At 31.2% G+C, this 54,444-nt stretch carries 75 protein-coding genes and 1 tRNA gene (2 of these 76 cut by a window edge); 57 read left to right on the top strand and 19 right to left on the bottom strand.

Going from position 1 to position 54,444, the window contains the following annotated elements; all coding sequences use genetic code 11:
* Positions 1-382, bottom strand: the 5' portion of a protein-coding gene (locus BQ5450_RS05895) for an ABC transporter ATP-binding protein (RefSeq protein WP_071126276.1). The gene continues 1,355 nt to the left of window position 1, outside the view; 382 of the gene's 1,737 nt are visible here — the first part of the coding sequence; the start codon lies at positions 380-382; the stop codon falls past the left edge of the window.
* 177 nt (positions 383-559) lie between these two features.
* Between BQ5450_RS05895 and BQ5450_RS05890 the strand changes: the two genes are divergently transcribed.
* Together BQ5450_RS05890 and BQ5450_RS05885 are read left to right on the top strand one after the other, a co-directional pair.
* The gene (locus tag BQ5450_RS05890) at positions 560-799 is read left to right on the top strand and encodes a CDIF630_02480 family spore surface protein (protein ID WP_010246830.1); all 240 of its coding nucleotides are present in this window, start codon (positions 560-562) and stop codon (positions 797-799) included.
* Positions 800-845: 46 nt separating this feature from the next.
* Entirely contained in the window at positions 846-1,391 is a 546-nt protein-coding gene (locus tag BQ5450_RS05885) for a phosphatase PAP2 family protein (RefSeq protein ID WP_010246827.1), read from the top strand.
* On the opposite strand, the gene BQ5450_RS05880 is transcribed toward BQ5450_RS05885, so the two are convergent.
* The gene (locus tag BQ5450_RS05880) at positions 1,371-1,808 is read right to left on the bottom strand and encodes a nucleoside deaminase (RefSeq protein ID WP_010246825.1); all 438 of its coding nucleotides are present in this window, start codon (positions 1,806-1,808) and stop codon (positions 1,371-1,373) included. The genes BQ5450_RS05885 and BQ5450_RS05880 overlap by 21 nt on opposite strands.
* A 162-nt stretch (positions 1,809-1,970) precedes the next feature.
* Between BQ5450_RS05880 and BQ5450_RS05875 the strand changes: the two genes are divergently transcribed.
* Positions 1,971-2,855: a DegV family protein gene (locus BQ5450_RS05875; protein ID WP_010246823.1), complete on the top strand. Its 885-nt coding sequence runs from the start codon at positions 1,971-1,973 to the stop codon at positions 2,853-2,855.
* 84 nt (positions 2,856-2,939) lie between these two features.
* On the opposite strand, the gene BQ5450_RS05870 is transcribed toward BQ5450_RS05875, so the two are convergent.
* Positions 2,940-4,250 (bottom strand): MATE family efflux transporter, encoded by a 1,311-nt coding sequence (locus BQ5450_RS05870; protein ID WP_071126275.1) that lies wholly within the window; start codon positions 4,248-4,250, stop codon positions 2,940-2,942.
* A 229-nt stretch (positions 4,251-4,479) separates the two neighbouring features.
* Between BQ5450_RS05870 and BQ5450_RS05865 the strand changes: the two genes are divergently transcribed.
* Both BQ5450_RS05865 and BQ5450_RS05860 read left to right on the top strand, forming a co-directional pair.
* Positions 4,480-4,749: an ACT domain-containing protein gene (locus BQ5450_RS05865; protein ID WP_010246258.1), complete on the top strand. Its 270-nt coding sequence runs from the start codon at positions 4,480-4,482 to the stop codon at positions 4,747-4,749.
* A gap of 9 nt (positions 4,750-4,758) precedes the next feature.
* Positions 4,759-6,114 carry a PFL family protein gene (locus BQ5450_RS05860; RefSeq protein WP_071126274.1) on the top strand — a complete coding sequence of 452 codons (1,356 nt, stop codon included), beginning with the start codon at positions 4,759-4,761 and terminating at the stop codon, positions 6,112-6,114.
* Between the two features lie 119 nt (positions 6,115-6,233).
* Here the strand turns inward: BQ5450_RS05860 and BQ5450_RS05855 are convergent, their stop codons facing one another.
* Positions 6,234-6,788 (bottom strand): nitroreductase family protein, encoded by a 555-nt coding sequence (locus tag BQ5450_RS05855; RefSeq protein ID WP_010246250.1) that lies wholly within the window; start codon positions 6,786-6,788, stop codon positions 6,234-6,236.
* A 4-nt stretch (positions 6,789-6,792) separates the two neighbouring features.
* Complete coding sequence (locus BQ5450_RS05850) at positions 6,793-7,482, bottom strand: DUF188 domain-containing protein (protein WP_010246248.1); 690 nt, start codon at positions 7,480-7,482, stop codon at positions 6,793-6,795.
* A 99-nt stretch (positions 7,483-7,581) separates the two neighbouring features.
* Between BQ5450_RS05850 and BQ5450_RS05845 the strand changes: the two genes are divergently transcribed.
* Positions 7,582-8,709, top strand: a complete 1,128-nt coding sequence (locus BQ5450_RS05845) for an LCP family protein (RefSeq protein WP_071126273.1) — start codon at positions 7,582-7,584, stop codon at positions 8,707-8,709.
* A gap of 126 nt (positions 8,710-8,835) precedes the next feature.
* Here BQ5450_RS05845 and pepT read toward each other — a convergent pair whose 3' ends face one another.
* The 3 genes from pepT to BQ5450_RS05830 form a co-directional block, all read right to left on the bottom strand.
* Entirely contained in the window at positions 8,836-10,035 is a 1,200-nt protein-coding gene (gene pepT, locus BQ5450_RS05840) for a peptidase T (RefSeq protein ID WP_071126272.1), read from the bottom strand.
* 119 nt (positions 10,036-10,154) lie between these two features.
* Positions 10,155-10,577 (bottom strand): PPC domain-containing DNA-binding protein, encoded by a 423-nt coding sequence (locus tag BQ5450_RS05835; protein WP_071126271.1) that lies wholly within the window; start codon positions 10,575-10,577, stop codon positions 10,155-10,157.
* A gap of 85 nt (positions 10,578-10,662) precedes the next feature.
* Positions 10,663-11,133 carry a methylglyoxal synthase gene (locus tag BQ5450_RS05830; RefSeq protein WP_071126270.1) on the bottom strand — a complete coding sequence of 157 codons (471 nt, stop codon included), beginning with the start codon at positions 11,131-11,133 and terminating at the stop codon, positions 10,663-10,665.
* Between the two features lie 118 nt (positions 11,134-11,251).
* Here BQ5450_RS05830 and rpsF point away from each other — a divergent pair, with 118 nt between their 5' ends.
* From rpsF to rpsR, 3 genes are read left to right on the top strand one after another with little or no spacing between them, the layout of a single operon-like run.
* On the top strand, positions 11,252-11,536 hold the full coding sequence (gene rpsF, locus BQ5450_RS05825; protein ID WP_010246234.1) for a 30S ribosomal protein S6: 285 nt from the start codon (positions 11,252-11,254) through the stop codon (positions 11,534-11,536).
* 9 nt (positions 11,537-11,545) lie between these two features.
* A complete protein-coding gene (locus BQ5450_RS05820; protein WP_010246231.1) occupies positions 11,546-12,046 on the top strand; it encodes a single-stranded DNA-binding protein in 501 nt (166 codons plus the stop codon).
* Between the two features lie 11 nt (positions 12,047-12,057).
* Positions 12,058-12,282 (top strand): 30S ribosomal protein S18, encoded by a 225-nt coding sequence (rpsR, locus tag BQ5450_RS05815; RefSeq protein WP_071126269.1) that lies wholly within the window; start codon positions 12,058-12,060, stop codon positions 12,280-12,282.
* 359 nt (positions 12,283-12,641) lie between these two features.
* Here rpsR and BQ5450_RS05805 read toward each other — a convergent pair whose 3' ends face one another.
* The 3 genes from BQ5450_RS05805 to BQ5450_RS05795 form a co-directional block, all read right to left on the bottom strand.
* A complete protein-coding gene (locus BQ5450_RS05805) occupies positions 12,642-13,949 on the bottom strand; it encodes a YjiH family protein (protein WP_071126267.1) in 1,308 nt (435 codons plus the stop codon).
* 191 nt (positions 13,950-14,140) lie between these two features.
* A complete protein-coding gene (locus BQ5450_RS05800; protein ID WP_071126266.1) occupies positions 14,141-15,805 on the bottom strand; it encodes a hypothetical protein in 1,665 nt (554 codons plus the stop codon).
* An 8-nt stretch (positions 15,806-15,813) separates the two neighbouring features.
* Entirely contained in the window at positions 15,814-16,713 is a 900-nt protein-coding gene (locus BQ5450_RS05795) for an FUSC family protein (RefSeq protein ID WP_010246216.1), read from the bottom strand.
* Between the two features lie 153 nt (positions 16,714-16,866).
* On the opposite strand from BQ5450_RS05795, the gene hpf reads away from it, so the two are divergent.
* Positions 16,867-17,394, top strand: a complete 528-nt coding sequence (gene hpf / locus BQ5450_RS05790; protein ID WP_071126265.1) for a ribosome hibernation-promoting factor, HPF/YfiA family — start codon at positions 16,867-16,869, stop codon at positions 17,392-17,394.
* Between the two features lie 175 nt (positions 17,395-17,569).
* Positions 17,570-19,186 carry an alkaline phosphatase gene (locus BQ5450_RS05785; protein WP_071126264.1) on the top strand — a complete coding sequence of 539 codons (1,617 nt, stop codon included), beginning with the start codon at positions 17,570-17,572 and terminating at the stop codon, positions 19,184-19,186.
* A 156-nt stretch (positions 19,187-19,342) separates the two neighbouring features.
* Here BQ5450_RS05785 and BQ5450_RS05780 read toward each other — a convergent pair whose 3' ends face one another.
* From BQ5450_RS05780 to BQ5450_RS05760, 5 genes are all read right to left on the bottom strand, one after another.
* A complete protein-coding gene (locus BQ5450_RS05780; protein WP_071126263.1) occupies positions 19,343-19,660 on the bottom strand; it encodes a CC/Se motif containing family in 318 nt (105 codons plus the stop codon).
* Positions 19,661-19,715: 55 nt separating this feature from the next.
* Positions 19,716-21,170 carry a carbon starvation CstA family protein gene (locus BQ5450_RS05775; RefSeq protein ID WP_071126262.1) on the bottom strand — a complete coding sequence of 485 codons (1,455 nt, stop codon included), beginning with the start codon at positions 21,168-21,170 and terminating at the stop codon, positions 19,716-19,718.
* 322 nt (positions 21,171-21,492) lie between these two features.
* Positions 21,493-22,680 (bottom strand): tyrosine-type recombinase/integrase, encoded by a 1,188-nt coding sequence (locus BQ5450_RS05770; RefSeq protein WP_071126261.1) that lies wholly within the window; start codon positions 22,678-22,680, stop codon positions 21,493-21,495.
* Between the two features lie 109 nt (positions 22,681-22,789).
* On the bottom strand, positions 22,790-23,245 hold the full coding sequence (locus BQ5450_RS05765) for a hypothetical protein (RefSeq protein ID WP_071126260.1): 456 nt from the start codon (positions 23,243-23,245) through the stop codon (positions 22,790-22,792).
* 206 nt (positions 23,246-23,451) lie between these two features.
* Positions 23,452-24,090, bottom strand: a complete 639-nt coding sequence (locus BQ5450_RS05760) for a LexA family protein (RefSeq protein ID WP_071126259.1) — start codon at positions 24,088-24,090, stop codon at positions 23,452-23,454.
* A 156-nt stretch (positions 24,091-24,246) separates the two neighbouring features.
* Between BQ5450_RS05760 and BQ5450_RS05755 the strand changes: the two genes are divergently transcribed.
* The gene (locus BQ5450_RS05755; protein WP_019108137.1) at positions 24,247-24,453 is read left to right on the top strand and encodes a helix-turn-helix domain-containing protein; all 207 of its coding nucleotides are present in this window, start codon (positions 24,247-24,249) and stop codon (positions 24,451-24,453) included.
* A gap of 31 nt (positions 24,454-24,484) precedes the next feature.
* Complete coding sequence (locus tag BQ5450_RS05750) at positions 24,485-24,682, top strand: hypothetical protein (protein ID WP_071126258.1); 198 nt, start codon at positions 24,485-24,487, stop codon at positions 24,680-24,682.
* Here the strand turns inward: BQ5450_RS05750 and BQ5450_RS05745 are convergent.
* The gene (locus BQ5450_RS05745; RefSeq protein WP_019108135.1) at positions 24,677-25,069 is read right to left on the bottom strand and encodes a DUF2513 domain-containing protein; all 393 of its coding nucleotides are present in this window, start codon (positions 25,067-25,069) and stop codon (positions 24,677-24,679) included. The two genes, BQ5450_RS05750 and BQ5450_RS05745, sit on opposite strands and share 6 nt — an antisense overlap.
* A gap of 52 nt (positions 25,070-25,121) precedes the next feature.
* Here BQ5450_RS05745 and BQ5450_RS09055 point away from each other — a divergent pair, with 52 nt between their 5' ends.
* Positions 25,122-25,274: a hypothetical protein gene (locus BQ5450_RS09055; RefSeq protein ID WP_159052471.1), complete on the top strand. Its 153-nt coding sequence runs from the start codon at positions 25,122-25,124 to the stop codon at positions 25,272-25,274.
* On the opposite strand, the gene BQ5450_RS05740 is transcribed toward BQ5450_RS09055, so the two are convergent.
* A complete protein-coding gene (locus BQ5450_RS05740) occupies positions 25,238-25,468 on the bottom strand; it encodes a hypothetical protein (protein WP_071126257.1) in 231 nt (76 codons plus the stop codon). The genes BQ5450_RS09055 and BQ5450_RS05740 overlap by 37 nt on opposite strands.
* Before the next feature lie 62 nt (positions 25,469-25,530).
* Here BQ5450_RS05740 and BQ5450_RS05735 point away from each other — a divergent pair, with 62 nt between their 5' ends.
* The 41 genes from BQ5450_RS05735 to BQ5450_RS05550 all read left to right on the top strand — a co-directional run bounded on the left by BQ5450_RS05735 (position 25,531) and on the right by BQ5450_RS05550 (position 53,100).
* Positions 25,531-25,719 carry a helix-turn-helix domain-containing protein gene (locus BQ5450_RS05735; protein ID WP_071126256.1) on the top strand — a complete coding sequence of 63 codons (189 nt, stop codon included), beginning with the start codon at positions 25,531-25,533 and terminating at the stop codon, positions 25,717-25,719.
* 13 nt (positions 25,720-25,732) lie between these two features.
* On the top strand, positions 25,733-25,912 hold the full coding sequence (locus BQ5450_RS05730) for a hypothetical protein (protein ID WP_071126255.1): 180 nt from the start codon (positions 25,733-25,735) through the stop codon (positions 25,910-25,912).
* A gap of 5 nt (positions 25,913-25,917) precedes the next feature.
* Positions 25,918-26,076 carry a hypothetical protein gene (locus tag BQ5450_RS09050; RefSeq protein ID WP_159052470.1) on the top strand — a complete coding sequence of 53 codons (159 nt, stop codon included), beginning with the start codon at positions 25,918-25,920 and terminating at the stop codon, positions 26,074-26,076.
* A complete protein-coding gene (locus BQ5450_RS05725; RefSeq protein ID WP_071126254.1) occupies positions 26,073-26,339 on the top strand; it encodes a hypothetical protein in 267 nt (88 codons plus the stop codon). Before BQ5450_RS09050 ends, BQ5450_RS05725 begins: the two co-directional genes overlap by 4 nt.
* Positions 26,340-26,377: 38 nt before the next feature.
* A complete protein-coding gene (locus BQ5450_RS05720) occupies positions 26,378-26,608 on the top strand; it encodes a hypothetical protein (protein WP_071126253.1) in 231 nt (76 codons plus the stop codon).
* On the top strand, positions 26,605-28,446 hold the full coding sequence (locus BQ5450_RS05715; RefSeq protein ID WP_071126252.1) for a DUF2813 domain-containing protein: 1,842 nt from the start codon (positions 26,605-26,607) through the stop codon (positions 28,444-28,446). The genes BQ5450_RS05720 and BQ5450_RS05715 overlap by 4 nt, the downstream gene beginning before the upstream one ends.
* Positions 28,443-28,700, top strand: a complete 258-nt coding sequence (locus tag BQ5450_RS05710; protein ID WP_071126251.1) for a hypothetical protein — start codon at positions 28,443-28,445, stop codon at positions 28,698-28,700. Before BQ5450_RS05715 ends, BQ5450_RS05710 begins: the two co-directional genes overlap by 4 nt.
* Complete coding sequence (locus BQ5450_RS05705) at positions 28,697-28,990, top strand: hypothetical protein (RefSeq protein WP_071126250.1); 294 nt, start codon at positions 28,697-28,699, stop codon at positions 28,988-28,990. The genes BQ5450_RS05710 and BQ5450_RS05705 overlap by 4 nt, the downstream gene beginning before the upstream one ends.
* The gene (locus BQ5450_RS05700; RefSeq protein ID WP_071126249.1) at positions 28,990-29,793 is read left to right on the top strand and encodes a phage-derived integrase/recombinase RecT; all 804 of its coding nucleotides are present in this window, start codon (positions 28,990-28,992) and stop codon (positions 29,791-29,793) included. Before BQ5450_RS05705 ends, BQ5450_RS05700 begins: the two co-directional genes overlap by 1 nt.
* 13 nt (positions 29,794-29,806) lie before the next feature.
* Positions 29,807-30,013 carry a hypothetical protein gene (locus BQ5450_RS05695; RefSeq protein ID WP_071126248.1) on the top strand — a complete coding sequence of 69 codons (207 nt, stop codon included), beginning with the start codon at positions 29,807-29,809 and terminating at the stop codon, positions 30,011-30,013.
* A complete protein-coding gene (locus BQ5450_RS05690) occupies positions 30,003-30,707 on the top strand; it encodes an MBL fold metallo-hydrolase (protein ID WP_071126247.1) in 705 nt (234 codons plus the stop codon). The genes BQ5450_RS05695 and BQ5450_RS05690 overlap by 11 nt, the downstream gene beginning before the upstream one ends.
* 12 nt (positions 30,708-30,719) lie before the next feature.
* The gene (locus BQ5450_RS05685) at positions 30,720-31,430 is read left to right on the top strand and encodes a DnaD domain protein (protein ID WP_071126246.1); all 711 of its coding nucleotides are present in this window, start codon (positions 30,720-30,722) and stop codon (positions 31,428-31,430) included.
* Positions 31,396-32,196 carry an ATP-binding protein gene (locus BQ5450_RS05680; protein ID WP_071126245.1) on the top strand — a complete coding sequence of 267 codons (801 nt, stop codon included), beginning with the start codon at positions 31,396-31,398 and terminating at the stop codon, positions 32,194-32,196. The genes BQ5450_RS05685 and BQ5450_RS05680 overlap by 35 nt, the downstream gene beginning before the upstream one ends.
* Entirely contained in the window at positions 32,186-32,536 is a 351-nt protein-coding gene (locus BQ5450_RS05675) for a VRR-NUC domain-containing protein (RefSeq protein WP_083379734.1), read from the top strand. The genes BQ5450_RS05680 and BQ5450_RS05675 overlap by 11 nt, the downstream gene beginning before the upstream one ends.
* 4 nt (positions 32,537-32,540) lie before the next feature.
* The gene (locus BQ5450_RS05670) at positions 32,541-32,906 is read left to right on the top strand and encodes a hypothetical protein (RefSeq protein WP_019108116.1); all 366 of its coding nucleotides are present in this window, start codon (positions 32,541-32,543) and stop codon (positions 32,904-32,906) included.
* Complete coding sequence (locus tag BQ5450_RS05665; protein ID WP_071126244.1) at positions 32,881-33,321, top strand: DUF1492 domain-containing protein; 441 nt, start codon at positions 32,881-32,883, stop codon at positions 33,319-33,321. The genes BQ5450_RS05670 and BQ5450_RS05665 overlap by 26 nt, the downstream gene beginning before the upstream one ends.
* Positions 33,322-33,475: 154 nt before the next feature.
* A complete protein-coding gene (locus BQ5450_RS05660; protein WP_019108114.1) occupies positions 33,476-33,763 on the top strand; it encodes an HNH endonuclease in 288 nt (95 codons plus the stop codon).
* A 125-nt stretch (positions 33,764-33,888) separates the two neighbouring features.
* Positions 33,889-35,163, top strand: coding sequence for a DNA modification methylase (locus tag BQ5450_RS05655; RefSeq protein ID WP_071126243.1), 1,275 nt, complete (start codon positions 33,889-33,891; stop codon positions 35,161-35,163).
* A 22-nt stretch (positions 35,164-35,185) separates the two neighbouring features.
* Positions 35,186-35,554, top strand: coding sequence for a P27 family phage terminase small subunit (locus BQ5450_RS05650; RefSeq protein WP_071126242.1), 369 nt, complete (start codon positions 35,186-35,188; stop codon positions 35,552-35,554).
* Positions 35,551-37,272, top strand: coding sequence for a terminase large subunit (locus tag BQ5450_RS05645; protein WP_071126241.1), 1,722 nt, complete (start codon positions 35,551-35,553; stop codon positions 37,270-37,272). Before BQ5450_RS05650 ends, BQ5450_RS05645 begins: the two co-directional genes overlap by 4 nt.
* An 11-nt stretch (positions 37,273-37,283) precedes the next feature.
* Entirely contained in the window at positions 37,284-38,468 is a 1,185-nt protein-coding gene (locus tag BQ5450_RS05640; protein WP_071126240.1) for a phage portal protein, read from the top strand.
* Positions 38,465-39,052 (top strand): HK97 family phage prohead protease, encoded by a 588-nt coding sequence (locus BQ5450_RS05635; RefSeq protein ID WP_071126239.1) that lies wholly within the window; start codon positions 38,465-38,467, stop codon positions 39,050-39,052. Before BQ5450_RS05640 ends, BQ5450_RS05635 begins: the two co-directional genes overlap by 4 nt.
* Positions 39,027-40,400 carry a phage major capsid protein gene (locus tag BQ5450_RS05630; protein WP_071126238.1) on the top strand — a complete coding sequence of 458 codons (1,374 nt, stop codon included), beginning with the start codon at positions 39,027-39,029 and terminating at the stop codon, positions 40,398-40,400. The genes BQ5450_RS05635 and BQ5450_RS05630 overlap by 26 nt, the downstream gene beginning before the upstream one ends.
* Positions 40,400-40,609: a hypothetical protein gene (locus tag BQ5450_RS05625; protein ID WP_071126237.1), complete on the top strand. Its 210-nt coding sequence runs from the start codon at positions 40,400-40,402 to the stop codon at positions 40,607-40,609. Before BQ5450_RS05630 ends, BQ5450_RS05625 begins: the two co-directional genes overlap by 1 nt.
* Positions 40,557-40,829, top strand: coding sequence for a phage head-tail connector protein (locus BQ5450_RS05620; protein WP_071126236.1), 273 nt, complete (start codon positions 40,557-40,559; stop codon positions 40,827-40,829). Before BQ5450_RS05625 ends, BQ5450_RS05620 begins: the two co-directional genes overlap by 53 nt.
* On the top strand, positions 40,816-41,121 hold the full coding sequence (locus tag BQ5450_RS05615) for a phage head closure protein (protein WP_071126235.1): 306 nt from the start codon (positions 40,816-40,818) through the stop codon (positions 41,119-41,121). Before BQ5450_RS05620 ends, BQ5450_RS05615 begins: the two co-directional genes overlap by 14 nt.
* Positions 41,111-41,479 (top strand): HK97 gp10 family phage protein, encoded by a 369-nt coding sequence (locus BQ5450_RS05610; RefSeq protein ID WP_071126234.1) that lies wholly within the window; start codon positions 41,111-41,113, stop codon positions 41,477-41,479. Before BQ5450_RS05615 ends, BQ5450_RS05610 begins: the two co-directional genes overlap by 11 nt.
* On the top strand, positions 41,463-41,774 hold the full coding sequence (locus BQ5450_RS05605) for a hypothetical protein (RefSeq protein WP_083379732.1): 312 nt from the start codon (positions 41,463-41,465) through the stop codon (positions 41,772-41,774). The genes BQ5450_RS05610 and BQ5450_RS05605 overlap by 17 nt, the downstream gene beginning before the upstream one ends.
* Positions 41,775-41,776: 2 nt before the next feature.
* On the top strand, positions 41,777-42,352 hold the full coding sequence (locus tag BQ5450_RS05600) for a major tail protein (protein WP_071126233.1): 576 nt from the start codon (positions 41,777-41,779) through the stop codon (positions 42,350-42,352).
* The gene (locus tag BQ5450_RS05595) at positions 42,352-42,786 is read left to right on the top strand and encodes a hypothetical protein (RefSeq protein WP_071126232.1); all 435 of its coding nucleotides are present in this window, start codon (positions 42,352-42,354) and stop codon (positions 42,784-42,786) included. Before BQ5450_RS05600 ends, BQ5450_RS05595 begins: the two co-directional genes overlap by 1 nt.
* 14 nt (positions 42,787-42,800) lie before the next feature.
* The gene (locus BQ5450_RS09045; RefSeq protein WP_159052469.1) at positions 42,801-42,968 is read left to right on the top strand and encodes a hypothetical protein; all 168 of its coding nucleotides are present in this window, start codon (positions 42,801-42,803) and stop codon (positions 42,966-42,968) included.
* A gap of 12 nt (positions 42,969-42,980) precedes the next feature.
* On the top strand, positions 42,981-45,965 hold the full coding sequence (locus BQ5450_RS05590; RefSeq protein ID WP_071126231.1) for a phage tail tape measure protein: 2,985 nt from the start codon (positions 42,981-42,983) through the stop codon (positions 45,963-45,965).
* Positions 45,962-46,507, top strand: a complete 546-nt coding sequence (locus BQ5450_RS05585) for a distal tail protein Dit (protein ID WP_071126230.1) — start codon at positions 45,962-45,964, stop codon at positions 46,505-46,507. The genes BQ5450_RS05590 and BQ5450_RS05585 overlap by 4 nt, the downstream gene beginning before the upstream one ends.
* Entirely contained in the window at positions 46,507-46,905 is a 399-nt protein-coding gene (locus BQ5450_RS05580; protein WP_071126229.1) for a phage tail fiber protein, read from the top strand. The genes BQ5450_RS05585 and BQ5450_RS05580 overlap by 1 nt, the downstream gene beginning before the upstream one ends.
* Positions 46,906-46,918: 13 nt before the next feature.
* Positions 46,919-47,464: a phage distal tail protein gene (locus tag BQ5450_RS05575; protein WP_071126228.1), complete on the top strand. Its 546-nt coding sequence runs from the start codon at positions 46,919-46,921 to the stop codon at positions 47,462-47,464.
* Positions 47,464-49,335: a phage tail spike protein gene (locus BQ5450_RS05570; RefSeq protein WP_083379730.1), complete on the top strand. Its 1,872-nt coding sequence runs from the start codon at positions 47,464-47,466 to the stop codon at positions 49,333-49,335. Before BQ5450_RS05575 ends, BQ5450_RS05570 begins: the two co-directional genes overlap by 1 nt.
* Entirely contained in the window at positions 49,322-49,495 is a 174-nt protein-coding gene (locus BQ5450_RS09040) for a hypothetical protein (protein ID WP_159052468.1), read from the top strand. Before BQ5450_RS05570 ends, BQ5450_RS09040 begins: the two co-directional genes overlap by 14 nt.
* Complete coding sequence (locus tag BQ5450_RS05565) at positions 49,479-51,101, top strand: hypothetical protein (RefSeq protein WP_071126227.1); 1,623 nt, start codon at positions 49,479-49,481, stop codon at positions 51,099-51,101. Before BQ5450_RS09040 ends, BQ5450_RS05565 begins: the two co-directional genes overlap by 17 nt.
* An 86-nt stretch (positions 51,102-51,187) precedes the next feature.
* On the top strand, positions 51,188-51,532 hold the full coding sequence (locus BQ5450_RS05560; RefSeq protein ID WP_071126226.1) for a hypothetical protein: 345 nt from the start codon (positions 51,188-51,190) through the stop codon (positions 51,530-51,532).
* 49 nt (positions 51,533-51,581) lie between these two features.
* The gene (locus tag BQ5450_RS05555; RefSeq protein WP_071126225.1) at positions 51,582-52,841 is read left to right on the top strand and encodes an N-acetylmuramoyl-L-alanine amidase; all 1,260 of its coding nucleotides are present in this window, start codon (positions 51,582-51,584) and stop codon (positions 52,839-52,841) included.
* Positions 52,842-52,854: 13 nt separating this feature from the next.
* Complete coding sequence (locus BQ5450_RS05550; protein ID WP_071126224.1) at positions 52,855-53,100, top strand: hypothetical protein; 246 nt, start codon at positions 52,855-52,857, stop codon at positions 53,098-53,100.
* Positions 53,101-53,347: 247 nt separating this feature from the next.
* Here the strand turns inward: BQ5450_RS05550 and BQ5450_RS05545 are convergent.
* Positions 53,348-53,424: transfer RNA gene (locus BQ5450_RS05545), tRNA-Pro, on the bottom strand.
* A 187-nt stretch (positions 53,425-53,611) separates the two neighbouring features.
* Between BQ5450_RS05545 and BQ5450_RS05540 the strand changes: the two genes are divergently transcribed.
* The gene (locus BQ5450_RS05540; RefSeq protein WP_071126223.1) at positions 53,612-54,250 is read left to right on the top strand and encodes an HAD family hydrolase; all 639 of its coding nucleotides are present in this window, start codon (positions 53,612-53,614) and stop codon (positions 54,248-54,250) included.
* A gap of 128 nt (positions 54,251-54,378) precedes the next feature.
* A protein-coding gene (locus BQ5450_RS05535; RefSeq protein WP_234347000.1) for a VanZ family protein crosses the window boundary here: on the top strand, positions 54,379-54,444 show its start. 411 nt of this gene lie beyond the right edge of the window; the window shows 66 of its 477 coding nt (coding positions 1-66); its start codon is at positions 54,379-54,381; the stop codon falls past the right edge of the window.

Below are 54,444 nucleotides of genomic sequence, written 5' to 3'. Positions count from 1 at the left end.
AAGCCATTTGAACCATTTGCACATCAGTTGTCATTCTAGTTATTAGACTTCCTCTTTTGAATTTGTCCATATTTTCAAAGGAAAAGTTTGTTATATTGTAAAACATAGCTGATCGCATATTTTTGGAAAGGCCACTAGAGGCCTTAGTAGCAAGATAACCGCTCATGACGCCTGTGCCAAGAGATATGGCAGCAATTATCAGTAAGATTATGCCATATCTAATAATATTTTCTCTGGAATTATTTAAGATTCCCTCATCAATAATTTTTGTCATAAAAAATGGAATCATTGCATTCATCAAAACTTCTAATAAAACAAAAAAGGGCGAGAGCAATGCTTGTTTTTTATACTCGCCTAGATTATCAGAAATAACTTTTAACATATTTCACACCCTAACTAAAAATATTGTAATTTTATATAAAGATAATACTATCTAAGATAGATTTTCTACCCAAAAAATTTTCACATAAACAATTTACTAAAATTATTATATTACTTTACTAAAATGAATTGTATTTAAGATCTCTTTGTAATATTATATAATAAATGGAGGGATAATATGGCAGATTTAAAAAAAGAAAAAGAATTAATAGAAAATTCAAAAACTCTTTCTGATTCAAAAAAGAAAGAAATGAAGGCAAATCTTGAACAACAAAAAGAAATTGATAACGACGACAGAGCTCAATCTGATGTTTATGCAAAAACTGAAGGAAAAGACCCAGAAACAGGAGTAGAAATTCCCACAGAAGAATCTGTTGAAGAAGCAAAAGATTGGGTTGACAATCAAAATAGAAGATAAAATTTGGTCCTTAGTGGGACCATTTTTCGTAAAGAGGTAAAAATAAATGGAAGAGAAATTTTTAAATTTTTTATTGCAAATGAGAAATGATACATTAAATAGATATATGATCGCCATTACACACCTTGGAACTGGTGGTGCAATATGGATTTTTATCACCTATATATTATTTTACTTAGGGTTTAGAGTAGAGAGTGTAAATATAATATTGGCGTTAATTTTTAATGGAATAATATGCAATCTCTTTTTAAAAAATCTTTTAAAAAGAAAAAGACCTTCATGGATTTCAAAGGTTGAACTTTTGATAAAGAATCCAACAGATTTTTCTTTTCCGTCAGGTCACGCATCATCTTCTTTTGCAGCAGCAACAACTATTTATTTTTATTTCAAAGGAATGGGAATTGTATTTTTAGTTATAGCATCTCTTATTGCATTTTCAAGAATATATCACTTTGTACATTACCCAAGCGATGTAATTATTGGAGCGGCGCTTGGAATAATTATTGCTATAATTACAAAAAATAATTACGATAAATTTATATTAGAATTTTTGCGTGATAATTGTGGATTTTTATTTAGACCTCTTTCTTAGATCTATAAAAAAATTGCTAATTAGTTTGGAACATTCCTTCTCGCAAATGCCACCCTCATAGCTTATTCTGTGATTAGTTATGAGGTTTTCTATTTTTTGATGAGAAATAACTGCTCCAAATCTTTTGTTTTTTGCACCAAAATATAAATTTTTAATTCTGGAATTTAAAATTGCCCCTACACACATAAGGCACGGCTCCAAAGTTACATAAATATCACAATCCTCTAGGTGATAGGAATTTAAATTTTTTGATGCCATATTTATCGCAAGGATTTCTGCATGTGCAATAGGTGATTTAAAATCTTCTTTTTTATTGTATCCATATCCAATTATTTTATTATTTTTTACTATCACACATCCAATAGGAACATCTTCTGAGGATAGAGATTTTTTTGCAAAGGCAATTGCTTCTTTCATATATTTAGTATCCATAAAAGTATTATAACAAATAAAAATATTAAGAACTATTATTTTATAACAAGCAAAATAATATATAAAAAATAGTCTGTGATATAATATTAATAATAAAATGATAAAATTTATAAAGAATCAAAAATAAAAATTAACGAGGTAGGACAAATGACTGTTAAGATAATATCTGATTCTTCATGTGATTTAGATAAAAAAACTTTGGAAGAATTACAAATAGAAGTCTTAAAAATAAAAAATACAGACGAAGATCATAAAGATTTGCCAGAAAATATAACTAATAAAGAGATTTATAGAAAAATGAGAGAGGGCAAATATTTTAAGACGAGCCAAATTACATATTATGAATATTATAAAAAGTTTGAAGAATTGGCAAAAGAAGGCACAGATTTTATTTGCATAACACTATCATCTGGGATGAGTGGAACATTTCAAAATGCATACATAGCAAAAAAGGAGTTACAAGAAAAATATAGAGATGTAAAAATGGAAGTGGTAGATTCTCTTGCAGCTTCAGTTGGATTTGGACAAATTACATATTATGCAGGACTTGCTGCTAAAAATAATGCAAGTTTTGAAGATTTATTAAAATTATTAAATTTCTTGGTAAATAAAACAAAGCATATTTTCACAGTTTTTGATTTAAAATATTTGTATGAAGGCGGCAGAGTTTCAAAAACGAAGGCAAAGATATCTAGTGTCTTAAATATTGTTCCCATAATAGAAGTTGACAGTGAAGGAAAATTATATGTATCAGAAATAGTACGTGGAAAAAACAGAACATATAAAAAAATGGTTAATATAATTTCAGAAAAATCAAATTCCAATGGAGATGATAGAGTCTTTCCTGTGTACGCAGATGAAAAAGAAATTTTAGATCCACTTATTTCTAAATTGAAAAAGATTGGATATAAAAATTTTTTGTGCCTTGAGATAGGACATACAATAGCGGCTCATGTTGGACCAGATATATGTGGCCTTGGTTATTTGTCAGAAAATATTCCTGATGAATTTGAAAAATATATGGTTTATTAATAAAGAAGAAAGGCTTTTTGACCTTCCTTTTTAAATTGAATTTATTTTTATATTTTTTATGAAAATTTTGTAATAAGAAAAATCTTATTCTGGAATTTTTGTCATTTTCTTTAGAGAATAAATTGATATTAAAAATACTACAAATTCTGAGATTACTGCTCCAAAGAAAAGATATTTAGACCCAAATAAATGTACACATAAATAGATGGATAAAAATAATGCAACAGAGCCCCTCATAATATTTATTATAATAGAATATTTAGGCTTTCCAATTGCTGATGAAAGTGTTGCAATAAATAAATTGTGGCCTGATAATAAAAACATTAGAGCGTAAATTCTCATTGGTCTTATGGATGATGAAATCATATTTTTATTTTCTAGGAACATATTAAATAGGGTTCCTGCTCCAAAGAAAGATATCATGTACATAATTATTGAAATTATAAAGATAGAAATAAAACTTATTTTTATAATTTCAAGACTTTTATCTCTTTCCTTTGAACCATGATAGAAGGAAAGGAGAGGAAGAGTTCCATGGCACACCCCTTGAAAAGTTGAATTTGCAAAAAGGGACATATAATTTATAACTGCGTAGGCAGATAAAAATTCTGGAGAAATATATTTTATAATAAATAAATTAAAAATAAAAACAAAAGTTGCAGAGTTTAGTTCCGATATAAATTCTCCAAATCCATAAATTACTGTAGTTTTTAAATATTTTAAAATTTCTTTTCCACTCATTTTTATTTTAACAAAGCGTAGATATCCCTTTGCACTTCTAAAGTGAATGAAAAATATTACACAGGATAAAAACTGTGCAATACCTGTCGCAAGTGCTGCACCTCTAACGCCCATTTGAAATTTATCTATCAAAATATAATCTAAAATTATATTTGTAACACAAGCAGACACTGCACCTACTATTGCAGTTCGTGGAAAACCGTCCACCTTTACTAAGACTTCAAAGGCATATGCAATTATGTAAAATGGAGAAAAAAATACAATTACCGAAAGATATTCGTGAGATAGATTGAAGAGAGAAGAGTCTGCACCTAAAAATAAAATAATTTTATCCATAAAAATTATTGCAATAATAGCAAGTGTCACTGAAAATGCAAGTATAAATAAAATTATAAAAGTAAATACTCTATTTGATTCATCTCGATTACCACGTCCAAGTTCTATTCCTATAATAGTCTGAGATCCAACGCCTGTTATTATTGCAATGGCAAAGAGAAAATTGACATAGGGAATTACTATTGTCACTGCAGAAAGCTCTAATTCGCCTGCAAAGTTTGCTACAAAAAATCCATCGACAATTGTGTAAATTGAAAAAACCCACATAGCTATTATTGATGGGATTACAAATTTGAAAAATTGTCTTTTTAAGTTCATAGCACACCTCTGATTAGTAAATTATATAGCAGTATAATTTTTTAATCAAGAAGTTATAATTCTAAACTTTTTTCTTGAACTTTATAAAATAAATTTTTTATAATATTTCCTTGATTAGGGTTTTTATTTTTTGTATCAAGATTCAAAAAATAAAATACAATTACAAAAAAAATTATAAATTTATTGAACTATGTTATAATAATTGTAATTTTAAAAAGGAGGACACACTATGAAAGCTGTTATAACTGTAATAGGTAGTGATAAAATTGGTATCGTATATGAAGTTGTTAAAAAAATGGTGGAGTTTGATTTAAATATTGTGGATATAACTCAAACAATCTTAGATGATTATTTTACAATGATTGTAATTGTAGATCTTACTAAGATGAATGTAGAGTTCCAAGAAGTTGTAGACGCTTACGAAAAACTTGGTGAAGAACTTGGACTTTCTATAAGAGTCCAACATCAAGGTATTTTTGAAAAGATGCATCAAATTTAAGGAGTTATCATGGATAAAAAAAGAATTTTAGAAACTGTGAGGATGCTTGACGAAGAAAATCTAGATATTAGAACTGTAACTCTTGGCATTTCACTTTTAGATTGCATAGATAGAGATGCAGATAAGGCTTGCGAAAAAATTTATAATAAAATTGTAAAATATGGGAAAAATTTAGTAGAGTCTGCAAATGAAATTGGAAAAAAATATGGAGTTGAAATTGTAAACAAAAGAGTTTCAGTTACGCCTATTGCTCTTATTGCAGGTGCAACAGATGAAAAAGATTATACAAAATTTGCAAGAGCCCTAGATAAAGCTGCGAAGGAAATTGGAGTTGACTTTATTGGTGGTTTTTCTGCTCTTGTGCATGGAAATATGACTCCAGCTGATGAAATTTTAATAAATTCAATTCCTCGTGCACTTGCTGAAACGGAAAAAGTTTGTTCTTCAGTAAATGTTGGGACAACTAAAAAAGGTCTAAATATGGATGCCGTTAAACTTATGGGTGAAGTTATATTAGAAACTGCAAAAAATACAAAAGAAGAAGATTCTATTGGTTGTGCAAAACTTGTTGTTTTTGCCAACGCAGTAGAAGATAATCCATTTATGGCTGGGGCTTTTCATGGAGTTGGAATGGGAGATATAGTTCTTCATGTTGGAGTGTCTGGCCCAGGAGTTGTGAAGTATGCTCTTGAAAAAGTAAGAGGAGAAAGTTTCGATGTAGTTTCTGAAACAATTAAGAAGACTGCTTTTAAGATAACAAGACTTGGAGAATTGATTGGCAAAGAAGTTGCAAATAAAATTGGAGTTCCTTTTGGAACAATTGATCTATCTCTTGCTCCAACTCCAGCTATTGGAGATTCTGTTGCAAGAATTCTAGAAGAAATTGGTGTTGAATTTGCAGGAGGTCATGGCACTACTGCTGCCCTTGCAATGTTAAATGATGCAGTGAAGAAAGGTGGAATTATGGCATCTGATCATGTTGGAGGACTTAGTGGTGCTTTTATTCCAGTGAGTGAAGATGAAGGAATGATTGAAGCTGCAAAAAATGGTCACATAGGACTAGACAAACTTGAAGCCATGACTTGTGTTTGCTCCGTTGGTCTTGACATGATTGCGATTCCTGGAGATACTAAGGCGACTACACTTTCTGCAATAATTTCTGATGAAGCTATGATTGGAATTATAAATCAAAAGACAACTGCTGTAAGACTTATTCCAGTTATTGGAAAGGGTGTTGGAGAAGAGGCAACTTTTGGAGGCCTTTTAGGTTCTGCACCAATAATACCTGTTCATAAGGGAAATTGCGATAATTTTGCAAATCGTGGAGGATTTATTCCTGCACCAATACACAGTTTTAAAAATTGAGATATTAGTAAATTTTATGAAATATGGAATTAATAGGTAAATAAAAACAAAAAGATCTTATATAAGTAGATTTTTAAAATTGTCTACTTTATAAGATCTTTTTTATATAAAATTAATTTTTATTTTAGTTCAACTTCTTCGTTTATTATTGTGTAAAGGGCATCTGCGGTTTTTCTTTTCTTTTCACGGAGTTCATCATTTTTTGGATATCCAATTGCTATTGCAAGTCTAATTCTATTTTTTGTTTTTAAAAATTTTTGCAATTTTTCTTCGTCGAACCATCCTATACAACAAGTTGAAAGACCTAGTGTAGTTGCTTGTGCAGTGAAGTAAGCAGCAGATATGCCAATGTCAATAGATTTGTAGTCTTGATCTTTTACCTTTGAACCAATTTTTGCAGACAAATTGTAATTTTCTTCAGTGACAATGGCAAAGGCATTTACATTGTCTGTAAAAGAATTCATTTTTCCCTTTTGGAAATATTTTGAAATATATTTTGCATCATCTCCACTCACAATATAATAGTAATAAGGTTGTGCATTGCAAGCTGAAGGTGAAAGTTTCATAGCTTCAAGACAAGATTTCAATTTTTCTACTTCAACAACTTTGTCTTTATCATAATTTCTGCAAGATTGTCTTGCCTTTGCAATTTCCATAAATTCATTAAATTCCATAAAATCATCCTTCTAAAAATTCATCTAAATTTCCATCAAAAAAATAAAATTCATCATCTCTCATAAGAGCAGGAACTCCCACTTTTCCAGCGTCCACTATTTCGTCAAAATAGTCAGAAAAATCTCTGTACTTTAAAAATTTTTTTAAATTTGACATAGATGCTGTAATGTCAACAATTTCTACATCAAGATTTTTTCTTTTAATTTCTTCTATTGCAGGTGGACAGTCTGGGCAATGGCTAGATACAAAAAGTGTAAGCATTTTTATCTCCTCCAAAAATTTATCAAGTGCATTGTAAAAATTTTCATCTGCACTTTTTTCTCGCTTAGATATTCTAGAATAAATTTTTCTATCTCGCATTTTTTTATTAAAATGGCGTGAACTTAACATTGACATAATATTTTCATCATCAACAAAGATTCCTTGAAAGTCTAGAACCTTAGCACCCTTAGATAGTGCAAGAGAAGAAAGACCTCTATCATTGGTTATAACAAGGTCATTTATATTTGCGTGATTTACTATATAAAAGTCGGCCGCCTCTTTTGATATGTCAACGTTTACTACTCTTCCATAATTTGCGTAAAATTCTTGCGTGTAGTTTTTTACCATAATTAATTTTGCGGAATATTTTTTTGAGAGTTCTTCTGTAATTTTTCTCACAGGAGAACCGTCTGCATCCAATAATATTTTCATTAATATATTTTATACCCCAATAAAAATTATAATATCATATCATATAAAAACTATTGAAAAATTGTAAATTTTTATATAGACTTAATGAAGGAGGTTAACATGAAACATATATACAGAATTTTTATATTCCTTACAGTAATAATCCTCCTTGGAGCGTTGTGTCTAACTTTTATGTTTGCACCAAGAGGAAAAAAACTTAATCAAGAAAAAAATATAAATAAAAATAAAGAAGAAGTTTATGAACCAGAAAAAGTTACAATCTTTAATGAAGAAGAAGATATTGTAAATATTTTATTAATTGGAATCGATTCCAGCAAAGTAACTTATGAAGTAGATGAAAATTCTAAAAGAGCAGACACAATTATGCTTCTTTCTATAGACCCAAAAATTGACAAGGTAAGACTTCTTTCAATACCTAGAGATACATATTATAAAATAAAAGGTTTTGACAATTATAGAATGAATGCGGCTTATTCTCGTGGAGGAATTGACCTTCAAGTTGAAAGTGTAGAAGACTTAATGGGTATAAAAATAGATCACTATGTTACAGTAAATTATGAGGCTGTAAAAGAAATTGTGGACGCAATTGGCGGAATTGAAATGTATACACCAGAATATAAATATAAAGATCCATCAACTATACCGCCACTTGACATTGATTTTGAAGAAGGACTTCACCATTTAAATGGCGAGGATTCAGTAAAACTTCTTAGAATAAGAAAAATTTATGAAGATCAAGACTTAGGAAGAATAAAGGTTCAACAAGAATTTATAATGAAGATTTTTGACAAAATGAAATCTCCAAAGATGTTTTTAAAACTTCCAAAATTAATTTCTATTGCAGATAAATATGTTGAAACTGACATGAACTATGGACAGCTTTCCTATCTTGCTTATTATGGTGTAACTCTAGATAAAGAAAATATAGAACAAAAGACTATTGACGGCACTACAAAAAAGGGCTCACCTTTTTATTATGTAAATAAAGATAGTGCAAAAAATGAAATGAAAGTTTTTGAAAATATGAGAAATGAAATTGAACAGGGTGAAGGCGAAAAGCAAAATATAGATTTTACAGAAGAAGAATTGCAAAATATGACAGAAGAGGAAAGAATGGAAGTAAAGCAAAAAATTAGAGATAGAAAGTTAAGAGAAGAGTTGCAACGAGAAGCTGTGAGAAATAATTCTATAAAAAATAACAATTTAAATAATACAGATGAAAATTAAAAATAAAGGGGACTTAGGATCTCTTTGTACTGACACCAAAAGCTGGATTAACAGACCAACTTAATGGGGTCAGTTTTTTGTTTACATAAAAAGAATCACCACAATGGATGATTCTTTAAAATAAAATTATTCTGCCAAAAGTTTTGCTATATTTTTTACTATTTCTTTTGACTTTTCCATTTGGTCAAGGCTTACAAGTTCATAGCGACCATGATAATTGTAGCCACCTGTAAAAATATTTGGAGTTGGAAGACCCATAAAAGAGAGTTTGGATCCATCAGTGCCACCACGTACTGGCCCAATTTTTGGATCTACACTGGAAAGTTTAAATGCTTTTTTGGCAAGGTCTATTATCTCCATATTATTTTCTATTTTTTCTCGCATATTGTAATATTGGTCTTTTATTTCAATGGTAATTCTGTCTTCATATTTTATATTTAAAAATTTTACAATTTCTTCAAACAATTTTTTCTTTTCCAAAAATTTTTCTCTTGAGTGATCACGGATAATGTAGTTCATTTCAGTGTGCTCTACACTTCCTGAAATATTTGTGAGAAGAAAGAAACCTTCATAATTTTCTGTGTGCTCAGGTCTTTCATTAATTGGTAACATATTGTTTAATTCCATTGCAATAATTTGAGAATTTACCATGGTGTTTTTTGCAGAACCAGGATGGACATTTTTCCCTTGAATTTCTATTTTACAAGAAGCGGCATTGAAAGTTTCGTACTCAAGTTCGCCAATTGGTCCTCCATCAATAGTAAATGCAAAATCTGCACCAAATTTTTCAACATCAAATAAATCTGCTCCTCTGCCAATTTCTTCATCAGGAGTAAAGGCAATTTTTATGTCACCATATTTCGCATCTTTATCATTTATTAGTTCATCAACTGCAGAAACTATAATTGCAATGCCAGCTTTGTCATCTGCACCTAAGAGAGTAGTGCCATCAGTCGTTATAATAGTTTCTCCTTTTAAACTTTTTAGAAAAGGAAAGTCTTTTACAGTTGTGGTGAACTCATCATTTAATTTAATATCACATCCATTATAGTTTTTAATTATATTTGCTTTGACATTTTTGCCAGACATATCTGGGGAAGTGTCCATGTGGGCAATAAATCCAACAGTCTTCTCAGTTTTTATATTGCCTGGGATATTTGCATAGACATAGCCATTTTCATCAAGTTCACTTTCTATGCCAAGACTATTTAATTCTTCCACTAAATAATTTGCAAGGTCGAGTTGATTTTTAGTGGAAGGACAAGTTTTGGAATTTTCATCACTTGTAGTTTCAAAGGAAATATAATTTAAAAATCTATTTAACATATTTATTCCTCCTCAAATGAAATTTATATCTATAATTTTATCACATATAATATTTTTATAAAAAATTATTACGAAAATCCTTAGCTTTTGTGAAAATATAGGGACTAAGGATATTAAGATTAGTCAAATTTATAAATATTAATTCCAGTAAAGTCGTCTTTTTGTCTTTCGACAGTTCCTTCTATAATACTTATAGTGAGTTCGCAAGTCACGCTTATTTTTGCACTCTTCATGTGACCACCAAAAACTTTTCCCTCGGCATCAGATGTTGAGATGTGGAGATGAGGGTAGTACTCACTATTTAGAGTGGATATGCTTCCTATAATTGAAAGAATTTCAAACTCGCCCTTGAAATTTTTTTCTTTGTAATCTTTTTTAGATACGCTAAAAAGTCCAATAGTGAAGTTATCAGTTGCACCAATACCATAGACACTTGCAAGTTTAATATTTTCTTTTAAAGCAATCTCTTTTAATTTTTCATGAACTTCTTCAGTTCTGTCAATTCTCGCGATTATTTTATCGTCAAATCTTTTGTAATCCATATTTCCTCCTAAAAATTTAATTAGCAAAATAAATTTTAAGCTTACAATATTTTAATAATTGTGCCAAGATTTTATAAAGTATAATTCACCACTTATTTTTTGAAATTCTGTCTTCAACAGAATATTCATTGTCCAAAATTTCAACTTCATACTCTTCATTAAACATTGGAGATGACAAAATATAATCTGCAGTAGTAGGAGATGTTGCCATAGAAATATTGTAGAGAGTAGAGATCCTAAGAAGTGCTTTCACATCTGGATCGTGGGGTTGTGCTTCTAGGGGATCCCAAAAGAAAATCAAAATATCAATTTTGGAATCAGAAATTTTTGCCCCAAGTTGTTGATCACCACCAAGAGGACCAGAAACAAGTCTTTTTACATCAAGGGAAGTTTCATTAGAAATTAAAGCAGCAGTTGTTCCAGTCCCAATAAAGTTATGATTGGAAAGTTTTTCTTCATGTCTTTTGACCCAATCTAAAAGTTCTTTTTTCTTGTGGTCATGTGCCACAAGTGCAATATTTTTTTTGCGATTTACTTTTATTTTTTTTACTTGCATAGACACCTCAAAATAATAAAAATTCTTGACTAAGTTTATTCTTTAATATATAATATCAAAGATTGCAATCCTTGCATAGTTATTTTAACTATGCCGAAGACCATAAGGAGGTGAAAGTATGAATAAATACGAAGCGGTGATTATGTTTTATCCTGAAGTGGAAGAAGAAAAGAGAAACGCTTCTTTCGAAAGATTAAAAAAAGTAATCGAAAAAAACGGAAAGATTAATAATGTTGATGAATGGGGCATGAGGAAATTAGCTTACGAAATCGACTACAAAAATGAAGCTTATTATACATTCGTTGAATTCGAAACAAAACCAGAAGATATTGCTGAAATCAACAGAATCGCAAAAATCATGGACCCAGTTATGCGACAAATGATTATAAAAGTTGAAGACTAAGGAGTTTTTATGAATTGTGTTAGTTTAATAGGAAGACTAGTAAGAGATCCCGAACTTCGTTATGCGCAAACGGGAACGGCAATGTGTCGTTTCACTATTGCTGTTGACAGAAGAATGTCAAAGCAAAAAAGACAAGAAGCACAAGCCAATAATCAACCAACAGCTGATTTTATTGGTTGCACTGCCTTTGGTCAAACAGCAGAACTTATTGCTAATTACCACAGAAAGGGTAGCCAAATTGGAATTGATGGTAGAATTCAAACAGGAAGTTATGAAAAAGATGGAAGAACTATTTACACAACAGATGTAGTTGTAAATAATTTAACTTTCATAAGCACAAACCAAGGACAAAACCAAGGCGGATTTAATCAAAATAATAATTTCCAAAATCAAGGCGGATTTAATAATCCAGGACCAGTAAATTCTGCTTACGAAAATGATTTTTCGCAAAATAAAGATGACGATGAAGACGGATTTTTCCCTGTTGATAATGATAATATTCCATTTTAAGGAGGGCAAAAATGCAAAGAAGATTTGGCAGAAGGAAGAAAGTAGATCCTTTTGAAAAAGATAAAACAAAAAAAATTGACTATAAAGATGTTGATATGCTAAAAAATTATATTTCAGATCGTGGTAAAATTCTTCCAAGAAGAATTACAGGTCTAAATGCAAAACATCAAAGAGAAATGACAGTTGCTATAAAAAGAGCAAGACAAATTGCACTTATTCCATATAGCGCTGACTAATTATATTTAAACTGTTGGGTTTATCCAGCAGTTTTTTTGTTTTTCTTTTTTAGCTTGCCTTTTGTAAAAAAGTATAAATTATATCCAATTAGAGCTCCTATGGACTGAATGTCCCAAAAGTCAGAATTATAATACTTTATTTTTAAAATTCCTAGAAGAATTATGAAGACACTTAATAAATAAAAATATTTTCTATTAAAGTAATTTGATTTTTCTAAATTGTAACAAAATAAAAATTCTAGAGATATGTAAATTATAGATTTTGTTATAAAATAAAAATTCATTATAAATTATATTTGTAAATAATATGTAAAAACCAGGTTTGTACCTGGTTTTAAGGTTTTAAGTTATTTTATCATTTAGCTAAAAAACAAATAAAGTATTGGCATAGATATAACTATACTTAAAATTACTCTTTCAATCCAAATTATAATATAATCTGAAAATTTAAGAGGAATTTCTGTTCCCATCATAACAGGTATAGATGCTGAAAAGAATAAAATTTCTGATACAGAAACTATTGCTACTAGCATCTTTGCAATAAGACCAAGACCTGCACCTGCAACTATTGGTGCTGGCAAAAGCATCTCTGCAATACTCATTCCAAGAGCTTGAGCAACCATAAGTGGTTCTTCTACTCTAGTTAAAAATGTGAAAGGATAGAAAATATATCCAATTATGTCAAAGATTGGAGTGTATTCTGCAAGCAAAAGTCCAATCATACCCACACCAAGTAGTGATGGTGCAATATTAAGTGCCATTTTAAATCCATCGATAAAGTTTTCTTTAACAACTGATGGCAATGTTCCAGAATTTTTGTAAGCTGTCATTCCGGCTTTTGCAGCATCGCTGAAAGTAACCTTTTTCTTGTCTTCAGGGATGTATTTTTTTCCAGAATAATATTCTTCAGGCTTTTTGCGCAAAGGAAAAATTCTAGCGGTAATTGCAGTAACTAAAAATGTTACGAATAAAGTTATCCAGAAGTAGGATAGCCAATGATCCATTAAGTCCAAAGTATTTGCAACGATTATCATAAAGGTTGCAGAAACTGTTGAGAAACCTGTTGCAATAATTGCAGCTTCTTTTTTTGTATAAGTATCTTCCATATAAACTCTGTTAGTTATTAAAAGTGCAAGTGAATAGCTTCCAACAAAAGAAGCAACGGCATCTACTGCAGATCTACCTGGAGTTTTAAAAAATGGTCTCATAACAGGCTCCATAAATACCCCAATAAATTCCATTAAACCAAAGCCTGTCAAAAATGCTAAGAAGACTGATCCAATGGGAACAATTGTAGTTACAGATACCATAATGGAATTCCAGATAAGTGGGAGCATATCGCCGTCAAATATTCTTGCGGGTCCTTTGTTTGTAATGTACATAAAAACAAAAATTAAACTTACAAGTTTAAGCACAAAGAAAACTGAATGAAGTTTGCTTTTTTGCCAAGATTTACTTTTGATTGCATAAATTATACCTGCAACTACCATGAAGACACCAAATGTTAAATTATAGTTTGGTATTTTCTTTACAAAACTCGTAATATGATCAATTGGAATTGTTTTTGCACCAGCTATTTCAATGGGCACGAAAAACATAAAGATTCCAAAAAGAGCATAAAGAATGAAAATGATTACATCTTTGGAATTATATTTTTTTGATTCCATAAAAAACCTCCTTTAAAATATCATTTTAACATGATTTCAATTTATTATACCACAGTAGTAGTCTTTATTATATAAAACTTCAAAAATTATCATATAGTTTATTTTTTAATATAGATATTTTGTATAAAAGTTTGACTAAAAGAATATTAGGAAAAATAAAAAGCTTGCCACATTTGCAGCAAGCTAATTTTTTAAGTGAAGTCAATTTTTATTATATTGTCATATTTTTTTTGATCTGTGTTGTAATAATTATATAATTCTTTTCCAAAGTTTGTAAAATTTAATTTTTTTGAATCTAAAATGTTTAAGTCAATTAAAATATTTAACAGAGCCTTTTCTTCAAGGGTAAATCTTTTTTTGTCAATTTTTCTTGATGAGTCAACTTCTTTTAACAAATCAATTACAAAGTCTTTGTATTTTTCATAGTTTTTAGAAAAAGAATCTTTTAAGAAAGAGTTATTTGCAATTGTAGTTATCCAATTTGCAAGTTTAAAAGAGTCTGGAAGAGAAAGATAAATTGAAACATTGTCGTTGAGCTCTAAGTAATCAGTATTATATTCCATAGGGATTGTGGCAATTTTCTTAGTAAGGGCATAGTTTAAAAACAATTCTACAAGTGGGAAGTGTCTATTTTTATAATTTTTTACATTTTTTGTAGGTTCAAGTCCTATATCATTTACAAAAGGTGTAAGTAAAACTGGCGTTATGTCTTTTGACTTTAATAGATATACGTAATTTATGTCTAAAAAAGTGAGAAAGTCTTCAAATTTTTGCAAGAATTTATTTTCTTTATTGTTTATAAACTCTTTTTCGCAAATTTTTAAAATTTCAGAATCACAAAAGACTCCATTTTTACTATTTTTAAGTTTATTTGAATAGATAAATATATTTTTCTTAACGTATTCAAGAGATTTTAATATGTTATCTACTTTTTTCCCAGAAGATTTTAATTTATTGTAGTATGAAGTAAGAATATTTAAGGAAACCTCCATTGTATTTTCATTTGGGAAGTCACCTGATTTGCACATTTCATCAAGTATTTTACTATAATCTAAATTATAATTTTTAAAAGTTTCTTCTTTTGGGCTTAAATATTTGAAAAAAATATTGCTCATAAGAGATTTTAAAAAGTCTATACCAAAATCATTATTTGGCATATTTTTGTTAAAACTCAACTCAAAATTTTCATCGAAAAGAGTTAAGTAGTCGTCATCATAAAAAGAATTGACAAAGATTTTTTCTTGTTCATTTGAGATGTTTTCCTCAATAGATTGAACTAATGAAACTTCAAAAACAGATAAAATATTTAAAAATTCATTTTTTAAGTAATTTTTGTCAATTTCTTGTATCAAGTCCTTAGATTTTGTGTAATTTATATATGAAATTAAATTTTCCATGAAGATACTCATAAGATCGTCATCTATTATGTCTAAGAGTTGTAGAACCATTTTTTCATTTTTGCCAAATATTCTAAGCAATCCAAAGCCATTTTGTACACCTTCAATTTCTTCGTTTGGTAAAACTTTATAAGTTTCTCCAAGAATTAAGTCTTCTAATTCATAAAAATTTTCATATTCTTTAATTTCGAAAATTGACACATAGGAATCTTTCAAGATTTTTTTAATTTTTTTAAATTCCTCAATATCACTAGAGAAATAATTATGATAATTGTCAAACCAAATATCTGAATTTTTTTCGAATTCGTCACAGTCAAATAAAAGCCAGGTGATAAAATCTTCAGCATCTCTATTTTTTAAAAAAGGATTATCTAGATCTTCATCTAAAAATTCGTAAAAATCTTTAGCAGATATGTTTAAAATCAATTGAGTTGAATTATAAATTTTTTTTAAGTCCATTTTTTCTCCTATTCTTCATCAAGTAATTCTTTGAGTTCATCCATGTATTTTAAAATATATTCGACATGATAATTGTATACACTGTCAATTTCGTCTAAGTTGCTAGAAAAATTATCTTCTCCAAAGTCATATCTTTTTCTTATATCTTCAGAAATTTTATTGCTAAAATAATTTGCATTCATATTGTTTATAACTTCGAGTCTTACAGATATGCTCTCAATTAAAGACATGATTTTTTTCTCCTTGGAAATTGATAGGTCACGATTAAAAGGAGTCTTCACCTCTTGTTTTAAGAGTTTATAGAGGGTGTTTGCACTTGCAATATCTGTATTAAATTCTGATAAATCAGTTTTTTTGTCATAAATAATTTCTCTAAGAGCTCTATTTGCAGAGCGATAACATTTTTTGGAAGCATCGATAAAATCCTGCCAGATATTTGGAGATGATATTAAATAATTTATTAAAACGGCCACGATTATTCCAATAAATGTTCCTATAATTCTATTGACTGCATAGTAAGCTTTGTCAGAATTGGAAGAAAAACTTGCAACAAAAACTATACATGATAGTTGAGTCATATCACGCATTTTAAATACTACTAGAATATAAATTGTAATTAAAATTCCAAGACCTGCAATGAGTGGCTCTACTAAAGGTGGTACAGATATAATTGAAGTTAAATAGCCAAGTATAACTCCAAAGACGCAAGTAAACAGCCTCTTCTTTGTATCTTTTAAAGATTCTGACATTGAAGGTTTCATAGAAGATACTGCTGCTATGGAAACAAATATTGGAGAATTTAAGTTTAGTAAATGTGAAATATAAAGACCTATCACAACGGCAAGAGCAGTTTTTATTGCTCTCATTCCAATTCTATAATTGTAATCTAATTTATTTTTTATAGCCATGAAATCCCATCCAATACTTTCATTTTATTTAACACAATTATATCAAGAAAAAGTTTAAAAGTACATTTTCAGAATTAAGAGGAAATCATTTTAATTTGATATTTTTTGTAAAAAATGGGTAAATATTTTACAAAGAAAAGGAGAGTGACATTTATGTTATTGAACTTTGTTGGGAAAAATATTGAACTTACAGAATCTTTGAAGAACGTGGCAGAAAAAAAGTTTTCCAAGTTGGACAAATACTTTTCTGGAGAGGTAGAAGCGAGAGTTGTATTTTCTACTGTAAGAGAAGAACAAACTGTGGAAGTTACAATATTTTTGCCAAAGACTATTATTAGAGCAGAAGAAACTACTGATGATATGTACTCTTCTATTGATCAAGCAGTGGATGCACTTGCTAGGCAAATTAGAAAACATAAAACTAAATTAAAGAGAAAATACCAAAATAATGAAAGTATTAGATTTGATGAAATTATGGAAAGGGAAAAAGATCAAGAGGAACCCGAAAATAAAATTGTAAAAAGAAAAAATTTTGAATTAAATCCAATGAGTGAAGAAGAAGCTGTGCTTCAAATGGAACTTCTAAATCACAATTTCTTTGTCTTCTTAGATGCAGATAGTGAAAGGGTAGCAATAGTTTATAAAAGAAAAGATGGAAATTACGGTAAAATCGAAGTTTAATAAATTCTAAATTGATAATCTGGACGTGAGTTTAGCTCGCGTCTTTTTTCTTTTTTAATATAAATTTAAAAATTATTTTTCCTCTAAATTTTAAAAATTTTAATTTTACAAATAAAAAATATTATTTTTACAAGGCTTTGATACATTGTATTTAAATAATGCCTAGGAGGAAGAAATGAAAAAATTTAAAAGAAGTCTTACTACTGCATTGGCAATTACGATGCTTGCACCAAGTTTTGTATTTGCTAAGAGTGAAGATTATGGAAGTGCAAAAAATGTTATTGTGATGATACCTGATGGTATGAGTGTTGAAGCACTTACAACTGCAAGATGGATGACAAAAGACAAAAAATTTGTAATGGATGATCTTGCGACAGGACTTGTTAGAACGAACAATTCAAATACACCTATAGCAGATTCTGCACCTGCTGGTACGGCAATGGCAACAGGTATAAAGACAGAGTCTCCCTTTGTAGGAACTTATCCAACTAAAGGTGGAATGCCAGGAGCTTGTGAAATTGAAAAAGATAGAGCAAAACAACCAATTGCAAATGTGCTTGAAGGTGCCAAGAGAAGTGGAAGATCAACAGGGATTGTATCTACTTCAAATATTCAACACGCAACACCTGCGGATTTTTCTGCACATAATCCAGACAGAAATAATTATGAGGATCTTGGAGAACAACAAGTTTATCAAGATATGAATGTTGTACTTGGTGCAGGAAGCAAATATTTAACTAAGGAAAATAGAAAAGACAAAGAAGATTTAATTTCTGAAATTAAAAATAAAGGGTACGATTATGTAGATACTTTAGATGGAATGAAATCATCTAAAGGCGATAAAATCTGGGGACTTTTTGAAGATGAATCTTTTTCTTATGATATTGACAGGGACAAAAATTTGAAACCATCACTTGCAGAAATGACTGAGAAATCTTTAGATATTCTTTCTAAAAATGACAAGGGTTTTTTCTTAATGGTAGAGGGATCAGAAGTTGATTGGGCAGCACACTCAAATGATCCTGTTGCACTTTTGAGTGAAATTAAAGCTTTTGATGATGCTGTGAAAGTTGCAAAAGACTTTGCGGATAAGAAGGGTGACACTGTAATTTTAATTGCAGCAGACCATGGCACCGGCGGGGTTACTTTTGGACATAGAAATATTACAAAAGGTTATGATAAAGCACCTTTAAATGAATTTACTGATATTATCTCTAATGCAAAAATTTCTGTGACAAAGGCTTCTGAAGAAATCAATGAAGAAAAATCAAATGTTAAAGAAATAATGGAAAAGGATTTTGGCATAAATAATTTGACAGAAGAAGAGTTAAATTTTATAAAGAATGAAAAAGATATAGTATCTGCAATGGGAAGAGTAATTTCAGAAAGAAGTCACATTGCATGGACTACTGGAGGACATGTTGGCGGAGATGTGGGGCTATATTGTTATTCAACTGCAAAAGATGCCAAAAAATTAATGGGAACAGTTCACAATTATGAAATAGGTCGTTATGTAGAAGATATTTTAGACATAGATCTTGACAAATTAACAGAGGAACTTTATCAACCAATTAGAAAAGGCTTTGAAGAAAAGGGAGCAAAAGTTGAATTTAAAGTTAAAGGTGAAAATGATTATGAAGCTATTGTAACAAAGGGCGATGACAAATTAATATTTCCAGTTTCAAAAAATTATGCGATAAAAAATGGAGAAAAAGTTGAAATTGGCGGACTTACAATTTATAGCACAAAATCAGTTTATGTTCCTCAAAAAGCTTTCGAATTAGTAAAATAATAAAAAATAGAATTAAATTTTAATGAATCCAATTATTTGAATATCAAATTTATACCTCAAAAAACTGCAGTTTATTAATAGCTGCAGTTTTTTAGATAATTAAAATTTTTCATGTTAGATATTTTCGGAAATTTTTATTATTTATATTAGACTTAATTATCGCTCAATTATATTTATTTCATTTTCAACATAAAGTTTTTTAAATTTTCCGATACCAATTGCAGAAATAACAATTTCCTCATCTTTCTTAGCATCTAAATATAAGTCCAAAGTTGGATTGTAAAAAACTGAAATGTTGGAAATTTTTGATACTTTATATCTATTCTCATCATCTCTTTTTGTAGAAATATTAAAATCCATAGTTGCAAGACCACAACAATCTTTTTTTGTTTCAATATCTGGATTTATAAAAATTTTATTTATACTTTTTTTATTTAAATATTTTAGTGCATTATCCTTTAATTTAAACTTCATATGTCCTCCTATAATAAAAAAAGGTGGCTTTCCTACCACCTTTTTTAAAAAATTATTAATCTAAAATCATTGATTCAATTCTGTTATGGTTTTTCTTTCCAGTTTTAATAATAAAGAGTACATATAGGAAAGCTATAATTCCTGCTAATGGATATGCAATTGCAAAAGGCAATCCAAACCCAAGACCTTTAACATTTAATATAAAAGAAAATACGATAAATGTGTAGAAAGCTCCAGGAATTAGAGTGATAAAATAATTTTTATTATTATTCATCAAGTAAATAGAAGCTACGGCAAGTGCAAATGTTGCTACAAATTGATTTGTAAATCCAAAGTATCTCCAAAGCATATTAAATCCATTAGGATTTGATTTTGCAAAGTAAAGAATTGCGATTGCAGGAATAAATAATACGGCGGCAAGTCCAGCTCTTTTTGTAGGAGATTTTTGATCAATATTTAATTCTTCAGAAACAATAAGTCTTAGTGATCTAAAAGCAGTATCTCCTGAAGTAATAGGAAGTGCAATAACGCCAAGAATTGCAAGGAATCCTCCGATATTTCCCATAAAATATTTAGAAATTTTACCAACCATAAGTGTACCAGCAGTATCAAGTGGAGTCATTCCTGAAGAGAAAATAACTATTGCACCTGCTGCCCAAACCATTGCTATAAAGCCTTCTGCAATCATAGTTGAGTAGAAAGTTCTTTTAGCTTCAGATTCTGATTTAATAGTTCTAGAAACAAGAGTTACTTGAGAACCATGAAAACCTGAAAGTATACCACAAGCAACTGTGATAAAGAATGATGGAATAAATTTTTGCCCAAGAGGGTGTTCAGCAAGTAGACCAGCATTTGCAAAAGCTAATTGATTATTTCCCTTTGCAAATATACCAATGAATACTCCAAGAGCAGAAATAATTAAAAAAGCTCCAAAAATTGGATAGATTCTACCAATTAATTTGTCGATTGGAAGAATTGTTGAAAGGATGTAGTAAATAAAAATTACTGCATAAATAATCCAAATAGCATTTGAATCAGCGCCAACTTTTAAAATATCATTGGCAATTAGATCTCCAGGAGTGTAAACAAAAACAACGCCTGTTAAAAGTAATAAAATTGCAATTACAACATTGTAAAATTTACGAACACCATCTCCCACGTATTTTCCAACAAGTTTAGGGACTTGGGATCCGCCATTTCTCATTGATATAAAACCTGTCATGTAGTCGTGAACTGCTCCGGCAAAAACACATCCAATAGGAATTGCCAGAAAGGCAATTGGTCCGAATAAAATTCCTTGAATAGGTCCAAGAATAGGGCCAGTTCCGGCAATATTAAGTAAATTGATTAACCAATTTTTCTTTTCGCTCATTACTACATAGTCAACTCCGTCAGCTTTTTTAACAGCAGGAGTTTCTCTGTCATCTGGTTGCAGTTGGCTTTCCACATATTTTGAGTAAAAAAATCCGCCTGCGAATAAAATTATTAGTCCGATAATAAATAGTAACATAAATATCCTCCTTTACATTTATTATTTCTCATTTTAATTATAAAACATTAATATAATAAATACAAGTTAAAGAAATGAGAAATTCCAACAAGTAGATCGTTTGCAAAAAATATTTTTATAAAATTTTAGTATAAAACTTTATAAAAGAAATTAAATTTTTGAAGAGAATAGAAATTTAATTGAGCAAAAAAAAAGAAAGAACAAAGTCTTTCAAAAAAATGGTCGGGGTGAGAGGAAGTAACACCAAAGTTTTTATAATGGCTTACTTCCAACACTTACAATTATTATTTTTTCAAAAGTTGGTAACAAGTTGGCAACAAAATTAATTATACATTGCATCTAAAACAGCTGCAGCTTTTTCTTTCTCTTCATCCATAACATGAACATAAATATTCAATGTAGTTCTATAGTCAAAATGTCCCATTAGTTTTTGCACAGTTTTTATATCTACATCAGCTTCAAAAAGCCTAGTAGCGTAAGAGTGACGGATTGAGTGTAAGGGTCTAGGTTCAATCCCTATTTTTCTACAAATTGCTTGTATCCTTCTATTTGCACGCTTTTCTTCTATTGGTTTTAAGTATTCATCAGAGAATATAAAAGCATCATCAGTAAAGGGGGTTCCAAGTCTTAGATGTTTTTCATAAGAATTAATTTTCATTTTTTGAAGAAGATTATCAGCCATTTTTGGCAATACAATAGTCCTAAAAGAACTTTCAGTTTTTAGATCCTGAGTAGAATTTTTATTTATAGTTCTTGATCCATCTTTTTCAAAGTTATAAGATCTAACTAATTGCTGAGCTATAGTTAGAGTTCCATCAGAATAATTTTTCCAGCGAAGCCCACGGATTTCATTTCTTCTAAGGCCAGTGAAGAAATCAATATATAACATTTGTTCAACAGGATCTTCAAGATCTAAATTATTTATTATAAGTTTTTGTTCATCAGCAGAAAATATTCTATATTTACCAGTATTTTCTACTTTTTCCTTTTTAGGAACTTTTACATAATCAGCAGGGTTGTTAGGAAAAATACCAAGAACAATGGTATAGTCTAAGAAGTTTTTAATTAATATTAAAGTATTTTTAACAGTATTAATTGATGTATTTTCACCATCAGCTAATAGATTTATAAAATTTTGAAGATTAAGAATAGTAATATCTTTAACCTTTATTTTAGAAAAAGGATAGGGCATAATATGCCATTTTATAGTGCTTTCATACCTAACTACAGTAGTGCTTTTTATTTCCTTAGTTTTAATATTGTAGAGCCAGTAAGACATAAATTCATCAAGGCGGCGGTCGCCAGAAGTAGTAAAGCCAGCAATATTAGTTTGAGCTAAAGCCTTTTGCATTTTTTCAATTACATCATATTTTTTGTAGCTAGAGAATGATTTCCTAACTAAGTTACCTTCCAAGTCTTGACCTAAAGTAACACGACCGGTCCAATATTTTTTGCCATTACGCATGGAATAAGTAAGACTACCTAAGCCATTTGAATTTTTTTCTTTCATAATTTACTCCTTAAAAAATAAGGACTATGATATAATATAAATGTCAGTGGTTATATCATAATCCTACACTATCCTTGGTATGTTTAGCGGCAGCCAAGGATTTTTTTAATTATAATTCACTAACTTTATAATTTGCTACCTTTACAGTAACAGGGTCAGCCTTTTCATCATTATCCGGATATTGTTTCAAAACTACTTGGTGATCACCAGGTTTTAAAAAGTCTTCAGATAAATCTAATGGAGCTTGACTATCAGAAAGTTGTTCTTTAGTTGCTAAGTTACCATCAATGTAAATATAAGAAACTAGAGAACCATCAATACCTTCAGTCTCTATTCCGATTTGTAATAGGGAAGTATCTTTTTTTGCCATAACCTCAATGGATTCTTTATCCTTAGTGGATCCACTTTCATTTACCAAGTAAAAATTACCAGATCCCATTTCAGTAACAACTTCAGGTTCAGTTTTAGGTTCAGCTTCAGCTTTAGATTCAGCTGGTTTATCATTTCCACATGCAACTAGAAACATAGCAGCTAATAATACTACTAATAATTTTTTCATCATCATTTTCACCACCTTTCTTTTATAAACCAAATAAAACCAAATAAAATCATTAAATTTTTTGAATTTTGCTTGTTTTGTTTGATATAAAAACCATAAAAAAACCATAAAAAAACCATAAAAAACCATAAAATTCTATTAAAATATATCCGATTAAGAAAAAAGTTAGTATGTTATATTTAGAAACATATAACTAAGTAAAAAAATTATTTTTATTTGCATCTATTAGAATAAACACCGATCATTTGGCCAAGTATTATAATATTTTTATCATCATCTTTTGAATATATAAGTGGTTCATAGTTTTTATTGCAAGGTTGCAGGATAAGCACATCATTAGATTTATTTACCCTTTTTAAAGTAGCTTCTTCATCTATTAAAACAGCAGCTATAGTGCCATTATCTACATCCCTTTGTTTTCTAAAAAACACGAAGTCACCTTCAAAAATATTAGCTTCTATCATGCTATCGCCCTTTGCTTTTAGTACAAAATCAGCTTCAGGAAGGTTGGTATCTATCATAAAATATCCATCATAATTTTGATCAGCAAAAATAGGCTTGCCACAGGAAATAGTTCCAAGGATAGGGATTCTTTTCATCTTTATGGGTGTAATAATACCAGGAATATTTTCAAGAATTGGTTCATTATCATCTTCCCAACCCATGAGATAAGCAGGAGATACACCGAGTGCTTCAGATATTCTTTCTATTCTATCTGAAGGAATGTTAGTTATTTTGCCACTTTCATATCTTTGCATAGTTGCTCTACTAACATCAGCCTTTTTCCCTAATTCTTCTAATGTTAACTTGTTTTCAAGTCTTTTTCTTTTTATTCTATTCCCTATATTCATTATTTAACCCCCTTATATATGCATATAATATCAAAAGATTACTCTTAAAGCAACAAATATTTATTAAAAAACAAAATAAATTGCTTGACAAGTAACAAAAACAAAGGTATTATAAAGTTACACAATGAGTAACAAATAATTTTAGGAGGTGGTTTTTTGAATATTAATAAACTAAAGGGATTATTTGTAGAAAAAGGATATACACAACAGGATATAGCTAGAGAACTAGGTATAACACCAAATACACTAAGAAGAAGGATGAAAGACGAAATTTTTAATACAGATGAAATCAATAAATTAATTGAAATCTTAGATATTAAAGAGCCAATGGAAATTTTTTTTGCAAATAAAGTTACGCATTGAGTAACAAAACAACAATAAAGGATGGTGAAAAATGTTAACTATAATTTTAATTCTGTTATTAATAATTGCAGTATTTCAATGGCTTTCTAATAATATGGCTCTCAAAGGGACATTATACCTATTGTCGCTTAAATATGGAGAACAAATTCTTGATGATGTAGATATTAAGGAAAGTATAAAAACGGCAATAGGTAAAACTTTAGAGGATATTTCTTCTAAAAAATTATAGATAACCAAATTCGTGCTTTATTATTTCTGAAATAACATTAGAAGATATTTGAACCATTGCATCTAAGGATTTAGCCCCAATTTTATTGGCTATTGATTTTGTTTTACCCCAGACATTATCGCTTCGTATGTCTGAGATGTATTTATGTCCCTTAGGAGTTAAGTCGCTGATAGTCGTATATTCTTCTGGAGAAATACCGACTTCTATTAAGTCAGATTTTTCACATTGATTTATATGGTAGATCATTTCCTCATAAGAATATTTAGACAGAAGCTTAAAATTATTGGATTCATAATCTGGATTGTTGTAAATCATCATTTTATTGTATCCAGTTTCTTCTTCTACAGTCAGTAATAAGTCACGAATACAGTCGTTATTAAGTTTCAATATAGTCACCTCACTTTCTATGGTGATTATAGCAAATAAAGGATGGTGAGAAATGAAAAAATTAATCAAAGAAATCTTAATTGAACTAAGAGAGATAAAAGAAATGCTCCGTATTATAGCTGTTAATACAGAGCAAAATATAGATTGTTCAGTTATGGCAGATAAACTTTATTCAGCATTAAATAAATCAACTAAGACTGAATAAACAAAGTCGGCTGTAAAATCTTTTGATAAATCAAGCATAGATGCCATTAGGCCCTCTTGGCTAATCTTTGTAGGGTCATTATCATCAGCATATTTTCTAAGAACTTCTTCTATACGGTTTTTTGTGAAGAAGTTTTCAGAATCGAAAGATTCAATAGCATTTTTAATTTGTTCTTTAGTGATTTTTGTATTCATATAATCACCTCACTTTCTAAGGTTGATTATATCAAAAATTGTTTTAAAGGTAGGTGAATAAAATGGAAGCTACATTAATGACTGCTAAGGAACTCGCCAAGGAAATACCTATAGGCGAGCACAAGATTAGAAGCATGGCGAAAAAATATCCAGATTTCCCACAAATAAGAAATGGGAATAGGAGATTTTTTATAAAAGAAGAAGTCGAGGATTGGTTGAGAGTTTATTCAAGACAAGGAATAAGACTTTAGAGGGAGGTGAAACATGGGAAGGATAAGGCTCAATAAATATAATATCAAGCTAACAATTAGAAGGCTTATAGGGATAGCCATTTTATTTATTCTAAGCTACTGGGCTTTCAGCTTTGCAGTTAAATTAATATTTTACATTTTATATGCAGGAACAAAAATTATAGACGAATTTTTTAATTATTTGGTGAGGTGATAAGGTTGAAAGATTGTTATTGCCATACTTGCGAAAAAGAATTTAATTCTCTTGGGATTGCAAGACATAGAGCTATGCACAGAGATAGGCAAGAGGATTGCAAGATAACCTACAAAGATGGAAAAACGCTTAATTATAAGTTTAGTCAGGTGGTGAAAAAATGAAATTACTAAGTAAAAACAAACTAACTATGCAAGTGTTAGTAGGGGAAATTGAGGACGAACAAGACAAGGATGAACTAGACGGAGTAGATAAAATTTGCGTAGGAATGAGTCAGGCTCCAATAATAAATTTTACAGATGGAACTAAAGTAATTTTTAGTTGGGAAGAATTGTGCAAAATGGCAATTGATTTCAAGAAAAAGGAAGAGGAAAAGGCAAAAAAAAGCCCTCACACCGACCAAAGCAAGAGGACTAAAAACTTATAAAGATTTGCCTTTATTATAACACAGATAATGGAGGAAGTATGAAAAATTATTTTAAAGAAATAAAGAACATAGAAAACGAGAGAGAAGAACTTATAAGAGAATACAAAGAAGCAGAATATCTATTTTATACAAGCGATAGTATTCACATGAAAAATGAAATGAGATTAAACATGTTAGACATCCAATCAAAATTAGATGATTTGCAATTTGAAGAAGAACAAGCAAATGAGTGCCTAATGAATATGGTCAATCAGGGGATAATGATATGAAAGTATTTTTAAAAGAATTAGAATTAAAAAACTTCAAGGGCATAGATCACTTAAATATCAAATTCAAGGAAAACACAATAATACTTGGGGCAAATGCCACAGGAAAAACAACAGTATTTGATGCTTTTATATGGCTTCTATTTGGCAAAGACAGCACCAATAAAAAGGACTTTAGCATTAAGGGAATTGAAGCAGATGGAAAAATACCAACCTGTGATCATATAGTTGCAGGAGTTATAGAAGTTGATGGCCAAGAAGTTTTACTTAAAAAAACATTTAAAGAAAAGTGGACAACAAAGAGGGGAAGCCAAGAAAAAGTATATTCAGGCAACACTACAGAATATGAAATTAATGGCATACCTAAGAAAGAAAAGGACTATCAAGAGTTCATTAATAATATTGCAGATGAAAAAATTTTTAAGCTACTAACAAATCCCAAACATTTCAACGAAGTTTTAAGTAAGGATGAAAGAAGAGAGATCTTATTAAAACTTTGCGAAGGCGAGATTAAGGAAGAGGACATTATAAAAGAAAATCCGGACCTTAAAGAGCTTGATCTAAAAAATTATAGCTTAGGCGATTTAGAAGCTATGAATAAGGCGACAGCTAAAAAGTTAAAAAAAGAAATTGAGGAACTTCCTGCAAGATTAGACGAACTAAAGAACTCAAAGAAAGAATTTGATTTTGATGTATTAAATTTCAGAAGAGGAGCTATAACAGGCGGCATAAAGCAATTGCAGGAGCAAAAAATTATAGATGATAACAGCAAGGATAAACAAGAAGCTTATGCAAAGATAGCAGAATTACAGAAGAAGAAAATTGCATTAAAAGAAGATGACTTCAACAAAAATAAAAAGATAAAAGAACTTAATAGCAAGGCACAAAAAGATAGGGCAGATGAAGTTTTAAATTTTGATATTAATTGCAATAAGCTAAAAGCTGCAGATGCACAAAATTCAGCCTTACTTAAAAATGTAAGCATAAGAATTGATAAATTAAGGATTGAATACTCTGAAGTAGCAGGCAACAAAGAAATGAATTGCCCTACATGTAATCAGCCATTGCCAGAAGATTTATTCAAAAAGACTAAATCAGAAAAGCTTGAAAAAATCATAAGAAATGGCAATGAACTTAAAGAAGAATTACAGAAGCTACAGGCAGAAAGTGAAAGCATAAAAAATAAATTATTAGGAGCCAAGGGCGAAAAGGAAAAACTTTTAACATCAGAAGTTGAATTAATCCCAGAAATAAAAGAAAATCCGGAAATTGAAGAGATAGAAAAAGAAATCAGGAAATTAGAAAAGAAGCTTGAAAATAATAAAGCAGTGGACTTTGGAGATATTGATAAAAAGCTAAATGACCTAAATAAGGAACTAGAAGAAATTGATGGCCAGATAGCCTATGAAAAAATCAATAAAGAAATTGACGAAAAGATAAAGACTTACAAGGGCAAAGAAAAAGAAATAGCCAAGAGCTTAGAAGAAGCAGAAAAAACACTTTATTTAATAAGCCTGTATTCCAAAGCAAGAAGCAAGCTAATTGCAGATGAAGTAAATAAGAAGTTTAAGAATGTAAACTTTAAACTATTTGATACTCAAGTAAATGGAGCAGTAGTTGAAACATGCGAAACAACAGTGAATGGAGTTCCTTATCCAGATGTAAATAATGCAGGAAAAATTAATGCAGGCTTGGAGATAATAAAAATTTTATCTGAACAATATGACTTCCAGGCACCAATATTTATAGATAATGCCGAAGCAGTAAATAATGTTATTGAGATGCCAGGCCAAACTGTAAAGCTAGTAGTTTCAGAAGATAAGAAGCTGGTGATTAAATGAAAGCATTAAAAGCGATTTGGTTCAAACCTTGGACTACTTCACTTCCAATTATAGGAATAGTAAAAGGTATAGATGAGTTAGGAAATATAAAGTATTACCTTGGATCAGCTAAGGGATCTAATGAGGAAGAAGATATGAATTACATTTTAAAATGGGGTGATCCTATACATCCAAAAATGATGAGGGAGTTTTTCAATGAAGAAAAAGAAGAAACAGGCATAAAGGTTATTAATGGAGATTTTAAAAAGAAATGAAATATCAAAATGTAAGAGAATTAATAAAAAATATAAACACTTCTAATAATCAAATAATAATAGAAAAATTAGCTTATTTGGATTTAGAAAAGGATGATCCAGATTGTAGTTTTTTAGAGATTACAGTCTTCCTAAAAAGATTTCCGAAGATTGAGCTTTGCTCTTTGGTAATTGGTGAGAACAAGGTTCATTTGACTAAGATCGATAATAATTATTTTGAAGAAGATATTAGGACTATAAGAAATAAAGCCTATGAATATTTTAAAGAATTTGTAAAGGAGAATTTATAATGACAAATCAAATTGCAAGAAAACCAGTAAATGAAATTAAGAATGTTTTAAGCGTACCAAGTGTAAGAAATCTATTTGACAATGCATTAGCCGACAATGCTGGGGCTTTTGTATCAAGCTTAATAGATTTATATGGCGGAGATAGTTATTTGCAAAACTGCGAGCCTAAGGATGTAGTAATGGAAGCTTTAAAAGCGGCAACATTAAAACTCCCAATAAATAAAAACCTAGGCTTTGGATATGTAGTTCCTTTCAAGAATAAGAATGGGAAATTAGTTCCAACTTTTATTATTGGGTACAAGGGTCTTATTCAGCTTGCTATGAGAACTGGACAATATAAGGCAATAAACTCAGGCATCATTTACGAAGGAATGGAGATCAAAGAGGATGTACTAAGGGGCACACTAGAAATTAAAGGATCTAAACAAAGTGACAAAATAAAAGGCTATTTTGCATACTTCCAATTAATTAATGGATTTGAAAAAGCTTTATATATGGGTGTAGATGAAGCTGCAGATTGGGGCAAGAAATACAGCAAGTCTTTTGCTAAAGGACCCTGGACAACAGAATTTGATGCACAGGCACAAAAAACTTGTTTGAGAAGATTATTGAGTAAATACGGAGTCCTTTCTACAGAGATGCAAAAGCTAGAAAAAACAGAAGAGGATGTAGACATTGCAGTTGGAACTATTGAAAACAACGCAGTAGAAGAACTAAACATTCCAAGTTCTCAAGCAGATTATATTGTAGATGAAGAGACTGGCGAAATACTTGATGATGAAGAAATAACAGCACCATTTTAAGGGGGAGTGAAGAATGATAGTAAGTGGAGCATTAGGAATTTTATCCAATCCAGATATGGTTTATTGTGAAGAAACATCCGATGGAAAATATAAAATAGTTGCTGAAAATGAAAATTATACAGTCATACTATATGAAAATGTATCTAAGGCAAGTGTAGAAAACATTATGCGTAGGATTACTTTTCAAATAGAATGTCAGGTTTTTAAAGATGAATATTGAAGTAATAGCAAGCGGAAGCAAAGGCAACTGCTACAAAATTAATAATGAGGATACCGCACTTTTATTAGAGTGTGGTATCCCATATATCAAGATTCAGGAAAAGCTAAATTTTAGATTATCAGATATAGATGCTTGCTTTATAAGTCATGAGCATAAGGATCACTCAAGAGATTATAAAAAGCTATTAGACTTTGGAACAAGAATTTATATGACACAGGGCACAAAAGATGTATTAGATCCTGAAGATTATAGGATTGATATTTTACAAAAAGAAGATGAAGAACATTATAGCTATGTAAAAATTGGAAGCTTTTTAATTAAACCATTTGGGGCTATCCATGATGCAAGTGAGCCAGTGGGATTTTTAATAACTGATATAAATACTGGCGAGAGCTTAACCTTTATAACAGATACTAAATATTGCAAATACAGATTTAGCGTTGATTATATGCTTTTGGAAGTAAACTATACAGCTAGACAAATTAATAATAATTTATCCCTTAATCCCAAGCTAAGGAAGAGAATAAAAGAAACACACATGAGTCTTGAAACTGCTATTGATTTTATTTTAAAAAGCGATTTAAAAAGGCTAAAAATGATTTATTTAATTCATCTTTCAGAAAGTAACTCTGAAGAAAACTACATCAAGGAATCAATACAAAAACTAACAGGTGTGCCGGTATATGTATGTTAGGCAGGTGATGGCATGTCAAGGCGACAAGGCTGGATAACACTATATAGAGAACTAATAAAAAAACCAATATGGCTAAACTCAACTCCAGAACAAAAGACTATTTTAATAACGCTTTTGCTAATGGCTAACCATGAAGAGAATGAATGGGAATGGAAAGGACAAAAATTTACAGTTAAGCCTGGTCAAATGATTACTAGTTTAAATTCTATAGTGGATAAATGCGGAAAAGGAATAACAACGCAGAATGTTAGAACCGCATTAAAAAGGTTTGAAAAGTTAGGTTTTCTAACAAATGAATCAACAAAGCAAAACCGACTTATAACCATTGTAAATTGGAGAAAATACCAAAGTGTAGAAAGCAGACCTAACAAAGACTCTAACAATCAGCTAACAAACGACCAACAAAGACCTAACAATCAGCTAACAACTAACAACAATGATAACAATGAAAACAATGATAACAACAACTACTATGTTAGAAATTCAGAAGATAAATTATATTTAAAGACCTTTGCAGAATGTGGTGGTAATTGTAGTAAATATAATTTTTATAAATTAAGAGACTTAGAAAAGGAATATGGAGAAGAACAACTAATAAAAGCAATAGAGACATCTGCAGATAACAACAAGGTAACTACAGCTTATATAAAAGGAATATTAAATAATTGGAATAAGAAGGAGGTAGTAGATGGATACGAAGACCTCAACATCATTAAGCTCTGAAAGAAAAGAAATTGTATTTTCCTTTGGTGGGAAAACATTCAAAGTAAATGCAATGAGCGAAGCGGAACAAGCAGAATATGAAAGAGCGAAGGCAAAAGAAAAAGCTGAAGAAAAGAAACGCAGCTTAGAAAGATTGAAAGTAAATTCTTTGATTGATGAAAGGTTTAAAACATGTAACTTTGAAAACTTTATAATCACCAATGAGAATAAAAAACTATTTAAATTTGCCAGATACTATGTAGATAATTTTCAGGAAATGAAAGCTAATAATTGTGGGTTGTTATTCTTTGGAAGACCAGGAAGTGGTAAATCATATTTAAGCTTTTGTATAGCTAACGCACTCCTAGAAAAATATATTTCAGTAATTGCAATAACAAGCAATGGACTTCTACAGAAAATAAGAGAGCTATCCACATTTGGAAGCACCGAACTTAATAACTTATATAGAAATTTAAACCAGGTATCACTTTTAATATTAGATGACTTAGGAGCGGAAGCATCCACAGAATACAACAAGGCTAAGCTATATGAGGTTATAGATGCAAGATATAGGGCAAAGAAGCCAATTATAATTACAACTAATTTGAATCCTAACAGCTTCAAGAAGAAGATCACTTCCGAAGATGGAGTAGCAAGAACTTTTGATAGGATAGCCGAGATGTGCGAAATGGTGGAAATGGATTATCCATCTTTCAGGCAGAAGAAGAAAGAAATCAAATCAAAGACTTTTGAGAGGATACTGGAGGATTTAAGACATGGGAATTAAAAGCGGATATGATTTAACAGGGAAGCCAATCCCGGAGGAAACTATTCAGGATCAGATAAGGGCTGCACTAAGTTATTATTGCCATGTATATAGGGCTAATGTAGGAGTATTTAAGCAAGGTAACAGATTTGTTTCTACAGGACTTCCTAAAGGATTTCCAGATTTATTTGGATTCAGGCATGAGGATGGCAAGATGTTTTTCATAGAAGTCAAGAATGTAAAAGGGCGACTAAGTAAAGAACAAATTGAGTTTGGAAAAGAGTTAGAAAGATACAACATACTTTATGGAGTAGCAAGGAATGTAGAAGATGCATTTAAAATAATAGGAATTGAGGTGTAAAGAGATGGAAGATTTAAAAAACAATTACTTAGAACTACACACAAATATAAAAGAATACTGCGATAAAAAGGATTTAGAATTTGATTGGAAGAATTCAAGCTTCCCTATAATTGCTAGAATTTATTACAAGCAAGATGAAGATGACCAGGTAACAATGAGTGATGATTTCACTGATAATAAACCACTTGGGAAAGTTCAATTTATCTTTGGCCAGGATCTAATTATAAAGATAGATGATGACTTTGAAATTGCAGAAGAAGTTTTAAATAAGCTGAAGAATAATATCAAGAAGTTACATTATTTATTTTTGCAGGTTTATTTTGAATCTAAAGAAGGCGGTCCTTATGAATTGGGAAAAAGAAGTAATTAGTAGGTTAAAGAATTACAACTACAGAAAAGAAGCAATTACTAATTTAAAATCAAGGATTGGATATATTGAATCTAACCTTACAAGCGTAAAGACAGTTTCTATTGACAAGGATCCAATTAAGGGCGGAGGAAGTAAACAAGAAGATATATTAATTAATAATATAGTCGAGAAGGATTTGTTATTGAGGAATCTAAAGTATTGCCAAAGGGAAGTTGAAGAACTTGATAAAGCCTTTGAGATATTAACTAATACAGAATACGAGGTAATACAGAAACTATACTTAGTAAGCCACAGGATTAATCTGAAGGATATATGCAATGAGATGGGATATAGTAAATCAAACATTTATAATATCAGCCATGCAGCTACAAAGAAGCTTGCATTATATCTTTATGGTAAGTTAATGACAGAATAAAAGAGTGGAAAAAGACTGGACTATTTTTGACAAAATCTATGGTATAGTATTAGCAGAGATACTAAAGAGAAATTCACTTTTACTCCTTTTAATAATTTATATAACTTACTACAAGAGGCTCCCAATTAGGGAGTCTTTTGTATTGGGGGAATACATGAATAACTACAATAGAAAGACATGGGAATTAAAAGCAAAGGTAATTAAAAAGCGTGATGGATTCATGTGCCAAGAGTGCCGAAGGTATGGCAAAAATAAAGATGCAGAATGTGTTCATCACATTTACCCGGCGGATGAGTATCCAGAATTATTTTATAATAACAATAACTTAATAAGTCTTTGTAATGCTTGCCATAATAAAATGCATGATAGATGCACACAGGAGATAACATCTATAGGTAAGAGATGGCAAGAAAAAATAAAATATAAAATTTTTAAAAAATAAAAAATTAAAATTTAAAAAAATTGAAGGAAGCCCCCTCTAAAATTAAAAGAATTAAAGCTTTTGGGAGAACGGGGGGTGGGAACCTTATCCAACTCTATGAAGTTTTTTGAAAGGGGGGATAGAAAATGAAGAAGATAAAAAGAGATCAAGTAATAAAAAATATTGATGAAATAATTCCATACATAAATAACCCAAGAGACAACGAACCTGCAGTAGATGCAGTAGCAAGTTCAATTAAAAACTTTGGATTCAATCAGCCAATAGCAATTGATTCTAAGAATGAAATAATAGCAGGTCATACGAGGTATAAAGCAGCTAAAAAGTTAGATTTAAAAGAAGTTCCTTGCGTAATCATAGATGACTTAACAGATGAAGAAGTAAGAGCTTATAGATTAGCCGACAATAAGGTTGCAGAAAAAGCTACTTGGAACAAAGAACTATTAGCAGAAGAACTTGCAGGGCTAGGGAACCTGGACATGACACTATTTGGATTTGATGAATCAGATTTCAAAGATGATTTTCAGGAAGATGACTTTAATATTGAAGAAGAGCTAAGGAAAATTGATGAACCAACAAGCAAATTAGGAGATATTTTTGAGCTAGGTGACCATATTTTAATGTGTGGAGATAGCACTAAGCTAGAAGATATTAATAAAATAGCAAGGCCAGGAGAAATTGACCTAGTCATTACAGATCCACCTTATAATGTAGAGTATGAAGGCAAAAAGAAAAAAAGAGAGAAAATAAAGAACGACAGCATGGAAGAAGACGAGTTTTCAAAGTTCTTAAAAGAAGTTTTTACCAATATTAAAGAATTATTGAAGCCAGGCGGAGCATTTTATGTTTGGCATGCAGATAGAAGCAGATATATTTTTTCTAAAGCTTTAAGGGATGCTGGACTTGAAGAAAGGCAAAACTTAGTTTGGGTAAAAAACAATATAACTTTTGGAAGGTCTGATTATCATTGGAAGCATGAGCCTTGTTTATATGGGTGGAAGGAAGGGGCAGCACATTATTTTATAGCAGATTTTACAAACACTTCAGTTTATGATGATGTGCCCAATTTAGCGAGAATGAATAAGAATGAGCTAAAAGAGTATGCCAAAAAATTGTTAGAAATCATTGAAGATGGAACAACAATAATGAGAGAGGATAAGCCTTTAGCAAGCCCTTTACATCCAACTATGAAGCCAATTACTTTAATAGCAAAACAAATAAAAAATTCAAGCAAAAAGGGAGAACTTGTCCTAGATCTATTTGGTGGAAGTGGCACAACACTTATTGCAGCGGAACAAACTGGAAGAAAATCAAGAATTATTGAATTGGATCCAATGTATGTGGATGTAATAATTGCCAGATGGGAAAAATTTACAGGTCAAAAAGCTAGAAAGATAAATTAGGATTATAAGAGGAGGTGATGAAGTGGAAAAAAAGAAGGATGAAAAAGCCTATAAGAGAGACATAAACCGAATGATGAAACAAGTAGGAACTTACAACAAGAGTTTTGAAATAACTATAAATACATTTGCCAAATTATTATACGATTATCAAGAAACCTTAACTATGTTTGAGAAAACAGGTGGGAATGTAGTAATTTCACACACTAATAAAAATGGTTCAACAAATATAGTTAAAAATCCACTTTATCAATCCATAGAAAAGATGAGAGCTGACATAATAACTTATGCAAGAGAACTAGGCTTAACACCAGCAGGTCTAAAAAAATTAAATCAAGAATTGCAGGAAGAAAAAGAATCGCCACTAGATAGCATATTAGAAAAACTACAATGACAGAAAATCAAAAAATAGTAAATGACTATGTAGAAAGTATTTTGAGTGGCGAAAAAATCGCCTGCAAGGAATTAAAGCAGACCTGCCAAAGATACAAAGATGATTTACAGAATCCTAAATATGAATTAAAAGTCAAAGATCCCGAATTTATTATAAAAGTAATTGAAAATATATTTAAGCATGTAGAAGGTGAAAGACTAGACGGAACACCACTTTATGGTGAGCCTTTTCTATTGGAGCCATGGCAAAAGTTTATAATCTATAATTTGGTTGGATTTTACCATAAAGGAACTAAGCTCAGAAAATACAAGGAAGCATTTATAATGATTCCCAGAAAAAATGGTAAAACTAGATTTGCCGGAGCTTTGGCATTTGCTTTAGCACTACTTGAAAGGAAATCAGCAGCAAGGGTTTTTATGGTGGGTTCAATTTTAAAAGAAGCTTTGCAGTCTTTTAATTTTATAGTTGCAAATATCAATATGATGGGAGAAAAAGACAACTTCCATATAATTGACAACAACAACGCTCACACCATAGACAGGAAGTTTAAAGATGGGTCCATGTATTTTGAAGCTTTAGTAGATAGAGACTCACTTATTGGGAATATTTTTATACTAGATGAATTGCATGAGTACAAGAACTCTTTGAAGTATGACAGGATGAAGAAAGCAAGCAGGTCATACTCAAACAAATTAATAATAGGAATTACCACAGGCGGGCATAACATGAATAGCTTTTGTTATAACCGCTTTTTATATTGCAAAAAAATTATAAATAAAAACACAGAAACTAATAAATACGAGTTGGAAGATGACCAATATTTTGTATTTATTTCAAAGGCGGACCAAAAGGAAGATGGCAGTGTAGATTTTACAGATCCAAAAATCCATGAGATGGCAAGTCCAAACTATGGAATAACCATAAGACCGCAAGATATAATGACAGATGCCATGCAGGCATTAAATGATCCGCAAACAAGAAAAGAATTCTTAGCAAAAGATTTGAATGTTTACACTTCAAGCACAAAGACATATTTCAATTTAGATACATTCAGGTCTTCAGATGCCAAATACAATTGGACTTATAAAGAGCTTGTAAAACTACCGATTGAATGGTTTGGTGGAGCCGACTTATCAAAGATGCATGACTTAACTGCAGCAGCCCTTTATGGGAACTATAAGGGAGTGGATATAATAATTACTCACGCATTTTTCCCAGTAACAAGGGCACACTTAAAGGCTGAAGAAGACAACATACCATTATTTGGTTGGCTTGATGATGGATATTTAACCATGACTAATGGAGATATTACAAATCATGCAGATATAGTTAAATGGTTTATGCAGATGCGAAACAAAGGATTTAGAATCAAGCAAATAGGATTTGACAGGAAATTTGGTGAAGAATTTTATCTAATGATGAAAAAAGAAAGATTTAACATAGTTGATGAGCCACAACTTTTTATTAATAAGTCTAAGGGCTTTAGACGAATTGAACAAAAGGCAATAGGCGGTAAATTATATTATTTACATTCAAGTGCTTATGAATACTGCGTAGAAAATGTTCACGGAGTAGAGAAAACAGATGACATGATCCAATATGAAAAGGTCATGCCAAATTTAAGGATAGATTTATTTGATGCAAGTGTTTTTGCAGCATGTAGATTAATTGGAAATTTAGAAAAATCAGGATTAGCAAGAAAATGGCTAGAAAATTAGAGGTGATCAATATGAGCAAAAAAAAGAAAGAAAAAAGAAAAACTAGGGCTGAACCATTAACACCAACTCAAGCATGGTTCATTTCAGATGGAGATGGTGGCAGTCTTTGTGCTAAAGGATATACAAAGCTAATTGACAATCCGGAAGTAAGGATAGCCATTGAAAGAATAGCTGACCTAATATCATCAATGACAATTTATTTGATGCGAAACAGCGAACAGGGTGACATCAGGATTAAAAATGATTTATCTAAGAAATTAGATATACATCCATACAAGTATATGACAAGGCAGTTATGGGTATCCTGGATAGTCCGTGAGCTTTTAATAAATGGCAATGCTATTGTATATCCAAAAATAACTGATGGAATAATCGAAGACCTAATACCAATAACAGATTCCAAAACAAAAATCTTCTCGGCATTCCAAGATGGATATTATATAACCATCAACAATAAAAAATTTAATTATGACGAGATACTCCATTTCAGATTGAATCCAGATTTAAACGAACCATGGAAGGGCGAGTCATACAAAGTTACATTAAAAGAAGTTGTTCAAAACTTAAAGCAAGCGGCAAAAACAACAAACGAATTTATGGCCAATAAAATCTTACCTTCATTAATTGTAAAAGTAGATGCATTGACAGATGAGGTTGCAAGCGAAGAAGGAAGAAAAAATGTATATGATAAGTTTGTAAGTGCCAGTAGAGCAGGGGAACCTTGGATAGTTCCAACAGATTTAATTGATGTAGTCCAAGTAAAGCCATTAACGCTCAATGACATAGCCATAAAAGACACAATTGAAATTGATAAAAAGACAGTAGCAGGAATTTTAGGGATCCCTGCTTTTTTATTGGGAATTGGAACATACAACCAACAAGAATATAACAATTTCATTAAGACAAGAATAATGGTAATTGCAAAAGCTATTGAGCAGGAACTAACAACTAAACTTTTATATAGTCCGGACCTTTATTTTAAATTCAATGTAAAGAGCTTATACTCTTACAACTTAACAGAAATTTACCAAGTTTACAGTAATTTATACAGGTCAGGAATTGTAACAGGAAATGAAGTAAGAGAAATGTTTGATATGAGTCCTAAAGATGGGCTAGATGAATTAGTTATTTTAGAAAACTTTATACCGCAAGATAAAATAGGAGATCAAAAAAAGCTTGGAGGTGAAGAAGAATGATAAAAAGATTTAAAACTTTAGATAGCAAGATTGAAATTAGAGAAGAAACAAATCAAGAAGAATATATTATTGCAGGTTATTTTGCAGTATTTAATCAAGAAACTGAGCTTTATCCAGGAATATTTGAAAGCATTGATAGGGGAGCATTTAAAAATTCCATTAATGGAGATATAAGGGCTCTAATCAATCATGATACAAGCTTAGTATTAGCAAGAACTACATCAAACACATTAACTCTTAAAGAAGATGTCAAAGGACTTTATGGAGAAATAAAAATCAATCCCTATGATACTGATGCATTAAATATTTATGAAAGAGTTAAGAGGGGAGATGTATCACAGTGCTCTTTTGGATTCACAATAAACCAAGAAGAAGCTGATTATAGAGAAGATGGTTCAGCCCACTTTATTTTAAAGGATCTAAATTTATATGAAGTTTCAGTTTGTACTTTCCCTGCATATGAAGGCACGGAAGTGGAAGCAAGGCAAAAACAAATTGAAGACCATAACAAGAGAAGTTTATCCCTATGGAAAGAAAGAATGAAAGGCAGGTTAAAGAATGTTAAGGAAAATACTACTAAATAAGAAAAAAAGAGAACTAGAAGCACAGCTTGAAGAAAACAGAAAGAGCTTTGAAGAACTTGAAACTAGAGAAAAAGAAATCGCAGAAGCTATTGAAGAAGTTGAAAACGAAGAAGAAGAAAAAGCCGTTGAAGAAGAAGTTGAAAAATACGAAAAAGACAAATCAGCTTTAAACGAAGAAAAAGAAGAGCTAGAAAGCAAAATCAAAGATATTGATGATGAGCTTGAAGAACTAGAAAAGAAAGAAGAAGCGGTAGACGCACCTGAAGAAAGGAAGGAAGAAATAACAATGAATAAAAGAGAAATGTTTGGAAATCTAACAAGAGAAAAGACAACTGCAATTGTAGAAAGAGAAGAAGTAAAAGATTTCTTAACAAGAGTAAGAGAACTTAAAGGACAAAATAGAGCAGTTACAGGAGCAGAGCTTCTAATTCCATCAACATTAATTGGAATTTTAAGAGAAAACATCCATAATTATTCAAAGCTTTTAAATATGGTTTGGACTAGACCAATTAAAGGACAAGCAAGGGTTTCAGTTGCAGGAACAATTCCAGAAGCAGTATGGACAGAAGCCTGTGCAACATTAAATGAACTAGACTTTGGGTTTAATGTAATTGAGCTAGAAGGCTATAAAGTAGGCGGCTACATTCCAATTTGCAATGCTACACTTGAAGATGCATCAGATATTGACCTATACAATGAAATTATGTATATGTTAGCCCAAGCTATTGGTCTTGCATTAGATAAAGCCATTCTATATGGTACAGGCAAGAAAATGCCATTAGGAATTGTAACTAGACTTGCACAAAAAGCAAAACCAGAAAACTATCCAGCAAAGGCTAGAGAATGGAAGGACCTTTCAACAACTAACATTCTACAAGTTGAGGGTAAAACACCAACTGAACTTTATGGAGATCTAATTGTTAAAGCATCAGCAGCAGATTCAAAATATTCAACAGGAAGAAAATTCTGGGCTATGAATGATAAGACTTATGCAATGCTACAATCTAAGATTTTAGCTTTTAATGCAGCAGGAGCTCTAGTATCAGGAGTAAATAACGCATTGCCAATTATTAATGGAGAAGTAGCAACTTTACCATTTATTCCAGATGGGGATATTATAGGCGGCTATTCAGATCTATATGTTTTAGCAGAAAGAGCAGGAATTACACTTGCAGCATCTGAACATGTAAGATTTATTGAAGATGACACAGTATTTAAAGGCACTGCAAGATATGACGGAACACCAGCAATAGCAGAAGGCTTTGTAGTATTAAATATTGATGGTAAAGCACCAACAACTACAATTGAATTTGCAGAAGACAAAGCTAATAAGGTGGCTACAGCATAATGAAAGTAAAAGTATTAAAAGAATTTCATGACAAGAAAGAAAACATCACTAGAAAACCTGGTGATGTTTTTACTTGTTCAAAAGAAAGATATGAAGAAATTGAGAAAACATTAAAGCTTTACTGCGTACAATGCCAATGGATTGAGGTGGTAGAAGATGGATCAAGTATTAAAGCTAGTAAAAAATCAGCTAGGGATAACGATAAATAACAGAGATGATTACATCTTAGCCATAATAAAAGGCACACTAAAAGAATTGGAGAAGATTCAGGGAATAAAATTAAATGTAGAGAATCCAGATCATTTACTTTTTATAGTAGACCTCGTAGCTTGGAGATATGAATCCAAAGGCGAAGATAAGGCTATGCCAGAAAGGCTCTATTGGAGATTGAGGAATCTAATGGTAGGTGGCAAAGATGGACACGTTTAAAGATGCAGTTACTTTGATAAAAGAAGATATTAAAGGAATTGATGAATTTGGGAATCCAATCATAGAAACATCAGAAAGAGAAATCTTATGCAATAGGCTAGATGTTTATTCACAAGAATTTTATCAAGCAGCCAACATTGGTCTTAAACCACAGGCAAAGATAAGTATTCATGCCATGGAGTATGACGGAGAAGAAAAAGCAATCTACAAAGGCATAGAATATTACATTTTAAGAACTTACCTAAAAGGTAATTTATTAGAGATTGTTCTAGGTGATAAAATTGTCGACTAAAGTATCAGCTGATGAGTTGGAATCAGCAATAGGAGATTATCTAACAGAGTACACTCAAGATGTTAAAGATAAAGTAAAAAAGCTTACAGAAGAAGTATCTGAAGAAGCTATTGAGGAATTAAAAAGTACAAGCCCTAAAAAAAGTGGTAAGTATGCAAGAGCATGGAAAGGTAAAAAAGAAGGGAATAAAATTATTATTCATAATACCAAGGGTCAGCTTACTCACTTATTGGAGCGTGGCCATGCACTATGGCAAGGTGGAAGAACTAGGGCATTTCCTCATATAAAACCAGTTGAACAGAAAACCATAAAAAAATATGAAGAGGGGGTAAAGAAAGCAATTGAGGAATCCTCTTGATATACTAAAAAAATTAAATATGCCAATTGCATATTTTAAGTTTAATAAAAGAGTCAAACCTCCATTTTTAATTTATAGAGGAGATGGCTCTTCTAATTTTACAGCAGATAACACAGTCTACAATTCAAGCTATAACTACAGCTTAGAATTTTATTTCAAAGATAAAAACGAACGCAAAGAAAGAGAAATAGAAGAATTACTAAATGAAAATGAAATAATTTGGGATAAGTCTGAAGATGTTTATATTCCAAGTGAAAATATTTTTGTAATTTACTATTACTTAGGAGGTAAATAATAATGGCAAAAAATAAAGTTAAGTTTGGTCTAAAAAATGTATATGTATGGCCAATTACAGAAGCGACATCAGAAAAAGTAACTTATGGAGAAGTAATAAGAGTTCCAGGAGCTGTTTCATTATCACTAGAAGCATCAGGTGATAGCAATCCATTTTACGCAGATGACATGATCTATTGGAATCAATATTCTAACAATGGATATGAAGGTGAATTAGAAATTGCATTGATCCCAGAAGAATTTGAAGTCCAAATACTCGGATATTTGAAAGATAAAAACGGAGCTGTAGTTGAATCAAATTCAAGCAAAGCAAAGAATTATGCAATGGCTTTTGAATTTGATGGAGATGTTACACAAACAAGACATTTATTTTATAACTGCTCTTCTTCAAGACCAAATATCGAAGGTGCAACTACAGAAGATAAAACAGAACCTCAAACAGATACTATTAACATTACAACAGCACCTGCAGCTGATACAGGATATGTAAAAGCAAGATTAGAAAAAGGACAAACAGGATATGATACATTCTTCACAACTCCTTACAAGGTAACACCAGAAACAGGGGCTGAAGCATAATGATTAAAACAATAAATATTGATGGCAAAGAAGTAAAGTTTTCAACTAATGCTTATTTTGCCAATATTTTTAAAAATCAATTTGGATACGATATTTTAACTGTAATAATGCCATTAGTTTCAGAAGCTTTAAAAGGGCTAGATGATTTATATACTAAGGCAAATCAAGAAGCAATAGTGCCATCAACTATTGGAGAAGTATTAGAAAATATTTACAGCCTAGAAATGGTAGATGTAAATAATTTTATTTGGTCTCTTGCCAAGATGGCAGATCCAGAAATTGATGAGCCAATAAAATGGTATAGCCAGTTCAACGAATTTCCAGTAATTGATATTTTAAAAGAATTATGGGAAATAATTTTACCTTCTCTAATTAGTAAAAAAAAATTAGAGGACATAGTAAAGATCCCGAAGACGGAAAAGGAAAACCAGTAGACTTTTCAGAATTGATGGCAGGAGCCCTTACAAGAGGGCTAAACTTATCAGATTTTAAAAGCATGACAATAGGAGATGTGGTAGATTACTGCATCTCCTATAATAATGCCCATTATATTGAAGAAGATGAAGACAAAGACAAGGTAAGAAAGGCCAGCCAAAAAGATTTTGATAGTTTTTAAGGGGGTGAGGATATGGCAGGGAACATAAAAGGCATAACTATAGAGATTGGTGGAGATACAACCAAGCTAGAAAAAGCCTTGAAAGGTGTAAATTCCAGTGCAAGAGACCTAGGAAAACAACTAAAAGATATTGGAACATCAATGAAATTCAATCCAGGGAATGCGGAGCTTGCAACTCAAAAACAAAGAGTACTTGCAGAATCCATAGAGAACACCAAAAAGAAGCTTGAAACATTAAAGATAGCACAGGAACAAGCGAGTGCTGCACTTGCCCGTGGAGATATTTCACAAGCTCAATATGATGCATTGACAAGGGAAATAATGAAGACGGAAAACCAGTTAAAGTCACTAGAAGCACAAGCTAATAAAACAAATCAAACACTTCTAGGAATTAGAGATGCATCAATGAAAATTGGTGAAACTACTGGCAAAATTGGAAGCACAATGACAAAAACAATTACTGCACCATTAGTAGCAGGAGCAGGTGTTGTTACAAAATTTGCAGCTGACTTTGATACAGCCATGGTAGGAGTCTCAAAAACGGTGGATATGACTGATCAAGAGTTTGAAGCTATGTCAAATAGTATAAGAGATATGGCTAAAGAGATGCCAGCATCAGCAGTAGAAATTGCAGGTGTAGCAGAAGCAGCAGGGCAACTTGGAATAGAAAAAGAAAATATACTAGGGTTCACTAAAACAATGATTGACCTAGGAGAAACCACAAACCTAACTGCAGATGAAGCGGCTACATCCTTTGCTAAATTTGCAAACATTACGCAAATGCCACAAACAGAATTTGATAAATTAGGTTCAGTAGTTGTAGACCTAGGAAATAACATGGCTACTACAGAAAAAGATATTGTTTCTATGGGAACTAGATTAGCAGGAACAGGAAATCAAGTAGGATTAACTGAAGCCGAAATAATGGGTCTTGCAGCAGCTATGTCTTCAGTAGGAATAGAAGCTGAAGCAGGCGGAAGTGCTATGTCAACAACTCTAAAAAAGATTAACACAGAAGTTCTATCAGGCGGAGATAAGCTTAAAGGGTATGCTCAGGTAGCAGGCATGAGTGCAAATCAATTTGCCGAAGCTTGGAAAAGCAGGCCAACAGAAGCCCTAACAAGTTTTATTTCAGGATTAAAAGACATACAAGCAAGCGGTGGAGATGTAAATTCAGTTTTAAAAGAGCTAGGGATTACAGGGCTAAGAGAAACTGACACACTTACAAGGCTTGCTGGAGCAGGAGATCTTTTAGGATCAGCTTTTGATATAGCAAACAATGCTTTTAGAGACAACACAGCATTATCAGCAGAAGCAGAAAAAAGATACGAATCCTTTGGTGGCAAGATGGATATGTTCAAGAACAAGTTGACAGATGCTGGAATAACAATAGGCACAGTATTAATGCCACATATAGAAAAACTTGTAGATGGCATAGGAAATTTAGCAGATAAAATTGCAGAAGCTGACCCTGTACTTGTAAAAATTGGTGTTGCAGTAGCGGCCTTTGCAGCGGCAATTGGTCCAGTATTAATAATAATATCGAAAGTAGCAACAGTAATAGGCACAGTTAGTGGAGCTTTAGCAGCTATGGGCGGAGCTACAGCAGGGGCAACTCCAGCAATGCTGGGGCTTGCAAAAGTATTTGGTGTAATTAAAACAGCATTTTTAGGGTTGTTAGGGTTAATCCAAGCACATCCATTAGTAGCAATAATTACAGCAGTTGCAACAATTCTAATTCCTTTGATTATACAAAACTGGAGCACAATTAAAGAATTTTTAATTAATACATGGAATAGCATAAAAGAATCAGCAAGCATCATTTGGCAAGGTATAACTCAATTTCTTTCTAACTTATGGGTTAGTGTAAGCGAGGTATGGTCTACAACATGGATGACAATAACGACAACTTTAAGCGAATTATGGCAAAGCTTTATAGCAGGAGTGCAGCCAATATGGGGAGGCCTAGTCACAGTTTTTGAATTCATTTGGGAAGCAATCAAGGAAGTATTTAATGTAGCTTGGATTGCAATTTCAACACCTATCATACTTGCATGGCAAGTTTTTATAGAGACAGCAAAGACAATATTTGATGGTCTAGTAACTTTCTTTAAAGGAATATGGGAAGGCATAAAGTCTAATGCAGTAGCAACATGGAACGCAATAAAGGGTGTAATCCTACCAATTTGGGAAGCTTTAAAATCCAAAGCTACAGAAGTATTTAATGCTATTAAAGCCAAGATTACGGAAGTATGGAATGGGATTAAATCTAAAACAACCGAAATATGGAATGGAATTAAATCTGCATTATTACCAATTTGGGAATCATTAAAAACCAAGGCAACTGAAATATTTAATGCAGTGAAAACAAAAATAACCGAAGTATGGAATGATGCAAAATCAAAGACTACTGAAATTTGGAATGGGATAAAGAGTAGTTTGTCGGAGGTTTGGAATGGAATTAAATCAACAGCTACTGAAACATTTAACGCAATAAAAACCAAAATTACAGAGGTTTGGAACGGAATAAAAAGTGCTACAACATCAACATGGAATGCAGTAAAACAAGCAATAGAAAAGCCTATAAACCAAGCTAGAGATTTGGTCGGTAAAGCAGTAGAAAGAATGAAGTCTTTATTGAATGTTACATTACCATTCCCAAAAATTAAATTGCCTGAATTTAATGTTACAGGTAAATTTAGTTTAAACCCTCCATCAGTTCCACACTTTAGTGTTAAATGGTATGACAAGGGTGGTATTTTTAAGAGCCCATCAGTAATAGGTGTTGGAGAAAAAAGACCCGAGTTTGTAGGAGCCTTAGACGACTTGAAGAAGATAGTTGCAGATGTAATTAATGAAAATTCTGAAGGATCAGGAAGACAAATAATAATTAAAGAAATGAATGTAAGGAATGATAATGACATCAAGAGAATTGCTGAAGAACTTTATAAGCTAGAAAAAAGAAATAATAGAGGAAGGGGGCTTGCTACAATATGATAGGTTTTAATTTTAAAGGCAGGCACTCGTCAGAATTTAACATAGGATTTAGGTCGGTTGATAGGACAGTCCTCCCAGAAAGGCGAAGAAAAGAATTCACAATTTTAGGTAGGTCAGGAACTTTGGAGCTTGAATCCCAAGAATATGAAAAAAGGCATATAACAGGTATTATTGGAGTTCTTTATATAGATAAGTTTGAAGAGCTTAGATATAAAATAAGGGATTTGGCAGGATGGCTTACAGGAAGCGGTCTTTTAATATTTGATGATGAAAAAGAAAAAGCTTATGAAGCATCAGTCTATAGTGCTATTGGAATTGAGCAACTAGAATTGCAACCAAGAGGAACTATATCCATAGAATTTGAGTGCCAGCCATTTGCAGTTTCAAGGGATCTAAATCGAATTTTAAAGTCAGGAAGTAAAACAACAAATATAAGCATAGAAAACAAAGGCAATGTTAAAACATGCGGAACTTTCATTATAAAAAATACTGGGAAAAGTAATATTACATCACTAAGAATAACTAGAAAGGTGGTAATTTAATGAGTAAAGCAAGTAACTATTTGGAAGATGCGACTATAAATTATTTTTTAAGAGGTCAAACAGTAGCAAGGCCTACACAATTATTTATAGCATTATATAAGACTAATCCCACAGATGGAGATACAGGAGCTGAAGTAGTGGGCGGCGGATATGCAAGGCAACCTATTAACTTTGGACAACCAACACAACAGTCTGATAGGGCAGTATCTACTAATACAGAAAGGATTGAATTCCCTACATCAACTAATGGATGGGGTGAAGTTGCTTATTTTGGAATAAAAGATGCTAAAGATGGTGGAAATCTTATAGTTTATGGAGCTTTCAATAGACCAATAGAAATTACAGAAGGTAATAAATTTATTATTGAAGTCGGCAATTTGTCCGTTTCAGTAGGATAAAGGCGGTGCTCAAATGGGAGCATATAACACAGGAAAATTTAATATTGGAAAATTCAATATTAAAAGTAACAATAACATAACCTTAACAGCTAATTCAGAAATAAATTATTTTACAAAAGTAGAAGATATTTTAATTCAAAAAGAATTAGGAAAAGTTGGAGCTACTATTGATTATGAAGCATCAGCTACTTCAATATTAGAAATAAAATTAAAAGAAACTGCAGAATTAGCAATTAATTTTGATGCATCAGCAGTGGCTACTTCAATAATTTTAATTGAGGATCTAAATTCAGAAATCACTTTTGAAGCAGAAGGAATTGGATCACTATTAGGTGAAGAATATATAGAAATCAAAGGATTTGTATTAAGACCAGGGCAAGAAATAGAAATAAATACTTGCGATTTAACAGCAACCATTAATGGAGAAAACGCAATACACCTCCTAACAGAAGAAGGTGATTTCTTTGACTTCTTACCAGGAGAAAATGACATAAAAATTGATGCAGTTGGAGCGGGTAGTGTAAGCATTGACACCTATTGGAAAGATAGGTGGTTATAGTGAGAAAATATAACATTAAAATTTATGATTCAGAAATGAATAAGCTTGCTTTTTTAGAAAATGCATACGAAATAGGTTACGATTTAAAACTAAATGAATTATGGACTTGTAGCTTTAAATTGCCAAGAGATGATCCAAAGACAAAATACTGCCAGCCATTTAATTATGTAGAATTATTTGATGGAAATGACAGGATAGATTTATTTAGAATATTACCTACAATATTGACTACAGAAGAAACATCTTATATTGAATATAACTGTGAACATGTTTTAGCAACACTTATTGATGATGTACTTTTTAAATACCACCAAATAGGAAATTTAGGAGTATATACAGGGCAAGTGTTGAGATACATTTTAGATAAGCAATCAACAAAAAGATGGCAGCTAGTCGAATGTGATTATAGTCGTCAGTTCGAATATAAATGGGAGAATGAAAATTTACTTGCAGCATTATTTTCAGTTCCGAAGCCATTCAATGAAAATTATAGATGGACTTGGGACACTACTTCATATCCGTGGACTATAAATTTAAAAAAATTAAATAAAAATTATAGGGCAGATATTCAGTATCGAAAGAATATGCAAAATATTGAAAAAACTGTGGATCCAACAAATATTGTAACTAGACTTTATGCTTTGGGGTATGGCGAGGGAGATAATCAACTAGATATTACTTCAGTAAATAATGGCAGGGCTTATTTAGAAAAGAATGTAGGAAAGTATGGACTTAAACAATCTATCTTAGTAGACAGAAGATTTGAATCACCAACTACATTAATGGAATATGCAAGGTCAATTTTAGATGGTCTTTCTGAACCATATATATCTTATAAAATTCAAGCGGTAGATTTATCAATTAAAGACAGCAAAAAGTACCCTAAATTTATGCCAGGGGATTATGTATTAATAAGAGATACAGAAGATAATATTAATTTAAAGGTCCCAATAGTAAGTGTAAGGAAAAATGACCTAAGAGGTAATCCATTTGATATTGAAATAGAGATAGCAAATAAAAAGAGAGACATAACAGGCTCAATTTCAGAAATACAAGAAAGAGCCAGGATAAATGACACCTACAGCCAAGGTGCCACCAATCTAATGCAGATGGCTTTTGTAGATAACTGTGATCCTAAATATCCAGCAACATTAAGGTTTTACATTCCTACAGAAATGGCAAGGATAAATAAATTAATCCTAAATTACACGATAGAACAATTTAGAGCATATTCAAGAGCCACAAAAGGTGGTGGAGCAGATGTATCTACTACAGAATCAGGTGGCGGTGATTATACTTCCACAGAAAGCGGCGGTGGAGATTACACATCAACAGGCTCAGGTGGTGGAGATTATACTTCAACGGGGTCCGGTGGTGGAGATTACACCACAACTCATGGTTCAACACATGTAAAAGGTGGAATGCAGAGAGTAGGTGTAAAAGGTGGAACAGGATATATAGAAATCTATCAAACAACTTACCACGAACACGAAGTAAATGTACCTGCTCATAATCATAGTGTAAACATTCCAGAACACAGCCACAGCGTAAATATTAGATCACATACCCACCAATTAAATATAAAGTCGCATAAGCACACTTTTATTTTGCCCGACCATAAGCATGACATAGATTATGGAATCTATGAAGGAAGCAAAGCTAGGTATTGTTATTTAAAGGTTGATGGCCAAATGGTTTACACCAAAGATACTGAAGTAAATTTAATACCCTATTTAAGCAAAGATGATGGTGGGAAAATCCAAAGAGGAACATGGCATACGGTTGAAATAATGCCAGATACTTTGACGAGGATAAACGCAAGCTTATTTATACAACTATTCACAAATTCCAGAGGGGGTGGAGATTATTAATACTAGAACTGATCACTGCCATGAAATAGTAGTGCCAAAACACTCATATCACACTTTTTATGATCCAGATGAAAATTATGGACATTGTCATGAAATAAGAATCGGCAAGCATAGATTTGTAGACTTAAAAAAAGAGGTGGAAAATGACGAATTTAAATAAAATGTATGACGGAGTGGTTAATTCACCCGAAACATACTTAACACAAAATTTAGCTGCAGATGCAACAATAATTTATGTAGCAGATGGTTCTGTATTTGGAAGTCTTCCTAATTTAGCAGTTATAGGAACGGACCAGACAGCTGAAACGATATTAGTTGAAAAAAAGAGATCAGATGGTGGCTATAACGTAAAAAGAAGTATTGAAGGTAATGGTGGGAGTTGGACAAGAACAACACCAGTTGCAAGAAACTTTACTAATTTTGATTATCAACAAATTAAAGATAACATTGAAAAATTAAATAAAGGTAAACAAGAGAGCCTAACAGCAGGAACAAACATCCAAATAGTTAATGGAAAAATTAGTGCGACCGATACTAAATATGATGACACACAAATAAAAAAGGATATAACAGAATTACAAAATAGTCAGTTATCAAAAGCAAGTCAAAAAGAAGCTGAAAGTGGTGTAGACAACACAAAATACATGACACCTCAGGCTACAAAACAAGCGATTGAAAAATTATCACCTAAGCAAGATTTAAGTGGCTATGCTATGAAGAAAGACATAAAAATTAAACTTTCAGAAATGGAAGAAGATTCAACTCATAGAACAGTAACTAATTCTGAAAAAGAAAAATGGAATAAAAAATTTGATTTACCAGCGGGAAAAGAAAATCAAGTTTTAACTAAAACAACTAATGGAGCAGAATTTAAAAATATTTCATCTTCAAGGTCTGCAACTTTTGTTATAGCAAATTATGATTCTTCTGAAAATTCAAAATCAGGAGCTGATTATATAATACAAGAATCTGATTGTGCGGCTGAAATAATCAATGATTTTATTACAAAACTTCCTGAATATGGTGGAAAAATTCAATTAACAGAAGGAAATTTTAATATAAAGAAAAATTTAGCTATAAACTTTACTAAAAATAATACGATTATTGAAGGTTATGGGGATTCCACTAATATTATTGATAAATTAACTAAAGACGAGAGAAATTCAGTTATAGTTAATATTTCAACTGGAATTGAAAATTGTAGGTTATCAGATTTAAATATTACTCATGATACTAGTAATTCTATTAATATCAAAGGAAATAAAAATTATATAAAAAATGTAAATGTAATAAATAATGGAACCCATCCTTCTGTATATGTTAATGACAATACGAGCGAAAATATTTTAGAAAATTGTAGTGTAAAAGGTGCTTCCAGCACCTGTTTTTTTATCAATGGTTCAAATAATTCATTCTCAAACTGTTCAGGAGCTTCAACTAGTAATGGGTTTTTAATCGATGGTTCAAATAATTCATTCTCAAACTGTTCAGGAGCTTCAACCAATCAACAAGGGTTGGTTATCTTAGGTTTAAACCATTCACTATCAAACTGTTCAGGAACTTCAACTAGTGGCACACCAATCTACATTGATGGAAAACAAGTTAATTTAATTGGGTGTACTGGAAAAAGTGTTAGTACTAATCGTGATATATGGCTTACTGCTAGGGCTAGGTATTGTCTTGCCTTAGGTAATCGATATTATAAAAACCTTGACAATCAAGGAACAAATAATATAATAGCAAACAATATAAAACTGGAGGTCTGATATATGGAAATAGAATTAATTTATTGAGAAAAATAAATTAAGAGAGCAAGATATTTATTTTAAAAATCAAACAAAGAGGTGACCGCATGGAATATAAAACAATAGAGGAACTTTATTTAGCAGTAGGAGTTGCAGGAGCGATAATAATTGTTTTCTTGGGGTTATTTACTTATCTGGTAATAGCTAACGATAAAAAGAGGACTAAACAAATTGATGACCTTATAAAGAGCATTGGAACTTTGCAAATGAATGACACTGATTTTAAGTTGTTGATTGAAAGTCTCATTGAATCTGTTAAAGAGTTGTCGATTACAAATAAAATTGTTGCTGATACTGTAAATAGACTTGATTACTATAATAAAGACCTACACAGAAAATTGGAAAAACATGATGAAAAGTCAGAAAAAATTTTAGACGAATTAAGAAAATAAGGGCGGCTTCAATAGCTGCCTTTTATTATGCAATGAAGGAGTTGATGAGATGACAAAAATAATGTTGGACCCTGGACATGGAGCAGGTGCCTTTCACAATAGAGGTTTTAAAAGCATTCCGGGCTTTGAATTCTGCAATGAGGGAGATTGTAATTATATCTATTCCCTGAAACTAAAAAAAGCACTAGAAGATTATGGCTTTATAGTTGGAAATACGAGAATCAACCGATTTGATAATCCAAGCCTGGCTCAAAGAGGTCAAAAGGCAAAAGGTTATGACCTATTAATTAGCTTACATTCAAACGCTGGTGGGGGTTCAGCCACAGGAACTGAAATTTGGGACTCAACTAACCCAAAAGAAAGTATTAAAACCCTAACAGATAAATTATGTGCGGCAATATCAACAGCAATTGGAACTAATAACCGAGGAACTAAGTATCGAAAAAACAAATCAGGCTCCAATTATTATGGGATATTAAGAAATGGCCTTGCTAAGCATAATTTTATAATAGAGCATGCCTTTCATGATAATTATTCAGATTGCAAAAAATATGTGGATAATTTAGATAAAGTGGCAGCAGTAACAGCAAAAGTTATTGCAGAATATTTTGGAGTAGTAAAAAGCACTAAGACATCAATTTTAAGTGCACCTAGTGCAACTTTGGAGCAGATGAAAGAGTGGGCAAAAACAAAAAATAATGATAAAGAATTTATTGGGCTTGCTTATACTTACTGGCGATTATCTAATATTATTGGAATAAATCCGGTCATTGCATTTGCACAAATGGCACATGAGACAGGCTTTTTATACAAAATTAAATCAGCCGCGGGCATAGATGCTAGTTATCATAATCCATGTGGATTAAAGGTAACTCAAGGCGGTGGAGATTATCAAGCTTCAGCCCACAAAAGATTTGCAACATGGGAAGATGGAATTAGTGCCCATTTAGATCACTTAGCTTTATATGCAGGTGCTAAAGGTTATCCTAAATCCAATACAATGGATCCACGACATTTTGCCTATTTATTTGGCACTTGTAAATATGTAGAGGACTTAGGCGGCAGATGGGCTCCATCAAATGATTATGGTAGAAAACTTTTAAACTATGTAAATGAAATAAAAAATATGAAGGTGAATAAAATGGAAAATAAAAAAGAACATTGGGCGGAAAAATCTTTTAAGAGTTTAAACGAAAAAGGGATAGAAATCCATGAGAGACGATTTGATGACGCTATAACAAGAGGAGAAGTTTTTTCTTTGCTTGATAGAGCATTGGATAAACTAATAGAAAAAAACTCTAATGAATGATGAGGAGAATCTTATGAAAAGAGAAGATTTTATTAGAAAGTTTACAAGTAGAAAGTTTTGGGTGCTTTTAATTGCATTAGTAAGTGCAGTTTTAGCATTTTTAAAATTTGATAAAGGCAGCATTGAACAAATAACAACAATAATAATGACATTTGGAGCTATGATTTCTTATGTACTAGGTGAAAGCTATGTGGATGGGAAAAGAGTAGGCGGAGATGTAACCAATATTATTAATACAGAAGATTTAAAAGAAAAATGATTTTATTGAGCCTGGGTTTCAAACCTGGGCTTTATTTTTATGTAGAAATTAAAAATATATTTTTAAAAGCTAACCAAATAAAGACATTCAGATAGGTAGAAGAATTATAAAAGTTGGCAACGAGTTGGTAACGCAACAGTAAAAAGGTGTAAAAACATGTAAAAAAGCATGTACTTTAGTTATTGAGTACATGCTTAATCTTTGTATTTTTAGCCATTTGTAAAGAAATGTAAAAATAAATAAAAAATGGTCGGGGTGAGAGGATTCGAACCCCCGGCCCCATGGTCCCAAACCACGTGCGCTACCAAACTGCGCTACACCCCGATAACAAAAAATTTACAAAAAATTTAAATTCTCTATATTATTTTTTCAACAAATATTATTATAACATCAAATAAAAAAATGTCAAAGCTTTTTTAAAAAAATTTTACTTGTTTTGAAAACTTATTATAGTTGATTTGTAAAAAGTTTACAACTAAAATATAATTAGCTAAAGAAGAATGGAGGTAGTATGAAAGCTATTATATTTGATTTAGATGGTACTTTAGTTGATTCTATGGGATATTGGAGAAATTTGTCCAAAAATTTTATGAAGACGAAATCAATAGATATTTCGAATGAAGTAGGGCACACAATGACTACTATGAGTTTAAAAACTTCACTTAGATATTTAAAAGAATATTACAATTTAAGTGAGAGTTTTGAAGAGCTATATGAAGAATTTAGCGATGCAGTTATAGATTTCTATGAAAATAAAGTTAACTTAAAGGACAATGCTATTGAGGTCTTAAATTATTTTAAAGATAAAGGATTTAAAATTGTAGTAGGGACATCTACTGCAGAAAAATTTGCGGAAATAGTAATAAAAAAATATGGGATAGACAATTTTATTGAGGAAATTTATACATCAGATTCATTGGGATTTATAAAATCTGAAGAAGAATTTTTCACTACAATTGCCCAAAATCTTTGCAATAGACCAGAAGAAATTTATTTAGTTGATGATTCATATTTGGCACTTAGAACTGCTAAAAATGCAGGATTAAAGACTATTGGTATTTATGATGAAAATTCTAGTGACACCTGGGATACTATAGTAAAAGAAAATGATTATTCTATAACAAATCTAATAGAACTAAAAAATATATGAAGTTGTTTTTATTTTTTGCAGCAAGAGCTATACCTGCCTTTATAATTACCTTTGTAATTTTTTCCTTAGTAAGAGTCAAGTTTTTTCCCCATAGGAAAAAAGATTCAAGTGGTTTTAGAGAACTACTCTTGAGTATATTAGCAGGATATATTGCTTTTTTAATTATAATGTTATTTACCCCCAATTCTTATATT

This window comes from Peptoniphilus lacydonensis (assembly GCF_900106515.1).
GTDB lineage: Bacteria > Bacillota > Clostridia > Tissierellales > Peptoniphilaceae > Peptoniphilus_A > Peptoniphilus_A lacydonensis.
The sequence above is the reverse complement of the archived record's forward strand: the minus strand, read 5'-3'. Positions and strand labels throughout refer to the sequence as shown.

Excerpts from the sequence above, each read along its gene's own strand:
- BQ5450_RS05890 (WP_010246830.1), top strand. The coding sequence starts at position 560 with ATGGCAGATTTAAAAAAAGAAAAAGAATTAATAGAAAATTCAAAAACT.
- BQ5450_RS05885 (WP_010246827.1), top strand. The coding sequence starts at position 846 with ATGGAAGAGAAATTTTTAAATTTTTTATTGCAAATGAGAAATGATACA.
- BQ5450_RS05880 (WP_010246825.1), bottom strand. The coding sequence starts at position 1,808 with ATGAAAGAAGCAATTGCCTTTGCAAAAAAATCTCTATCCTCAGAAGAT.
- BQ5450_RS05875 (WP_010246823.1), top strand. The coding sequence starts at position 1,971 with ATGACTGTTAAGATAATATCTGATTCTTCATGTGATTTAGATAAAAAA.
- BQ5450_RS05870 (WP_071126275.1), bottom strand. The coding sequence starts at position 4,250 with ATGAACTTAAAAAGACAATTTTTCAAATTTGTAATCCCATCAATAATA.
- BQ5450_RS05865 (WP_010246258.1), top strand. The coding sequence starts at position 4,480 with ATGAAAGCTGTTATAACTGTAATAGGTAGTGATAAAATTGGTATCGTA.
- BQ5450_RS05860 (WP_071126274.1), top strand. The coding sequence starts at position 4,759 with ATGGATAAAAAAAGAATTTTAGAAACTGTGAGGATGCTTGACGAAGAA.
- BQ5450_RS05855 (WP_010246250.1), bottom strand. The coding sequence starts at position 6,788 with ATGGAATTTAATGAATTTATGGAAATTGCAAAGGCAAGACAATCTTGC.
- BQ5450_RS05850 (WP_010246248.1), bottom strand. The coding sequence starts at position 7,482 with ATGAAAATATTATTGGATGCAGACGGTTCTCCTGTGAGAAAAATTACA.
- BQ5450_RS05845 (WP_071126273.1), top strand. The coding sequence starts at position 7,582 with ATGAAACATATATACAGAATTTTTATATTCCTTACAGTAATAATCCTC.
- pepT (WP_071126272.1), bottom strand. The coding sequence starts at position 10,035 with ATGTTAAATAGATTTTTAAATTATATTTCCTTTGAAACTACAAGTGAT.
- BQ5450_RS05835 (WP_071126271.1), bottom strand. The coding sequence starts at position 10,577 with ATGGATTACAAAAGATTTGACGATAAAATAATCGCGAGAATTGACAGA.
- BQ5450_RS05830 (WP_071126270.1), bottom strand. The coding sequence starts at position 11,133 with ATGCAAGTAAAAAAAATAAAAGTAAATCGCAAAAAAAATATTGCACTT.
- rpsF (WP_010246234.1), top strand. The coding sequence starts at position 11,252 with ATGAATAAATACGAAGCGGTGATTATGTTTTATCCTGAAGTGGAAGAA.
- BQ5450_RS05820 (WP_010246231.1), top strand. The coding sequence starts at position 11,546 with ATGAATTGTGTTAGTTTAATAGGAAGACTAGTAAGAGATCCCGAACTT.
- rpsR (WP_071126269.1), top strand. The coding sequence starts at position 12,058 with ATGCAAAGAAGATTTGGCAGAAGGAAGAAAGTAGATCCTTTTGAAAAA.
- BQ5450_RS05805 (WP_071126267.1), bottom strand. The coding sequence starts at position 13,949 with ATGGAATCAAAAAAATATAATTCCAAAGATGTAATCATTTTCATTCTT.
- BQ5450_RS05800 (WP_071126266.1), bottom strand. The coding sequence starts at position 15,805 with ATGGACTTAAAAAAAATTTATAATTCAACTCAATTGATTTTAAACATA.
- BQ5450_RS05795 (WP_010246216.1), bottom strand. The coding sequence starts at position 16,713 with ATGGCTATAAAAAATAAATTAGATTACAATTATAGAATTGGAATGAGA.
- hpf (WP_071126265.1), top strand. The coding sequence starts at position 16,867 with ATGTTATTGAACTTTGTTGGGAAAAATATTGAACTTACAGAATCTTTG.
- BQ5450_RS05785 (WP_071126264.1), top strand. The coding sequence starts at position 17,570 with ATGAAAAAATTTAAAAGAAGTCTTACTACTGCATTGGCAATTACGATG.
- BQ5450_RS05780 (WP_071126263.1), bottom strand. The coding sequence starts at position 19,660 with ATGAAGTTTAAATTAAAGGATAATGCACTAAAATATTTAAATAAAAAA.
- BQ5450_RS05775 (WP_071126262.1), bottom strand. The coding sequence starts at position 21,170 with ATGTTACTATTTATTATCGGACTAATAATTTTATTCGCAGGCGGATTT.
- BQ5450_RS05770 (WP_071126261.1), bottom strand. The coding sequence starts at position 22,680 with ATGAAAGAAAAAAATTCAAATGGCTTAGGTAGTCTTACTTATTCCATG.
- BQ5450_RS05765 (WP_071126260.1), bottom strand. The coding sequence starts at position 23,245 with ATGATGATGAAAAAATTATTAGTAGTATTATTAGCTGCTATGTTTCTA.
- BQ5450_RS05760 (WP_071126259.1), bottom strand. The coding sequence starts at position 24,090 with ATGAATATAGGGAATAGAATAAAAAGAAAAAGACTTGAAAACAAGTTA.
- BQ5450_RS05750 (WP_071126258.1), top strand. The coding sequence starts at position 24,485 with ATGTTAACTATAATTTTAATTCTGTTATTAATAATTGCAGTATTTCAA.
- BQ5450_RS09055 (WP_159052471.1), top strand. The coding sequence starts at position 25,122 with ATGAAAAAATTAATCAAAGAAATCTTAATTGAACTAAGAGAGATAAAA.
- BQ5450_RS05740 (WP_071126257.1), bottom strand. The coding sequence starts at position 25,468 with ATGAATACAAAAATCACTAAAGAACAAATTAAAAATGCTATTGAATCT.
- BQ5450_RS05735 (WP_071126256.1), top strand. The coding sequence starts at position 25,531 with ATGGAAGCTACATTAATGACTGCTAAGGAACTCGCCAAGGAAATACCT.
- BQ5450_RS05730 (WP_071126255.1), top strand. The coding sequence starts at position 25,733 with ATGGGAAGGATAAGGCTCAATAAATATAATATCAAGCTAACAATTAGA.
- BQ5450_RS05725 (WP_071126254.1), top strand. The coding sequence starts at position 26,073 with ATGAAATTACTAAGTAAAAACAAACTAACTATGCAAGTGTTAGTAGGG.
- BQ5450_RS05720 (WP_071126253.1), top strand. The coding sequence starts at position 26,378 with ATGAAAAATTATTTTAAAGAAATAAAGAACATAGAAAACGAGAGAGAA.
- BQ5450_RS05715 (WP_071126252.1), top strand. The coding sequence starts at position 26,605 with ATGAAAGTATTTTTAAAAGAATTAGAATTAAAAAACTTCAAGGGCATA.
- BQ5450_RS05710 (WP_071126251.1), top strand. The coding sequence starts at position 28,443 with ATGAAAGCATTAAAAGCGATTTGGTTCAAACCTTGGACTACTTCACTT.
- BQ5450_RS05705 (WP_071126250.1), top strand. The coding sequence starts at position 28,697 with ATGAAATATCAAAATGTAAGAGAATTAATAAAAAATATAAACACTTCT.
- BQ5450_RS05700 (WP_071126249.1), top strand. The coding sequence starts at position 28,990 with ATGACAAATCAAATTGCAAGAAAACCAGTAAATGAAATTAAGAATGTT.
- BQ5450_RS05695 (WP_071126248.1), top strand. The coding sequence starts at position 29,807 with ATGATAGTAAGTGGAGCATTAGGAATTTTATCCAATCCAGATATGGTT.
- BQ5450_RS05690 (WP_071126247.1), top strand. The coding sequence starts at position 30,003 with ATGAATATTGAAGTAATAGCAAGCGGAAGCAAAGGCAACTGCTACAAA.
- BQ5450_RS05685 (WP_071126246.1), top strand. The coding sequence starts at position 30,720 with ATGTCAAGGCGACAAGGCTGGATAACACTATATAGAGAACTAATAAAA.
- BQ5450_RS05680 (WP_071126245.1), top strand. The coding sequence starts at position 31,396 with ATGGATACGAAGACCTCAACATCATTAAGCTCTGAAAGAAAAGAAATT.
- BQ5450_RS05675 (WP_083379734.1), top strand. The coding sequence starts at position 32,186 with ATGGGAATTAAAAGCGGATATGATTTAACAGGGAAGCCAATCCCGGAG.
- BQ5450_RS05670 (WP_019108116.1), top strand. The coding sequence starts at position 32,541 with ATGGAAGATTTAAAAAACAATTACTTAGAACTACACACAAATATAAAA.
- BQ5450_RS05665 (WP_071126244.1), top strand. The coding sequence starts at position 32,881 with ATGAATTGGGAAAAAGAAGTAATTAGTAGGTTAAAGAATTACAACTAC.
- BQ5450_RS05660 (WP_019108114.1), top strand. The coding sequence starts at position 33,476 with ATGAATAACTACAATAGAAAGACATGGGAATTAAAAGCAAAGGTAATT.
- BQ5450_RS05655 (WP_071126243.1), top strand. The coding sequence starts at position 33,889 with ATGAAGAAGATAAAAAGAGATCAAGTAATAAAAAATATTGATGAAATA.
- BQ5450_RS05645 (WP_071126241.1), top strand. The coding sequence starts at position 35,551 with ATGACAGAAAATCAAAAAATAGTAAATGACTATGTAGAAAGTATTTTG.
- BQ5450_RS05640 (WP_071126240.1), top strand. The coding sequence starts at position 37,284 with ATGAGCAAAAAAAAGAAAGAAAAAAGAAAAACTAGGGCTGAACCATTA.
- BQ5450_RS05635 (WP_071126239.1), top strand. The coding sequence starts at position 38,465 with ATGATAAAAAGATTTAAAACTTTAGATAGCAAGATTGAAATTAGAGAA.
- BQ5450_RS05630 (WP_071126238.1), top strand. The coding sequence starts at position 39,027 with ATGTTAAGGAAAATACTACTAAATAAGAAAAAAAGAGAACTAGAAGCA.
- BQ5450_RS05625 (WP_071126237.1), top strand. The coding sequence starts at position 40,400 with ATGAAAGTAAAAGTATTAAAAGAATTTCATGACAAGAAAGAAAACATC.
- BQ5450_RS05620 (WP_071126236.1), top strand. The coding sequence starts at position 40,557 with ATGGATCAAGTATTAAAGCTAGTAAAAAATCAGCTAGGGATAACGATA.
- BQ5450_RS05615 (WP_071126235.1), top strand. The coding sequence starts at position 40,816 with ATGGACACGTTTAAAGATGCAGTTACTTTGATAAAAGAAGATATTAAA.
- BQ5450_RS05600 (WP_071126233.1), top strand. The coding sequence starts at position 41,777 with ATGGCAAAAAATAAAGTTAAGTTTGGTCTAAAAAATGTATATGTATGG.
- BQ5450_RS05595 (WP_071126232.1), top strand. The coding sequence starts at position 42,352 with ATGATTAAAACAATAAATATTGATGGCAAAGAAGTAAAGTTTTCAACT.
- BQ5450_RS09045 (WP_159052469.1), top strand. The coding sequence starts at position 42,801 with ATGGCAGGAGCCCTTACAAGAGGGCTAAACTTATCAGATTTTAAAAGC.
- BQ5450_RS05590 (WP_071126231.1), top strand. The coding sequence starts at position 42,981 with ATGGCAGGGAACATAAAAGGCATAACTATAGAGATTGGTGGAGATACA.
- BQ5450_RS05585 (WP_071126230.1), top strand. The coding sequence starts at position 45,962 with ATGATAGGTTTTAATTTTAAAGGCAGGCACTCGTCAGAATTTAACATA.
- BQ5450_RS05580 (WP_071126229.1), top strand. The coding sequence starts at position 46,507 with ATGAGTAAAGCAAGTAACTATTTGGAAGATGCGACTATAAATTATTTT.
- BQ5450_RS05575 (WP_071126228.1), top strand. The coding sequence starts at position 46,919 with ATGGGAGCATATAACACAGGAAAATTTAATATTGGAAAATTCAATATT.
- BQ5450_RS05565 (WP_071126227.1), top strand. The coding sequence starts at position 49,479 with ATGACGAATTTAAATAAAATGTATGACGGAGTGGTTAATTCACCCGAA.
- BQ5450_RS05560 (WP_071126226.1), top strand. The coding sequence starts at position 51,188 with ATGGAATATAAAACAATAGAGGAACTTTATTTAGCAGTAGGAGTTGCA.
- BQ5450_RS05555 (WP_071126225.1), top strand. The coding sequence starts at position 51,582 with ATGACAAAAATAATGTTGGACCCTGGACATGGAGCAGGTGCCTTTCAC.
- BQ5450_RS05550 (WP_071126224.1), top strand. The coding sequence starts at position 52,855 with ATGAAAAGAGAAGATTTTATTAGAAAGTTTACAAGTAGAAAGTTTTGG.
- BQ5450_RS05540 (WP_071126223.1), top strand. The coding sequence starts at position 53,612 with ATGAAAGCTATTATATTTGATTTAGATGGTACTTTAGTTGATTCTATG.